The sequence below is a fragment of the Mesorhizobium sp. B1-1-6 genome, from assembly GCF_006443035.1.
In the GTDB taxonomy this organism is placed as follows: Bacteria; Pseudomonadota; Alphaproteobacteria; order Rhizobiales; family Rhizobiaceae; genus Mesorhizobium.
On record NZ_VFWR01000012.1, the window covers coordinates 166,666 to 224,204 of the forward strand.

The window sequence follows — 57,539 nt, forward strand, 5'->3', positions numbered from 1 at the left end:
GACGAACCCCCAGAAGCCGAATATCGGGATCAGCATCAACGGTAATTGATGATAGTCGTCGACCTGATCGATGCCGTGCGTTGCAAGCACGAGCGCGGCCACCATCAAGACGCCGATCGAAATGGTGCCGCCAAAGGCCATGCCCAGTCCGGCGATGGCCCGATTGGTTCCGAGATAGCTTCTGTCCCACTGGTCCTCGATCGCCCCCGAGGAATAGAACATGAACAGGTAAGGCGATATCGAAGCGCCAAGGATGCTGACCGCCATGAACCAGTAACTCGCCGCATCATGGGTCGGCAGTGTAGGCACCGCGCCGGACGCGACAGCTGTCCAATCGGGCTTCAGCATCATCGCTGCGACCACGAAGCACAGCGTCACGAGGCCGAGTATCGACACGCCTTTCTCGATCAGCCCGAACGTGCCTTTCCACAGCAACAGCCATGCCATCAAAGCCACGGGTAAAGCCCACCATTGAAAGCCAATGCCGGTGGCAAGTTCGAGCGCGATGGCAACACCACCGATCTCGGCGGACAGCACCATGAAATTGACCAGCAGGGCGGCAAGCAATGGCCATAGCGAAACGTTGAAGCCAAATCGTTCCCGGATCCCGTCAGAGATCGTGTGATGGCTCACGGCGGCAAACCGGCCGGCCATCTCGACCAGAAAAATGATGCAGATGGTGCCGAGAACCACCGCCCAGATCAGCTGAAACCCGAAGGTCGCACCTGCCTGGGCTGCCGTCGCCATCGATCCGACTTCCAGGAAGCCGCCAACACTGGTGACGATGCCCAGCGATATTTCCAGGAGCTTCTTCATGGCTTCGGCGCGAAATATCTGAAGTAAGCGGCGGCCAGGGAGCGCGTGGCCGTCCGAATATCTTCCTGAGCCTCCTGCACTTGCGGGCGGCGGTCCGCTTGCACTCCCGCCTGGGCGCGGTTCACCGCGATCGACAGGTCCTTGACCGCCTCCGCCAACGCAGCCTGCTCGGCAGGTTCAGCCGTAGTGGCCGATCGGATCTTCGCGTCGATATCGGCCAGTGTCGTGCCGGCCGATTGCAGCGTGCCCGAAGCATATTTGGAAGGGGCAGCTCCCGCCGCCCAGGCATCAAGCGTCATTGATACGGTCTGCGCCGTCGAGGCGGCAGTTCGGGATTGCTGTTCGATCTGGTCCGAGGACGAGCACGCGGTCGACATGGCCATGAGCAACAGCAGGCATGCGCTGTTGCGGCCAAGGCGACGGCCGCTAAGAATTAGATCCGGCGTTGGACCCGCCACACGAATGACCTCCCCCACCAACGAAAACCATGTTCGGCGTAAGTTTTGATCTAGCGCGCCCGCCCTCCCCGTCAACCGAGGCCACGATCGAGCCCAGCACGGAGTGCAAGTCTGTCGGCCGCGGCAGGTGCCAAGCGGCAGCGACGGGGACCAGCTCGAGCGGAACAAAGGATCGGCAATCGGATTAACGAGGAGTCGGGCGGTTCGACTTCCATCCTGATCGCCGCGCCGCCCGAACGATCGACTGGCAGGGAAGGACCCCTCGATGCCCCGTCTCATTGCCTGGATAGCCATCGTGGTGATTGTGCTTGTCGCGGCTTGGATATGGTTCGGGCGCGATACATCGGGCAGCGGGGGCGGCAGCCAGCCGGCGCCTCACGCGATAGACCAGAACGGGTAGTTCAGTCTGGATGATCCTGCTCGGCGGCGCTCCGGGTGCGCTCGGCTTTGTACTCGTGGATCAGGCCCAGAATCTGAGCCTTGACCGTCTCGCGCGCCTCAGGTTGGACGAAAGGCATCAGCCGTTCGACAATTTCGCCGACCGTCTGCGGGAGATCCGCGGCGGAATCGGTGAGCTGGCTGCCATGTTCGTAGACATTGTCCGTCAATTTCTTGTCGAGGTCGGATAGAAATCCCATCGTCGCACTCCCCATCGCTGCCATGCCCGCTCTCTCAATGGCTCGCCCGACAGAAATGTTCCGCACAACGATCCTGGCATTGCAGACCGGCTGGATTCCGATGCCAGTGGCCGGAGGAGTGTCGCTGCGCGATCACGTCAACGCAATGTCGTCTGGCCCGGATCCCCTCGCCTGGCCTTCGACGGGATCAGTTTCCCGGCATTGGCCCGCAATCCCCTGACGAGCTCTTCCAGATAGGGAAGCAGTTCGAAAATCAGGATCACGGCCATCACGCAGGCAATGTAGGTCACCGGCAGCTGCTCCGATTTCCAGACAAGTTCGAAGCGCGCGGTTTCCGTCCCCGCCCCGAACAAGGCGAGGAACTGTCCCCAGTGGAGGGAAATGACGCTGACCAGCCCCATCAGCGGGATCATCTCCAGGAAGCTGTGAACGTGCTGCTCGATCGGCGTGACGGTGCGGGCGGTGGTGGCGTAGCTGACGTCCCACATCGCTGTCGCCTCGTGGACGAAGAAGGTGACGATCATGATGAGAATGATGAGAGCATTCACGTCAAGAAACATGGCGGCCAGCAAAGGTATTCCGACCTCGGCGAACATCAGAAGGTGGATCAACGACTCCTTGGCGCCTGTCGTCGATTCGATGTGAGAGGCGCGATGGCAGATCCAGTCGGCAAATCCGGCGGCCAACCAGACCGGCAGCAGGAAATACATCAAGATCAGCACGGTAGGATCTGACAGCATGACATCCTTTCGCGCGGGATCCCGTTCGAGGTCGCTACTGCTGCCCCGGCATTTCGGTGTTTTCCTGGGGATTTTTCCGGACACCCGCGGCTGGCGAAGTATCCGTCGGCGCGTTACCGCCCCGGTTCTGTTCAGGCGCCCGCTTCAGTGGCGAGGTATGCCAGCCCATGTCGGCATAGAGAAATCCTATGAGGAAGCCGATGATGATGATGGCGGCTATCACGAGCGAAAGCACTGCATTGCGTCGCACCATTGCTAGGCTCCCTTCCCAAGCCGAACAGCCGATCACGAAAATAGTTCCACGACCGGCCGCGATCACTCCTCGGTCGCGTCGGCTTCGACCCGCAAGATTCGACCCCAACTCTGCACGGAGCCGCGGGAACAATCGGTGACGGGCGAGGTTCGGTATCGGTTCTTCAAGGACGATCTCGATGAAACCTGCCGTAACCGACCGTATTGAAACAAAAAAATACAACCATCCCACAGGCGGATGGGGATCCCTGAGGTCATTGGTCCGCAAGGCATACGGCGAAGGCCTGCTGATGTCGGGCATATGGAGCACGCTGCTCAAGCAGAACAAAGCCGATGGCTACATGTGCGTTTCCTGTTCATGGGCCAAGCCGGCCGATCCGCGGCCCTTCGAGTTCTGCGAAAATGGCGCGAAGGCGACCATGTGGGATCAGACGAAGCTGCGTTGCGGCCCCGATTTCTTCGCACGACATACGGTCACCGAACTGCTCGACTGGCCGGATCGTGACCTCGAAAAACAGGGCAGGCTTACGGATCCCCTGCGCTACAATGCCGTAACCGACCGCTATGAACCGGTTTCCTGGGATGACGCGTTCCTCGAGATCGGGATGGAGCTTCGGCGGCTCGATCCGAAATCGGTCGTCTTCTACACATCCGGCCGGGCCTCGTTGGAGGCTTCGTTCATGTATCAGCTCTTTGCGCGTATCTATGGCTCATCGAACCTGCCCGATTCTTCCAACATGTGCCACGAATCGACCTCGGTCGGGCTGCCCGAATCGATCGGCTCGCCGGTTGGAACCGTGCAGCTCGAGGACTTCTCCCAGTGCGACATGATGTTCTTTTTTGGCCACAACACCGGGGTGACGGCGCCGCGGCTGCTGCATCCGCTGCAAGAGGCTCGTCAACGCGGGGTGCCGGTGTTCACCTTCAATCCCTTGCCGGAAAGGGGGCTGAAGCGCTTCAAGAATCCGCAAGATCCCCTTGAGATGCTGTCGCCGGGGCCCGGCACGAAGATGTCCAGCGACTTCTTCCAGGTCCGCAGCGGCGGCGATATCGCCGCCATGACCGGCATCGCCAAGGCGGTGCTGGCGCTCGACGACGCGGCACGGGAACACGGGAATCCGCGCGTCCTCGACGTCGATTTCATTGCCGAGCACACGGATGGTTTTGCCGAATTCGAGGCTTACCTGCGGGCAGCCAGGTGGGACGAAGTCGTCAGGCGCTCGGGAATAGCGCAGGCGGATCTCGAACATGTTGCCGAGGTCTACAGCCGCTCCAATGCGGTGATCGGCAATTACGGCATGGGTTTGACACAGCACCGGCACGGTACCGAGAACGTCCAGATGCTATGCAATCTGCTGCTCATGCGCGGCAACATGGGAAAGCCCGGCGCCGGCATTTCACCGCTGCGCGGCCATTCCAATGTACAGGGCCAGCGCACTGTCGGCATATCCGAAAAACCCGAGCTCGTTCCGCTCGACAAGTTCGCCCGGTTCTATGATTTCGAGCCGCCACGCGAGAAGGGTCTCGACACGGTCGAGGCCTGCGAGGGCGTCATCGCCGGCTCGGTGAAAGGCTTCATCGGACTCGGCGGCAATTTCGTTCGCGCCGTGCCCGAAACCGGCCTGATCGAGAAAGCATGGCGTCGGCTTGGGCTGCATGTCGAAGTCGCCACCAAGCTCAACCGCAGTCATCTCCTGCCGGGGGCGGTGACCTATCTGCTGCCCTGCCTGTCGCGGCTGGAAAGGGACCATCAGGCGAGCGGCGACCAGACCGTTTCGATGGAGGACTCCACCGCCTGTATCCACGGCTCCTTCGGTTCGCGTCCGCCGGCTTCACCGCATCTGCTTTCCGAACCGAAGATCGTGGCGGAACTGGCCAAGGCCACCGTATCGGGGGTGAGTTCGATCCCGTGGGATAAATGGGTCGCCGATTATTCCCTTATCCGCGATGAGATCGAGCGTTGTTACCCGCAGCATTTCGTGAGTTCAACAAGCGGTTCCTGACGCCGGGAGGCTTTCACCGCGATATCAAGGCCTCGAAACGGGTCTGGGAGACGCCGAACAAGAAAGCCAATTTCAAGCTGCCGACGACGCTTGAAACAGACCCGGACATCGATGTTTCGGGTCACAATGTGCTGACGCTCATAACGGTGCGCTCCAATGACCAGTTCAATACCACCGTCTATGGGTACAATGACAGACTGCGCGGCATACACGGCACACGCATGGTCCTGTTGATGAACGAGGCCGACATTCAGCGGTTCGGATTGAGCGCCGGGCAGGAAATCGATCTGGAAACCCATGCCGACGATGGCGTGGAGCGGCGGGTTCGAGGTTTGCGCATCACCCCCTACTCCGTGCCCGAAGGCAACTGCGCCGGTTATTATCCGGAACTCAATCCCCTGGTTCCTCTGTGGCACCGGGCCAAGAAGGCTCACGTCCCCGCCGTAAAGTCGGTTCCCGTCAGAATTGTTGCCAGGGAACCCAAAACGAGAAGCTCGGCGCGCCACTAAAGCAATCCAGGAAAAGTGTGTACGGCTTTCCAGGGAAAAGCGCGGTGCGCTTTCCCATAGGAATTGCGCAAAAACAACAACACAGAGTGGTTAGCCGTTTCCGCAGACGATGAACTGCTCTATGGCGGTCCCAGTCTGGTGGGCCAGGCCGTAGCTAGCCGCCAGCCGGCTTAGGGGATGCCGGCTGGGCCGGTTGGGTGCCTTGCTGATCTCCGCCGGTGGTGGTTTGTGGGGTGGGGTTCGTGTCGGTTGTGGGGTTTTTGTCGACCGGCTGACTGTTCGTATCCGCTTTGGATTTGTCGGGATCGGGATTGTTGCACCCGGCCAGACAAACCAGTGCCAGCATCAGCAACACGGCTCTCATATCGATACTCCTTCGGTGGGAGATGGCGAAGCAGCCTGCCAAGCTTCCATCCGGTCGAATCGCACCGAAAGCCCCTGCCTGGCCGCGCTTCTGGCCAACATGCGATCCAGTTCGGCATCTTCGATGGGGCTGCGCATCACCTCACGAATGGCCCTGCAAGCCAGCTCCGTCGACACGAAATCATATCGCCTGCTCCTGGTCAGCACATATTGCTCGACCAGCATTTTCACACGCCGGAGCGCGATCTTATCAGCATGTTGCATCATGTTCCTCCTGCACGCGCCGAACTGCGGGACCAACCCGTTGTTCCCGCCCGAATTCCGAAAATCCATCGCCCGGCCAAGAGCAGAAGTCAGACTCCCGGCGGGCGCCGACCGGACGATACCGATCCACGGAACAATCATCTCCTCTGCTGGTTCGGCCGGCACGACGGAGGAAATCATGACGGATGCAAAACTCGCAGTGGTCACCGGCGCCTCGAGCGGCATAGGCAAGGAACTTGCGAAACTCTGCGCGAAGGACGGCTACGATCTCGTCGTTGCGGCTGATGAACCGGCAATCCAGCAGGCCGCCGAGGCACTCGGCTCACATAATATCGCAGTCGAAGCCGTCGAGGCCGATCTCGCGACCGTCGAAGGCGTGGATCGGCTGATCTCCCGAATTGGCGAGCGTGACATCGACCTGCTGTTTCTCAACGCTGGACGCGGGCTCGGCAATGGCTTCGTCGACCAGGACTGGGGGAAGATCCGGCGCATCATCGACACCAATATCACCGGAACGGTGTATCTCGCGCATGAACTCGGCGCCAAGATGGCTCGCCGCGGGCGCGGGCGCATTCTTGTCACCGGGTCGATCGCCGGTTTCATGCCCGGGACTTTCCAAGCCGTCTACAACGGCACCAAGGCATTCATCGATTCCTTCGCGATCGCCTTGCGTCACGAATTGCAGGACACCGGCGTCACGGTGACCGTGTTGATGCCCGGCGCCACGCAGACACGCTTCTTCGAACGCGCCGAGATGATGGACACCAAGGTCGGCACCGACGAGAAGGACAATCCGGCCGACGTTGCCAAGGCCGGCTACGAAGCGATGATGACTGGCGAAGAACAGGTGGTCAGCGGCTGGAAGAACAAGCTGCAGGTCGCCGCTGCGCATGTCACGCCAGCGGGTACGCTGGCCGAACAGCACCGCGAGATGGCGGCCCCGGGCTCGGCGTCCCAGGACTGACCGGCGGCATCTCCGGCGCCACGCACGAGAAACGCGCGTTGAAACGCGCCCTCGAAACTCAGGAGCAACATCGTGAAAGCCCTTACATGGCACGGCAAAGGCGACATACGCTGCGACCAAGTGGCCGATCCCGTCATCGAGGATGACCGCGACGTGATCATCAAGGTTACGTGCTGCGCCATATGCGGCTCCGACCTCCACCTGATGAACGGTTACATGCCGACGATGAAATCGGGCGACGTGCTTGGCCACGAGACGATGGGCGAAGTGGTGGAGGTTGGTCAGGGCCATTCGAAGTTCAAGAAGGGTGACCGGGTGGTGGTGCCGTTCAACATTTCCTGCGGCGAGTGCTGGTTTTGCCAGAACGGGCTGTTTTCGCTTTGCGACCGCTCGAATCCCAACGCAAAACAGGCCGCCGAAGCGATGGGGCAATCGCCGGCCGGCCTTTTCGGATATTCGCATCTTGTCGGCGGCTATTGGGGCGGACAAGCGGAATATCTGCGGGTTCCGTTCGCCGATGTCGGTCCGATCAAGGTGCCGGAGGGAATGGAAGATGAACAGGTGCTGTTTCTCTCCGACATCTTCCCGACCGGCTACATGGCGGCAGAGAACGCCGGCATCGAGCCGGGCGATACGGTCGCGATATGGGGTTGCGGCCCGGTTGGCCAATTCGCCATCCAGAGCGCGTGGATGCTCGGCGCCGGCCGCGTCATCGCCATCGACAAGGTGCCGGAGCGGCTGGCCATGGCGCGTGAACACGGCAAAGCCGAGACGCTCGACTTCAGCAATTCCAATATCTACGACGCACTGATGGCGATGACCGACGGCCGCGGCCCGGATCGCTGCATCGACTGCGTCGGCACTGAATCCGACCCCGGCGCCAGCGCCGACGCCATGCTCGACAAGGTGAAGGCCGCCGTCTATCTCGGCACCGATCGGCCGCATGTGCTGCGAGAGGCGATCTATTGCTGCCGCAAGGGCGGCACCATCTCGGTTCCCGGCGTCTATATCGGCCTGGTCGATCACATCCCGTTCGGCGCCGCGATGAACAAGGGGCTGACCTTCCGAATGGGCCAAACCCATACCCAGCGCTATCTCGAACCACTTCTGGCCAAGGTCCAGAATGGCGAGATCGACCCGTCTTTCGTCATCACCCACAGAGCCGAGCTCGAAGCCGGGCCGGACCTCTACAAGACCTTCCGAGACAAGCAGGATGGTTGCATCAAGGTGGTTATGCGGCCGCATGGCTGAGATGTCGCGGTTCCAGAGGCAAGAGCTGTCTCATTCCCGGCATCCGTTGGACGCCCGCCCGATCGGCATTGGCAGTTCGGAACTTTCTGTTGTGTCGGCGATTGACCCGCTGAGTTCGGTTCGGAAGAAGGGTGCCGCCATGGCCAACGAGAATTCTCGCTCGAAACCCGTTATTCGGTCTCCGAACACCGATGGTTTGCCACACCCGAGGCGAGACGCCGGTGCTACGGACGCAGGGGCGAAATCGCCGACGCCGAAGACTGCCGGAGGATCTCACCCTTCAGCCCCTCCCCTGGACAATCCCACAGCCAATCGAAATGCCGGTCGTCCCCGTCAGCCCAGCACGACTCCGCGACCGACGGACAAGCCCTTGGACTGATCCTATGGCGCCCTTCGAGTGCCCGTCAACGCGAAACGTCGCGCAGCGACCCCAGGTCGGCCAACGCAGCCAGGATAGCTGCTTCAGTCGCCGGCTTGGGCACGAATTTGCAGTCGCGAAAGGATGCCGGTAGGTCGCGCGCGCCAAATCCCGTCATGAGGGCGAAGGGAACACCCTGCGCCTGCAATGTCTCCGCGAGGGGCAGGCTCGTTTCACCGTTCAACTGAATGTCCAGCAACGCCATGTCGATCTTGTCCGAGCCGACGAGACGAAGCGCCGCGGCTACCGAAGGCGCGGGACCGACCACCTGGTAACCGGCGCTACGCAGGACCAACGCGGTGTCTTCCGCGATCAGCCATTCATCCTCGACAACCAGGACGCGCGGTCCGTCGTTCACGACCCCTCCTTCCGGTTAACGGGAAATGCGATCTGAACGTTGAGGCCTTCCTTGCGAAAAGCGGTTTCGACATGACCGCCAAGCCTGTAGCCGATCTCTCCCTGCAGCAGCGTGAGGCCGAAGCCGCTGCCGACGGGTTCATTGACAGGGGGACCGTCCTTCTCGCGCCAGGTAAGCGTAAACATGTCGTCAGCGATCGACCACATCACCACCACCTTGCCACGAGGTTTGGAAAGACCGCCATATTTGGCCGCGTTGGTGGCCAGTTCGTGGACGGCCATGCTAAGGGAAAGGCCCTGTTGCGGTCCAAGTTCTATCTCCTGGCCGTTCAGTTCGAACCGTTCAATGCCAAACGGCTCGAGCTCCTGGTGAAGCAGCTCGCTGACCGAAGCTTCCTTCCAGCTTTTCCGGCTCAATAACCCATAGGCCCGCGACATCGCATGCAAGCGCCCGATCAAGGCTTCCGCGAATTCATCCTTCGACACGGATTTCTCCCGCGTGCGGCTCGCAATGCTGACGATCACCGCCAACATGTTCTTGACCCGGTGGTTGAGCTCAGAGATGAGAACCTGCTGATGTTCTTCCGCCTGAGCCAGAGTGGTGACGTCGACCAGTGTCACGACCACACCCTGAACGCGGTTGCTCTTGTCCCGATAGGGATTGATATGGACCATGTGAAACCGCCCGGCGCTGTCGCGCGCAAGGTGGTGGTTCAGGGTCTCGCCTGTCTCGAACACCTCGGCGATATGCTGCTTCAACTCGGGATACTCCAACTGGCTCGACAGGTCCGTCAGCGGCCGGCCGACGTCGGAGGGTCGCAGACTGAAGAACGACGAAGCCGCGGGCGTGAAGGTCCGCACCACCAGATTGCGATCGAGGAAAATGGTCGCGATCTCCGTGCTTTCGAACAGGTTGCGCAGATCGCTGTTGGCGTGATCGAGTTCCTCGATCTTGTTCGTCAACTCGGCATTGATAGTGTTCAGTTCCTCATTGAGCGACTGCATTTCCTCCTTCGAGGCCTCAAGTTCCTCATTGGTCGACTGGGCCTCCTCGTTGACAGAGACGAGTTCCTCGTTGGACGATTTCACCTCTTCCAGTGCGGTCTCATATTCCTCGATCGTCGATTGCAGGCGCTCCCTCGCATCGCGCAGTTCTCGCTCCAGATCGGCGGTGCTGTCGGTGTCATGGCTGCCGCCTTCGTCTGTGCGGATCTGCGTAGGTCCCGACGGTTCGAACAGGACGAGATAGAGCGGCTCGCCATTGTCGCGTTCCGCCAGCGGCTCAATGGTGAGCTTGATCGGCTGGATCCGCTCATCATCCTCCTCGACCGTGAGATTTTCCCGTATGACGGTCCGGCGCGTCGACGTCGCTTCCCGCAGCGCGGCGCGCAGGTCGAGTCGCAGCCCACGGCGCGCCATTGTCAACAGTTGCCGGCTGGGAATGCCTTGCGGCGCTTCGAGATATTTGCCGGTGCGAGCTGAGTAGTAGACGACATCGCCCTCGGCGTTGACCAGCACATGCGGGGGGGCGAAGCGCTCCAGCACCTGCGCCTCGACCGCCTGGCGTAGGGGATAACCGGCGGCTCCCTTCCTCAAGCCAGTGCTCTCGGACGGGAATGCGCCTGAACGGCCATCGCCGATCAGGGCCGGCAGCCTGACATGCGGCGAGGCATGCTCCCGCGCCTGGAAGATGCGATGTTTCTTGTCGACGGTAGCGAACAGATCGTCGTTCTGTCCGACGCTCTCCGAGGTGCCGAGGAAAAGATAACCGCCGGGCTTCAGGGCGTAATGGAAAATAGGAATGACCCGGTTCTGAATGGCGGGGCCGAAATAGATCAGCAGGTTACGGCACGACACCAGGTCCATGCGTGAGAAAGGCGGGTCGCGAACGACGCTGTGCGGCGAAAAGATGCACAGCTCCCGTATCTCGTTGCTGATGACATAGGTGTCCCCGTCGCCATTGAAAAACCGCTGGCGGCGTTCGGGGGAAAGTCCCTGCAGCAGGGCTTCAGGATAGCGCCCTGCCCGCGCCACCGCCAGCGCCGGTTCGTCGATATCGGTCGCGAATATCTGGATTCGCGGAACGACCGGGAGCTTTTCCACATGTTCGCGCAGCAGGATGCCGATGGAGAACACCTCTTCGCCTGTGGCGCAGCCGGGAATCCACACCCTGATGATGTCGTTGGCGGTCTTGCCTTCGAAGAGTTGCGGTACGATCTTTCGCTCGAGCAGTTCGAAGGCCTCGGGATCGCGAAAGAAGTTGGTGACGTTGATCAGCAGGTCGCGAAAAAGGTTCATCACCTCGCGAGGGTCCTTCTGCAGCCATTCCACGTATGCGCCAATGGATTGCATCTGCGCGATCTGCATGCGCCGCTTGATGCGTCGCAGGAACGTCTTGGTCTTGTAGCCCGAGAAATCATGGCCTGAGTGGCTGCGCAGGATGCCGTAGATCTGGGACAGGACCTTTTCCATACCCGCCGTGCGGACGCTATCCTCCTCCGCCAACCCATTCAACGCGTCGAAGCCGCGCGTGAAGGCTTCCAGTTTCGTGCCGATCTCCTCGGCGGGCGCGGCTATATCGATAAGTCCGCTGGTGATGGCGCTCTGCGGCATATCGGGGTTGCGCGGGCCGTAGCCGTCGGAGATCTGCGCGACGGTGAGCCCGCCATGCTCCTTGATCGCCTTGGCGCCCAAAGTTCCATCGGAATCTCCGCCCGACAGGATGACGCCGACGGCATGTTCGCCCTGGTCTTCGGCAAGTGCGCTGAAGAAGATGTCTATGGGTTTGCGCTCCTGGCTGAACCCATTGGGCCGGCGCAGGCGCAGCATTCCCTTGTCGATGGTCATGGTCACGTTCTGCGGCATGACATAGACGTGGTTTGGTTGAACGATCATGCCGTCCGCCGCGATTTCGACCGCCATTTCGGTGTAGCGGCCGACGACCTCGTGCAACAGGCTCTCTCGCTTGGGGCTGAGATGAGTGATGACGACGAACGCCATGCCGGGCTGATCGGCCATACCCTTGAACAGCCCTTCCATCGCCGGAATCCCGCCGGCGGACGCGCCGACGCCAACGATGGGAAATCTTTTCGACTGGGCTGTCACTGGAAGTTCCCCTTTCAGCACCTGTGTGCGAAATCACTTATGAAGCAGGCGGACAGCAGGTAAGCATAGGCGCGGCGGAGATACGGAACAAGTCGCGACGGATGGCGTTGAATTTGGAGTTCACGTGTTCAATGACCAAACGTCCATTCTGAAACAAAGCTCCCGACGCACATGGAGTCAGCGGCGTGGAATTGCTCGACGATTTCGGCCGGGCTCGTGCCGACACGCCAGCAGGCTCGGCCAGGGAGACTGTTTCCACGAGATACTGGTCGAGAAAGGATGACGAGGTGCGCGATCTGCAAGGGGTGCATCTTCTGATCGTCGAAGACGAATGGATGGTAGCCGGAGATCTCGCCCGTTATTTCAGCAATATGGGTGCGATCATCCTGGGACCGGCAGCGACGGTCGAACAAGCATCATTGCACACTGAATCGGCCGAGGCTGCCATCCTCGACGTCAACCTCAACGGGCGACGTGTCTTTCCGATCGCGGACGAACTGATGCGCCGCGGCGTGCCGTTCGTGTTTTTCAGCGGTGACAGCGATATCGCCATTCCCGAACATCTCCGGCATGCCAGCAACCTGCGAAAATCCTCGGGCAGCGGGGCTGTATTCAATGCTCTTTTCCCGCCGCAAAGCCCGGCTGCGGCGAGCGGCTTTGTGCCAAGTTCGCCGGACGACGTGTTTTCGCTCCTGCCCAAACTCAGGCTTGCGGCACGTCTGTTGCTGGGGGATGTGGAAGCCTCCGACCGGCTTGTCGAAAGGACGCTTGAGCGAGCGATCCGTGACATCGACCAAAGGCGGATCGGCCAGTCCACCGAAGACTGGCTTAACGCCATCATGCGCGATTTGGCAAAGTCCAGCGGCGCAAGGCTTCTGAACTGAGCCGAACCAGGTTTCCGATTGATCGCCGGCCGGGCCTCGGTCAGCCCTTTTGGTCACGCTCGACGAACTTGTTGAAACGGCTGGTCTGCCCGCCGCCGGTGTTGGCCTGGTAAAGAAAAGCCAGACGGTTCTCATCGAATATCCGAAAGAACTCATCCCATTCGACTGGTTCGAATGCCTCCTCGGGCTCGCCGAAATCGATCCGCAGGATGCCGCCCTCGCCCTTGGTTCGCACCACTGCCGGCCGGCCGTTCCGCTCCTCGGCCCATTTGCGAATCTCCTCGTGATTGGTGGTCGTCTGCGATTGCGACATCGAAATCTCCTTTGGACCTGCTCTCTCGCCGCGCACGCACCGCGGCAACTGTTGAGCGTCCTAACAGCACACGGCAGGCAATGTTCCAGCACCCGTCGCGCGGTGCGATGCGCCTGCTGTCGAATGAAACCGCCAGGAGAACTTTGTTGATGCCCAGGGAACAAAGCTTTTGCCGAGAAGTTGGGGACGCCGAGGTCACCAGTCCGAGGAGTTGTCGTGAAACGTATACTGGTCACAGGGGGCTGTGGTTTCATTGGTCGCCACGTCGCACAAGAATTCGCCGATCACGGTTATTCGGTTTGCATCCTAGATGCATTGCTGGATCAGGTGCATGCCGGCGAAGCCGTCAACCTTCCCGCTGGAGCCGAACTGATCAAGGGCGACGTGCGCGATCGCGAAGCCGTCACCAAGGCGCTGAAGGGCGTCGACGGGGTGGTTCACCTGGCTGCGGAAGTCGGCGTCGGCCAATCCATGTACGAGATCGCCCGCTATGTCGGCGCCAACGATCTCGGCACTGCAACACTGCTCGAGGTGTTGATCAAGCACCCGGTCGAGCGGATCGTCGTCGCGTCTTCGATGAGCGTCTACGGCGAAGGTCTGTATGCCACGCCCGACGGCCGGCGCGTCGGCAACGCCCGGCGCAAGGCCAACGACCTCAAAGGCGGACAGTGGGATCCCTTGTCGGCGGACGGTGAACCTCTCTCGCCGTTGCCGACAGACGAAGAAAAGCCGATCGATCTCGCCTCCATCTATGCATTGACGAAATATGCCCAGGAACGCGCCGTGCTGATCTTCGGCGAAGCCTATGGCGTCGATGCGGTGGCGCTGCGCCTGTTCAACGTTTTCGGCGCCGGACAGGCGCTTTCAAACCCCTATACCGGCGTGCTGGCCAACTTCGCCTCGCGTCTGGCCAACGGCAAGCGGCCGATGATCTTCGAAGATGGCCAGCAGAAGCGCGATTTCGTTCATGTACGTGACGTCGCCCGCGCCTTTCGCCTGGCACTGGAGCAACGCCAGGCAAAAGGCCACGTCATCAACATCGGAAGCGGCCGGGCTTATGCGATCCGCGATGTCGCGCGCCTGCTGGCCGAGGCCATGGGAACGCCGGACCGCTCACCCGAGCTGCTCGGCAAAGCGCGTTCCGGCGACATTCGCAACTGCTTCGCCGATATTTCCAAGGCGCGTGAATTGCTCGGTTTCGAGCCGGGGCGGCAATTGGAGAATTCGCTCGGCGACTTTGTTTCCTGGGTGCGCAACACGATTGCCATCGATCGGGGCGCCGACATGAAACGCGAGCTCGAAGAACGCGGGCTGGTGTCATGAAGCCGGGTAGACGCAACCGTCGCGAAGCACCTGTCGCCATCGTCGGCGGCAGCGGCTTCATCGGGTCCAATCTCGCCGACAGCCTGTTGTCGGACGGCGAGCCGGTGCTGGTGATCGACAATCTCAGTCGCGCTGGTGTCGAACAGAACCTTGAATGGTTGTCGCACAAGCATGGAAGCCGCCTCACCGTGGAAACCGTCGATGTGCGCGACGCCAACGGCTTGGCTTCGGCCCTCACGGGGTCGAAAGCCATATTCCACCTGGCCGCGCAGACCGCCGTTACCACCAGCCTGGTTCGGCCGGGCGAGGATTTCGACATCAACCTTAGAGGAACGTTCAACGTCCTGGAGGCGGCGCGACAGAGCGGCGAACGGATCCCGGTGATCTTCGCCAGCACCAACAAGGTGTACGGCAGCCTCCCCGACATTGCGGTTCGCCCGGAGGGCGAGCGCTATGTGCCCTGCGACCCTGCGATCCGCACCGAGGGCATCGGCGAGGGCCGCAGCCTGGACTTTTGCACACCCTATGGCTGCTCCAAAGGCGCGGCCGACCAGTACGTGCTCGACTACGCCAAGTCCTATGGCTTGCCGACGGCGGTCGTGCGGATGAGCTGCATCTACGGCCCGCGCCAGTTCGGAACGGAGGACCAGGGCTGGGTTGCGCACTTCCTGCTTTGCGCGCTTTCGGGGCGGCCGATAACCATTTACGGCGACGGCAGGCAGGTGCGCGACATCCTGCACGTCTCCGATGCAGTTGCAGCCTACAGGGCCGTGCTCGACCGGATCGAGACGATCACGGGCCAGGCGTTCAATCTCGGCGGCGGACCGAAAAATGCGCTCAGCCTGCGCATGCTGTTGAGCGAGATCGGCAGCCTGACGGATCGAGCACTGTCGATCCGCTATGAGGCAGAGCGGACGGGCGACCAGCCCTTCTTCGTCGCCGATACGAGAAAGATGCAAACCACGCTTGGCTGGACGGCGCATGTTTCGTGGCGAGAAGGCATCCGCGACCTCGCCGAATGGTTGCAGCGTCACCGGCTCGAACCCCACGCCGAAGCCGAGAGGTACGTCGCATGAAAATCGCGTTGGTCAACCCATTCTGGACCTACGACGACAGCATCTATTTCGGCTGCCGCCAACCGCATCTACCCCTGGAACTCGGCTACTCGAAAGCCTTGCTCGAACGGGCTGGCCATGAGGTGCTGATGCTGGACGGACAGCTTCAGAAGCTTGACAATTCCAGCCTTTCCGAACGGGTGGCCGAGTTCGCGCCGGCAATGACGGTCGTCACCACCGCGCCGACCTATCTGTTCTGGCGCTGCGCGCCGCCGGAATTGCGCGTGCCGGCCGATTTTCTCAACCGCCTTGCCGGGCGGGGCGGGCGCACCGTCGCGGTCGGGCCGCATGGCTCGGCGACACCGGCGCCAACGCTGCGCAAGCTCGGCGTCGACATCATCGTGCGCGGCGAATGCGAGGAGGTCGTGGCCGACCTTGCACGGCGCGATGATTGGAGTGCGGTGTCGTCAACCGCCTACTTTAGCGAAGCAAGGCTGATCTCGAACGGCGGTGTCCACGCCAGTTCGTTCATCGACCATCCGCCGCTCGAATGGCCATCGGACTGGATCGCCGCGCACGCGCACCACCATCACAGGTTCGACGACCACCAGGTGGGGTTCGGCGCGGAAGTCGAGGCGTCGCGCGGCTGCCCTTACAATTGCAGCTTCTGCGCCAAGATGGACTTCCGCGATGCCTATCGCCGCCGAAACCACGAGGCGGTCGTGACGGAAATAGACCGGCTGATCGCCCAAGGTGTTGGCTATATCTACTTCATCGACGAGATTTTCCTGCCGCAGAAAGCCTTGCTGGAGGCACTGGTCGACCGTGATGTGAAATTCGGCGTACAGACCCGCATCGACCTGTGGAAGCCCGAGTTGCTGGAATTGCTTGGCGCGGCCGGTTGCGTGTCCATCGAAGCGGGCCTCGAAAGCCTGACAGTGGAGGGCCGGGCCATGCTGGCCAAGCGCTGCCGCCTGGGCACGGAGGAACTCGCCGCGCTGCTCGTCGATGCAAGACGCCATGTTCCGTTCGTCCAGGCCAATCTGATCGGCGTGGTCGAAGATGACCCTGCCCTGGTCGACTACTGGCGAAACCACCTGATCGACAACGGCGTATGGGCCAATGAGCCGGTACCTCTCTATCCCTACCCGAGTTCGCCCAGCTATCGCGAGCTTTGGGGCGAGCCCGATGACATCGCGTGGGAGCGCGCGCATGAACACTATCTCGCCTCGTTCCAAAAATTCAGCGACATCCAGGAGAAGCGCCCGCGTCCGCTGGCGGAACTGGAGGCGACATGTTGCGGACACTGACCCCGCGTTCGCGGCGCATCCTGATGACGGTCGATGCCGTGGGCGGCGTGTGGCGGTACGCGCTTGATCTGGCGCGGGAATTCGTGGACGGCGGGGACAGCGTTTTGCTCGCCGGTCTCGGTCCGGAACCATCCACGCAACAGGCCGAAGAAGCACAGTCCTTGGCGACACTGAGCTGGCTGAACACGCCGCCGGACTGGATGACCCGCAATGCCAGCGACCTCGATGCGTTGCCGGGGGAGCTGCATGCGCCCATTCGTGACCACGCCATCGACCTTGTTCATCTCAATGCGCCGACGCAGGCAGTGGGGCTCGATGCGCCCTGCCCTGTCGTGGTGGTCTCGCATTCCTGCGTGGTCACATGGTTCCATGCGGTCAAGGGACAGGCGGTGGACAGTGCATGGGACTGGCAGAAGCAGCGCAACAGGCGCGGCTTCGACAGGGCCGACGCCGTCATCGCGCCGAGCCACAGCCACGCCGCAATGCTCGAAACCTGCTATGGACAAATCGCGCGTCTCAATGTCGTCGCCAACGGCGCCCGCCCGGTTGCGAAAGCCGAAAAACGTCAACCGCTCGTCTTCGCCGCCGCCCGCTGGTGGGACGAAGCCAAGAACGCCACGGTGATCGACCAGGCCGCGTCGATAACGCAATGGCCCGTCTTTGCAGCCGGTTCCACGCTAGGTCCGGACGGCCAGCGCGCCGGCTTCAGCCATGCCGTCGCTCTCGGAGCGCTACCGCATGATGAGATGCGCTCCCTGATGGCACGCGCCGGAATCTTCGTGTCGCCATCGCTCTACGAGCCGTTCGGCCTGGCGACGCTGGAAGCGGCCATGTCGGCGACGCCGCTGGTCCTATCCGACATCGCCACCTACCGCGAGTTATGGGACGGGGCCGCGTTATTCTACGACGCGCGCGACCCGCACGACCTCGCCGCCTGCATCAACCGTCTCTCCGCGGATGCGCAGCACAGGCGGGAGCTCGGACGGGCAGCCCTGCGCCGGAGCCGCAGGTTTTCGCTGGCGAGGCAGGCAACGGCCATGCGCTACGTCTACGACAAAGCGGCCCTAGCGATGGCGGAGCGCTGATCATGCGCTTTCTGTTTTATACCCATTCGGTCGTTTCCGACTGGAACCACGGCAACGCACATTTCCTGCGCGGCGTCATGCGGGAGCTGGTCGCGCGCCAGCATCAGGCGATCGCGCTGGAGCCGGCGGACGGCTGGAGCCGCTCGAATCTGCTGGCCGAGAAGGGCTCCTTCGCCATCGAGCGCTTCAGGAACGATTTCCCCGAGCTGATGCCGGTGACCTACGATGCCGGCTTCGACCACGAGGCCTGGATCGCCGATGCGGACGTGGTGGTCGTCCATGAATGGACCGAGCCGGACCTCGTCGCGCGCCTTGGTCGCGCCAGGGCCAACGGCGGCAACTTCATCCTCCTGTTTCACGACACCCACCACCGCGCCGTGTCGGCGACCGAGGCGATCTCGGCGCTCCGGCTGGAGCATTACGACGGCGTCCTCGCCTTTGGCGAAGCCCTGCGCGAGAGCTACCTGCGCGCCGGGTGGGGCAAACGCGTCTTCACCTGGCACGAGGCGGCTGACGACCGCCTGTTCAGACCGCATCCTGAGATCCGCCCGACCTCCGATCTGATCTGGATTGGAAACTGGGGCGACGACGAGCGTACCGCGGAGCTCAAGGAATTTCTGATCGAGCCGGTGCACGAACTCGGCCTCGATGCCACCGTTCATGGCGTGCGCTACCCCAGGCAGGCGCTCGCCGATCTCGCAGCCGCCGGCCTGCGCCATGAAGGCTGGATCGCCAATGCCGACGTGCCGAAGGCGTTCGCAGCGCATCGTGTCACGGTGCATGTTCCGCGCCGCCCCTATCGGGAAGGCCTGCCCGGCATTCCGACCATCCGCGTGTTCGAGGCGCTCGCCTGCGGCATTCCGCTGATTTCGGCCCCATGGTCCGACACCGAGCAACTGTTCAGGCCAGGCGTCGATTTCCTGTTTGCGGACAATGGCTCCCAGATGCGGCGACACCTCCGGGCCGTACTCGGCGACGCGGATTTCGCTGCCTCCCTGGCGGCGTCTGGTCTCGAGACCATCCGCCTGCGGCACACATGCCGGCACCGCGTGGACGAGTTGTTCGGCGTGCTCGCCGAATGCGGACCTCAACACATCACCAATCCGACCGCCGCAAAGGAAGCTGCTGAATGAAGATCGCTTTTTATGGATCGAGCCTGTTGTCGTCCTACTGGAACGGCGCCGCTACCTATTACCGTGGGTTGCTCAAGGCGCTTTCCCAACTCGGCTACGAAATCACCTTCTATGAACCTGACGTCTATGACCGCCGGAACAACCGCGACATCGAGGCGCCGGATTGGTGCGCCGTCGTCGTGTACGAGGCGACCCAGCACGCGCTGATGCAGGTGGCGGCGTGCGCCGCCGAGGCGGATATCGTCGTCAAGGCGAGCGGCGTCGGTTTCGAGGATGAGGCGCTGCTGCGCGCCGTGCTCGATCACGCGCGTCCTGACGCGCTCGTCGTGTTCTGGGACGTGGATGCTCCAGCGACGCTCGGCCAATTGCGCGATGAACCGGACCATCCGCTGCATGCCGCGCTGCGGCAAATCGATCTTGTGTTGACCTATGGCGGCGGCGACCCCGTGGTCTGGGCCTATCGCGCCATGGGAGCGAAGGAATGCGTGCCGATCTACAATGCGCTCGATCCTGAAACGCATTATCCAGTCGCCAGTCAGGCGCGTTTTGCTTGCGACCTCGCTTTCCTCGGAAACCGGCTGCCGGACCGTGAGGCGCGCGTCGAGGCGTTTTTTCTCGATCCGGCCAGCCGTTTGCAGGAGCAGCGTTTCCTGCTTGGCGGATCGGGCTGGGGCGACAAGCCGCTTCCCGCCAATGTCGGTTGGCTCGGCCACGTCGGCACCCGTGACCACAACGCCTTCAACGTCACCCCGAAGGCCGTGTTGAACATCAGCCGCGACAGCATGGCCGCAAACGGCTTTTCGCCCGCCACTCGGGTTTTCGAGGCGGCGGGCGCCGGTGCCTGCCTCATCACGGATGCGTGGCTGGGCGTCGAACTGTTCCTGAAACCCGGCGAGGAGATCCTGGTCGCACGCGACGGCGGCGATGTCGCCGAAATCATGCGCACCTTGACCCCCAATCGGGCAAAGGCGATCGGCGCGTCCGCGCTGCGCCGCGTCCGCGGTGAACATACCTACGCCATGAGAGCGGCCGTGACCGATACGGTCTTGAGGCGGCACTTCGAGCGCGGGACCGTGGAGGCGGCGTGATGACCAAGCGGCTCAACATCGTCTTTCTCGGCCTGTCCCTCTCCTCGTCCTGGGGAAACGGCCACGCCACGACATTTCGAGGCCTGCTGAAGGGCCTGCACGAACTCGGCCATCGTGTGACATTCCTGGAGCGCAACGTGCCGTGGTACGCCCATCATCGCGACTTGCGCGATCCCGATTTCTGCACTCTGCGCTACTACGAAACGACGCAGGAGTTGCAACAGGACTGCGCACGATGCCTGCAACAGGCGGATGTCGTGGTCGTCGGGTCCTTCGTTCCGGAGGGGCGCGCGGTCATCGACATTGCCGCGGCGCTCTGCAAGGGGGCGCTCTGCTTTTATGACATCGACACGCCGGTGACCCTGGCAAAGCTTTCGACGGATGAATGCGACTATCTTTGTAGGCGCCAGATTCCGTATTTCGATGTCTATTTCTCCTTCACCGGCGGGCCGACGCTTGGCCGACTGACGGAGGATTTCGGCGCGCGCCGCGCCGAGCCACTCTACTGTTCGGTCGACCCGCAACGGCATCATCGAACCGCCGACCCGGTCGGCTGGGATCTCGGCTATCTCGGCACTTACAGCACGGACCGGCAGGCAATGCTGAACGCGCTGTTGCTCGAGCCCGCACGGCGCATGCCGGACCGCCGTTTCGTCGTCGCCGGCTCGCAATATCCGCCCGACATCGTCTGGCCCGAAAATGTCGAACGCATCGAACATTTGCCGCCGGCCGATCATGCCGCTTTCTATAGCCGCCAGCGCTACACGCTCAACGTCACGCGCAGATCAATGATCGCCGCCGGATGGTCCCCCAGCGTGCGCCTTTTCGAAGCGGCCGCTTGCGGTACGCCGATTATCAGCGATCGCTGGCCAGGTCTCGACAGCTTCTTTCCTGCTTCGGCGATCCGCACGGCCGACAAGGGGGATGACATCGTCGATATCCTGCTCAGGGAATCCGAGCGCGCCCGGCTCGCCATGGCCGGCCGGGCGCGCGAACTCGTCCTGGCAGCACATACCGGTGCGGCCAGGGCCCGCGAATTCGTGTCGCTGCTGACACGACCGAGAGCGGCGATGATCGATCTCGATATCGGAACCGCAGCATGACTGAGAGACAGGAGAAAACAGCGATGCGGCAAACAAGAAAAGCGCGAAGGGCGAAGACAGTGCTTGTCGCCGGCGGCGCGGGTTTCCTCGGCTCGCATCTTTGCGAAACGTTGTTCCGCAACGGCTGGCGTGTGATCTGCGTCGACAATTTCCTTACCGGCCGCATGGACAACATCGTCTCGATCATGGACCAGCCGCGCTTCCGGCTGATCGAGCAGGATATCTGCCGGCCGCTGAACCTGGGCGAGCCGGTCGATCGCGTTTTCAACCTGGCATGCGCTGCTTCGCCGCCGCGCTACCAGGCCGATCCGATACACACGACACGCACCTGCGTCATCGGAACGCTCAACCTGCTCGAACTCGCCGCCCGCAACAATGCGCGATTCCTGCAGGCGTCGACAAGTGAAGTTTATGGCGACCCGGAACAACATCCGCAACGGGAAGACTATGTTGGCCATGTGAACTTCACCGGCCCGCGCGCCTGCTACGACGAAGGCAAGCGCACCGCCGAAACGCTTTGCTTCGATTATCTGAGAGCGGCAAAAGCCGATATTCGCGTGGCTCGCATCTTCAATACCTACGGTCCCAGGATGGACCCCGCCGACGGCCGCATCGTCTCGAACCTGATCATGCAGGCGCTTGAGAAGCGCTCGATGACGATATTCGGTGATGGGTTGCAGACAAGGTCCTTCTGCTACGTCTCCGATCTGATCGACGGTATGATGCGCCTGATGGATCTCGACCCCAATCCCGGAAAACCCGTCAACCTGGGCAATCCCGGAGAATTCACCATCATGCGACTGGCATCCATGGTGAGAGACATGACCGGAACCAAATCGGATCTGAAATTCCTGCCCTTGCCGCAAGACGATCCCCGCCGGAGGCAGCCCGACATCTCGCGTGCGAAGGCGCTGCTCGGCTGGACGCCGAAAGTGCCGCTCAGGCAAGGGCTGATGCAGACGATCGGATACTTCTCCAATCTCGAAACCAGCGGGATCGACGGCCGGATGACAGCTATTGCGACAAGCGCAAGATCGGGCAGGTTGCAGGACCTTCCGGCCTGAAGCCAGGCCGCCGCAGCCACGTGCTCCGGCATGACCGCTCAAGCACGGTCATGCCTCCTGCCGCACTTTTGCGGATTGCGCGGAACATCCTGGCAAGCTCGGGGTTTGACGATGAGACCCCGCTATGGAGAACGGACCTGTGCAACCCAAACGATCCGCAAAGGATATCGAGCAGATTGCGGAAAGAGAGACGGCTGCCTTTCTGCGACGGGCCTCTATCACCTATCTCGAGTGCTGCGTCAGCCTGATGATGACGCATCTGCAGCGCGAGGAAGTGGCCACCATTCTCGAACGCGAAGCGGACATGCTGCGGAGACTGGACTGATCGTCACGGCCCGGACCTCTCCAGGAACCGTAGCAGCCCTTTCTTGTACCGCGTTGCCGCGGCTACCAGCCTTGGCTTCTCCGGGCCATGCTCGGATCGGGCAGCAACGTTCCAGAGTCCCAGTTGAAACGCCAGGTAGCAAGGTTCGAGATAGTCAATGAGGCCGGTATCGATATTGAGCCGCTCGCCGGCTTCCATGCGGTGGACCAAGGTCGCTAGCTCGCTGTCGGAAAATCTATATTCGACGCGAGCGCCGGCAATGTCCCATTCTATGGGCTGGCAGCCGATCAAATCATGCCCGCGGCAGTGATCGACGGCATCCGTCTTGATCAACATCCCGTCGGCACAAACGAGAAACTCCCACGGGTGAAGCCTTCCGTCGATCTCGACCCGTGGCAGCGCTTGCGCAGGGGCACGCTTCGAGAACCAGTTCCGCAGCTCCGCCGCGCGCCGCTCACCCAGGGCTTCGGCGCCATTGTGGACGGCCATCTCAGCGAGTTCCGGCAATCCAGCACCCGGTTCCGGAGTTCTGAGATTGGCCGCACGCCAAGCGAGATAGTGTGCGAGCTCCGCGACAAGCCTGTCTCTGGACAGGCTTGCCTGATCCATTGTCTTTCCCTCGATCCACCGTTCAACCAGAAAACCGTGACAAAGCCCGACGATCTGCGGTCCGAAGCCGGCTTCGTGCAGCATCTCCGCGGTTTGCATCTTGCGCTGCCCGGTTTGACCGAGGCCGGCAAATTTAACGAGCCACCGATCGCGTCCCGCGGACGCCAGGAATTTTCGCCGCTCGATGCCGCGTTGACTCGGTGGCCAGAGCCTCTCCTCGGCGTAGTGGAGGTTTCGCCACTCTCCAGCGGATATTTCGGTTAGGGCCAAGTGCGGGCTGCCGGCAGCCTCCGCCACCCAATCGCGCAGCGTCGGCATTTGCGCGCCGCCCGGGAAGGTGCGTTCGAAGGCCCGCGCCACATGTTTTCGGCAACCCGACCATGTCTCACGAACCTCCTTAGAGGCTTCGGCACCCGGGCCGCCGGAATGGCTCGGGAACAGGTGAATGCGATCCCTATCGATGCCCAGCCGCCGCAGCCATGCGACGACGGCGTGCATTGAACTGCCCGACAGGCCGGGGCCCTCGTCGACGACAGCGAAGCAAGCCGACGGCTTGCCCCTCCAGGCGCCGATCAATTCCGGATCGGCGTTGACATACCTGCGGAAAGGATGGCCGATCGGGCGCACGCTGATGGGTGCCGGCGCGTCGATCGCCGCGGCGACCAAGGCGGCAAGCCCGAGGCCAATGCTGCGGATGCCGATGACGCATGTATTCGAGTCGAGGCCTGATGCCCGCGCCGCGCCGAGATAGCTTTCAGGATAGAGCGCATAATGCGCGTATCCCTCGGCCGCGCCGGTAAGAACCTCGCCCCGGCAGTCGAGCGCGGCCAGCATATGCCTCAGCATGGGATCGACGGCGCCGGTCACTGTGAAGCCGCTTCGCCAGGACCTCGCCACTTCCGCCGCAAGGCCGACCAGCAGCTTGGCACCTTGCCGCTGCCTCGGCGAAGGGGTGTCCCCGCCGCGGACCTCGAACTCGACATCGGCCAGTGCCTGGACCAGTTCCGAGACCTTGACGAACAACCCTACCAGCGCAGCGTGGCGTTGAATGCCGCAGGGCCTGCAATCGAGGCTTTCAGCCATTTCGCTTGCAGCCTCGCGAAGCTGTCGCGCGTCTTCCGTTCGTTTGTGGTCGCCGTAGACGATCATCCACCGATTCCAAGCTCGCCGTGCGCCAACGCGGCATGCGCGGCTTTGATCCATCCTGCCGCGCGCAATTTTTCCACATGCCAAGGAACATTCCGGCAAGCTGACGGTTCGGGCCCAGGAACTTACCTTGGACAGCACAGGACGGCAGTTTCGTGGGATCGAAGAAAGTTCGTGTCGGTATCGTCGGTGTAGGCAATTGCGCATCCTCCCTGGTGCAAGGCCTTTCCTATTACCGAGACGCAAAAGGCAACGAGCCGATCCCCGGGCTGATGCACGCCGATCTCGGCGGGTACCACGTCGATGACATCGAGGTCGTCTGTGCGTTCGACGTCGCCAAGGGCAAGGTCGGGTGCGACGTGGCCGAAGCGATCTACAGCGCCCCGAACAACACGTTCCGTTTTGCCGATGCGGTTGCAACCGGGGTTCGCGTGGAGCGTGGCCCCACGTTGGACGGCATCGGCAAATATCTGCGCACGGAAATCGAGGAAGCGCCGGAGCCGGTTGCCAATGTCAGCGAAATCCTGCGGAACAGCGGTGCCGATGTGCTCGTCTCGTACCTGCCGGTGGGGTCGGAGGAAGCGACGCGCTTTTATGCCGAATGCGCCCTCGAGGCCGGCTGCGCCTTCGTCAACTGCATACCGGTTTTCATCGCGTCACGGCCCGAATGGCGCCTGCGTTTCGAGGAACGCGGGCTGCCGCTGGTCGGCGACGATATCAAGAGCCAGGTCGGCGCGACAATCGTGCATCGGTTGCTGGCCAATCTCTTCCGCGAGCGCGGCGTCCGCATCGACCGCACTTATCAGTTGAACTTCGGCGGCAACACCGATTTCCTCAACATGCTGGAACGCGAGCGGCTGGAATCGAAGAAGATCTCGAAGACGCAGTCCGTGACCAGCCAGTTCGATGTTCCCCTGGAGCCGGGCAACATTCATGTCGGCCCCAGTGACCATGTGCCATGGCTCACCGATCGCAAATGGGCCTACATCCGGGTTGAAGGCACGACCTTCGGTGGAGTGCCGCTCAATGCCGAACTCAAGCTGGAAGTCTGGGATTCGCCCAATTCGGCCGGCGTGGTCATCGACGCCGTGCGCTGCGCCAAGCTGGCGCTTGACCGCGGCATCGCCGGCGCGCTGACCGGTCCGTGCAGCTATTTCATGAAGTCTCCGCCTGAGCAGTTCACCGATGCCGAAGCTCGGCAGCGCACGCTCGCATTCATCACAGGCAGGGACGAGCCTATGCTCGATGCCGCGGAATGACGACGACCTTCTTCCTGATCCGGCACGCGGCACACGACAATGTCGGCTCCTATCTGGCCGGACGGATGGGCGGAGTTCGCCTTGGCGAATCCGGCAGGGCTCAGGCGGCGCATCTTGGCCGCCGCATGGCCCGCGAGCCGATTGCCGCTATCTGGTGCAGCCCACGCGAGCGCACGCAGGAAACCGCCAAGCCGATCGCGACTGCCTGTAATGTCGGCGAAATCGCGATCTGCGCCGAACTCGACGAGATCGACTTCGGCATCTGGTCGGGAAAGACGTTCGAGGAACTGAACGGCGATGCCGGCTGGCAGGCGTGGAACAGCCGGCGGCAGGAAGCAAGCACCCCAAGCGGCGAAACCATGCTGGATGTCCAACAGCGTATCGTCTCGCTGATGGATCAGGCTCGCGAGCGGCATCAGAATCAATGCGTCGCGCTGATCAGCCATGCCGACGTGATCAAGGCAGCCATCTGCCATGTGCTTGGTCTGCCCGTCGGCGACAGTTTTCGCTTCGATATCGACCCCGCCTCAATCACGACGATCGTGTCCGGAGACTGGGGAGCAAAGCTCATCCGTCTGAACGAACTTGCCTGACGAGGACTTGCCGGATGCAGATGGTCATTTTCGGTCTCACCGTCACGTCCTCATGGGGAAACGGCCACGCCACCCTGTGGCGCGGGCTGATCCGGGCGCTGGCCCGGCACGGCTGGTCCATCACCTTTTTCGAGCGCAACACCCCCTACTATGCAGGTGCGCGGGACCTCGACCAGCTGGACGGCGGCAACATCGTGCTCTACCCGGACTGGGAGGACATCCGGAGGGTCGCGGAGCAGACGATCAAGCAATCGGACGTCGTCATCGTTACCTCCTACTGCCCCGACGCCGTGGACGCTTCACGTCTGGCGCAGCAGGCATGCCGCGGGCTGCGCGTCTTTTACGACTTGGACACTCCGATCACGCTGGCGCGCCTCGATCAAGGTGAACGCCCGCCCTATTTCGGGCCCGAGGGGCTTGCCGATTTCGATCTCGTCCTGAGTTACACGGGCGGCTCGGCAATCGATGCACTCAAGTCGGTTCTCGGTGCACGCTACGTGGTGCCGCTCTATGGCCATGTCGATCCCGACCAACACCGGCCGGCAGTACCTAGGCCGGAATTTGCGGGCGACCTGTCCTATCTCGGAACCTATGCGGCAGATCGCCAGGCCGGGGTCGAAAAACTGCTGGTCCGTCCGGCCGCACTCCTGCCTGACCACCGCTTCATCATCGGCGGTGCACAATATCCACAGGGATTCCCGTGGAGCGACAACATCTTCTTCGTCAGGCATCTTCCGCCGGCAGATCATCCAGCCTTCTTTTCGTCGTCCCGCCTGACGCTGAATGTGACGCGCGAGGCGATGGCGCAAAAGGGGTGGTGCCCTTCGGGCCGGCTGTTCGAAGCAGCGGCGTGCGGAGTGCCGATCGTCACCGACACCTGGCCGGGCCTCAGCAGCTTCTTCGAACCCGGTAGCGAGATCCTGCTGGCGTACGACACAGACGACGTGATCGCGGCGCTCAAACTGCCATCGCACGAGCTCAACGCAATCCGAAGCCGTGCGCGTGAACGGGTTCTGGACGAACACACATCCACGCGGCGCGCGGCGGAACTGGATCGCATCCTGAACGAAGCCCTGCAGAGGTCGGCCGGCGAACCGATGAAGGAAGCAGTCTGATGTTGGGCATCGTGCCCGCTGCCGGACGCGGCAGCCGCATTCAACCGCTCGGCTTCTCGAAAGAGCTGCTGCCGGTCGGGAGCCGGATCGATGGACAGACGGAGCGCCCCTGCGCCGTAAGCGAATACCTGGTGCGGCGGATGGTGCGCGCCGGCGTCGACAAGGTCTGTTTCATCATCGGATCGGGTAAATCCGACATCCTCGAATACTATGCCGCGGGCTACGGAGCGGCGACCGCTCTGTTCGTGGTACAACCCAACCCTGTTGGCCTTTGCGACGCCATCTTCCGCGCAGCACCCCTCGTCGCACCGGACGAGACGGTGTTGATCGGGCTTCCCGATACGATCTGGTTTCCCGAAGACGGCTTCTGCCGTCTGCCGGACGACCGGCTGTCATTCCTGCTCTTCCCGGTGGATCGGCCGGAATTCTTCGATGCTGTGGTTCTCGACGAGGAGGGCCGGGTGCGGGAAATCCAGGTCAAGCGGCAGGACGCGGCGACGAACTGGATATGGGGCGCGTTCAAGATGCCGGGCCATGTCCTGCACCAGCTCGCGGCACTCTGGCGCGAGCGGGATTGCTATGACGAATATATCGGCACGTTGATCAACGCCTACCTGACGGCGGGCGGTCAGGCGTATGGGGTGAAGGCAGGGGCCGCCTACGTCGATGTCGGCACTTTCAACGGTTATCGCGCGGCCCTTCGGCTGCTCGACGACGATGCTGCGTCCAAACAGCACCGGCCCACGATGATCGCGCCTACGGCACATTCGCATGCCGTTCCGGGCGAAGGAGCTTAGCCATGCTGCATTCCCATGCTGAAATCCAACGCCGTATCGATGCCCTCGGCCCATGGTTCCACAACATGGAACTGGCCGGCGTCGAAACTGCTCCGGACCATTTTCTCGGTAACTACCCGCTGGTCAAATGGCGCAAGTTCGCCTATGCCATTCCAGCCGACCTGTCCGGCAAGTCCGTGCTCGATATCGGCTGCAATGCCGGTTTCTATTCCATCGAAATGAAACGGCGCGGCGCCGGTCGCGTCCTCGGCATCGATTTCGACGAGGCCTATCTGGCACAGGCGCGCTTTGCCGCCGAGATCGCGGACTGCGACATCGAGTTCCAGAAGCTTTCGGTTTATGACGTCGGCGCCCTGCGCGAGACATTCGACATCGTGCTGTTCATGGGGGTTCTTTACCACCTGCGCCATCCCCTGCTCGCGCTCGACCTGATCCGCGGGCATGTCGCCGGCGACCTGATGATCTTCCAGTCCATGCAACGCGGCAGCGCCGATCTGCCTGCGCTTGAGCAGAATTATCATTTCTGGACGCACGACCTGTTCGAGCGGCCGGAATTTCCGAAACTGCATTTCATCGAACATCGATATGCCGACGATCCGACCAATTGGTGGATTCCCAACCGCGCCTGCACCGAAGCGATGTTGCGCAGCGCCGGCTTCGAGATTTTTTTGCACCCCGAGCAGGAGGTTTATTTTTGCCGTTCCGCCGGCGATCCGGCCGGCGGCGGCGCCGTCTACCCGTCGAAAGGACAGATCCATGATTGAAGCCGCGATGATCTGGAACGAGCCCAACAACAAATCGCATTGGGATCCCGAGCTCGACCCCGATTGGAGCCGCTTCGCCGCCATGGCAATGTTGTCGGCGGATGCGATAGCGTCCGAGAACCCGGCCCTGACCAAGGTGCTCGGCGGCATCTCTCCGATCGACCCCGGCTTCGTCACGCGCATGAAGGAACTCAGATTGCTGGACCACGTCGATGCCGTCGCGGTGCATGGCTTTCCGCTCGACTGGAACCTGTGGCAGATCCAGGAATGGCCACAGAAGATCGGTGAGATCGCGGCCGTCACCGATCTCCCGATCTGGGTCAGCGAAGTTGGCGTATCGACCTTCGGCGCCGACGAGATCCAGGTCTGGGGCCTCAGGCGCACCGCTGAATTGCTGCTCGGCAACGCTCCGCGCATCCAGTGGTACAGCCTTTATGATCTTCCGCGCGAATGGGAAGCAACAACGCGCCATCGCGAAGCGGAAGGCTCCTCCTACTATCGTCACTTCCATATGGGGCTGCTGCGCCAGGACGGCACGCCAAAACCGGCACTGGAGGAATTCCTGCGCCATACGCCCGAGATGGGGCTGGTGCAGTGGTTTCATTTCGAGGACCCGCGGCTGGACGACGCCGTCGCCTGGATGAAGCGGCTCGGGGTCACCAATATGCGGACCGGACTTTCCTGGGCCGACAGTTTCAGGCCGAATGCATTGAACTGGTTCGACCGACAGATGGAAGCGCTCGCCGATTTCGACGTGACCGTCACCTTCTGCTTCACGCCAGAGCATCGCGGGATGATGCCTCACCACACCAGTCCGCCGCTGGTGCCGGAGGAATTCGCCGAATTCTGTGCAACCATGATCCGCCGCTACGCGCCCGGCGTGGCTTCCACGTCGAAGCGGCGAGCCTCGGCAGCGTGAGGCTCCCATGCATCAACCGTCGGCAACCCTGGGCGAATTCGCGGCGCTGTTGACGGGCAGTGACGCAGCTCATGGCTCCGCCCTCATGGTCGTCGTCGCGCATCCGGACGACGAGACAATCGGCATCGGCGGGCATCTTGCCGGACTGCGGTCATGCCGCATCGTCCATGTCACGGACGGAGCACCACGCGATCTTGCCGACGCGCAAGCGCATGGTTTCGAGACATGGCAGGACTATGCCGATGCCCGCCGTGCGGAACTGACGGAAGCCTTGGCCGCGGCCGGCATATCGCCATCGGGCCTGACCGCTCTTGGCTATCCCGACAAGGAGGCTGCGGCGAATCTCGTGGCGCTCGCGCAGGAACTCGCCTGCCTTGTTTGCGAACCCGACATCCGCTTCGTCTGCACACATCCTTTCGAGGGAGGCCATCCCGACCACGACGCGACCGCTTTCGCCGTTCACGCGGCCTGCCATCTTCTGCGCCGTGACCGCCGGCCCGTGCCCACCATCATCGAAATGGCCTTTTATTCGGCTGGCCCGGACGGCCCGGTATTTCAGGATTTCGCCAGCGGCACCGGCAGTGATTGCATAGAGGTCTGCCTGACCGAAGCGGCCTTTCAGCAAAAGCAGCGCATGCTGGCCAGCCACCTGACGCAGCAGCGGACGCTGGCGCCGTTCTCGACCCGCACCGAGCGTTTCCGGCTGGCGCCGACCTATGATTTCCTGAAGCTGCCCAACGATGGCAGGCTCTACTATGAATCGCTGCCGCTGGGTTTCGAGCCCGGCACCTGGCTGCATGCAAGCGCCCGTGCTCACGAGGCGCTCCGGCTCGACCAGCCATGACGCTCACAGTGCTCAATGTTGCCTATCCTCTCGCGCCGGTGGGACCGAACGCCGTTGGCGGCGCCGAGCAGGTGCTGTCAATGCTCGATCAGGCCCTGACCCGTGCCGGTCACCGATCCATCGTCATCGGCTGCCAGGGTTCCAGTGCAAGCGGCATTCTGGTGGAAACGCCCGCCGAAGCCGGCGTGCTCGACCAGTCAGCAAAAATCCGGGCACAGGAGTCCCATCGCGCCGCGATCGCCGCTGCCCGCGCCCAATGGCCGATCGACGTGGTTCACCTGCATGGCATCGACTTCGACGCCTACCTGCCTGCCGACGGTCCGACCCTGGTGACGCTTCACCTGCCGCTCGACTGGTACCCGGCCGGGGCGCTGCGCCTAGGGCGCGACGATCTCTGGCTTCACGCCGTCTCGTCAGCCCAGCAAAGAACCGCACCGCCGGACGCAAGCTTGGTTGCCCCGATCCCGAATGGTGTCGATATCGACGCGCTGAACCAGCCGCGGCCCAGGGGCGACTTCGCCGTCGTGCTCAGCCGCATCTGCCCGGAAAAGGGCATACACCTGGCATTGGATGCCGCCAGGCAGACTGATGTGCCGCTGGTCATCGGCGGGCGGGTCTATCCTTACGAGACGCATACCCAGTACTTTCGCGATGAGGTCGAACCTCGCCTCGATCGTCGGCGCCGCTTCCTCGGTCCGCTCGGCTTCATCGCCAAGCGGCGCTTGCTCAATGCAGCACGCTGCCTGGTCGTTCCGAGCCTCGCCGCCGAGACCAGTTCGCTGGTCGCGATGGAAGCACTCGCCTGCGGCACACCGGTGATCGCCTTTCCAAATGGTGCGCTTCCCGAAGTGGTCGAGCACGGCAAGACCGGCTTTATCGTCAACAATGTCGACGAGATGGCGCAAGCAATTGTCGCGGCACCCAGCCTTGATGCCGAGACGTGCCGAAGCGAGGCGCGCCGGCGGTTTTCGCTCGAGCGCATGGTCTCGTCCTACATGAGCGCCTATCTGGCGCTGGCCCGGCTCGGCGCCGACCGCAGGCGTCTCGCCGCGGTGCGGTGAAAGAGCAGATGCTGCGCAGCGAGATCATCGGCGATCCAGAGCAATTGCATGCACTGGCGCCGCACTGGTGGAACCTGTGGGAGCAGAGTTCGTCGGCGACGCCCTTTCAATGTCCCGCCTGGCTGCTGCCGTGGTGGCGCACATTCGCTCCGGGGGAGCTGGCGACGGTCGCCATCTGGCGCGGCAACGATCTGGTGGGCCTGGCGCCGCTCTATCTCGAACATGGCACGGAAGGCTCGAAACTGCTTCCGATCGGCATTTCCCTCAGCGACTATCTGGACGTGCTGTGTGTGCCCGGCAGCGAGGCCCAGGTCGCCACTGCCCTTGCAGAGAAGATACTCTCGATCGAGTGGTCGCAGTGGATCCTGCCGGATCTGCCGCAAGGCAGTGCCGGTCTGGCGATCGAACATCCCGAATTGAAAGCCGATGGACTGGTCGGCCACGCCGTTTGTCCCGTGCTTGCCACCGACGGCGATGAAACGCTGGCGGGCTGCGTCCCTGCCCGGCGCAGACGCCAGTTGCGCCGGGCGCGCCGCGCCGCATCCAGACGCGGCCGGGTCGAGTTGTCGCCGGTACGAGGCGATCCTCAACTGTTCCTCGACCACCTGATAGGCCTGCACGGCGCGCGCTGGGCCGGAAACGGAGGCGGCGTGCTGGCCGACCTCGCCGTCGAGCAATTCCACAGGTGCTCGCTTCCCCTGCTCGACGCTCGAGATCTGACCCGACGCTGGGTGCTCGCCATCGACGGCAAGCCAATCGGCGTCTACTACGGATTTCACCATCGCGGCCGTGCCTATGCCTATCTTGGCGGTTTCGATCCTGCCTATGCCGAGGAAAGTCCAGGCGCGATCCTGGTCGGCCACGCAATCGCCGAATCGATCCGCGAAGGTGCGCGCGAGTTCGACTTCCTGCGCGGCCAGGAGCCGTACAAATATGGCTGGGGCGCTGGCGACAGGTGGACGATGCGAAGGACTTGGACGCGGAAATGAGACCATGGTTTCGATGGAACCAACATCCGTGCGCCGCCGGATAGCGGTCAGGCTGGCGGTCGAGGACTGTATGGCGGACGCTGTCAGTGCCGAGGCCGTCATCGCCAGGCTGGCGCTGCATCTCCACCCAGGCATCGGGGCAGTCGAATTGGCGGAGATCGTGGCGGAGATCGATCCGGTCGATACTCGAGACAGGGAAAGGCTCCAGCAGATAGCCGGGCTGCTTCGCCGCGGATCGGAGGTTTTTGCCACGTTGCAGAAAACGGGTTCTGCCGTTCGTCACGAACGCGACGACGACGAGACGGATGCAGATGTCGTGACGCGGCTGGCCTCGGGCTTTGATGCCGCGGCAGCGATTTCCCGGGTGGCGAGTGTCCAGTTGGCTTCCCTTGGCGATGAGGAAAGGCTGGCAGCCACGACCGACGAAATCGTTGCATGGCTGACAGCGCAAGACTTCACCGGCGCTGGACGCAGCATTCTGGACATCGGTTGCGGCATCGGGCGTTTCGAACGCGCGCTGTCGGCGTCCTGTGGGCGGGTCGTCGGTATCGACATATCGTCGAGGATGATATCGATCGCCCGTGAGCAATGCGCAGCGCTTGGCAATGTAGAGTTGCGGCGGACCTCAGGCCTGGATCTGGCGGAGTTCGGCGACGCGAGTTTCGACTGCGTTCTGGCGGTCGACAGTTTCCCCTATCTGGTGCTAGCCGGCGTGGCGGAGCGGCATTTCGGCGAAATTGCGCGCGTCCTCAAAAGGCCGGGCAGGCTGGCCTTGCTGAACTACTCATATCGCGAATCACTGTTTTTGGACCGCTCCGATATATGTCGCCTGGCGCAACGTCACGGATTGCAGGTCGTCATCGATGGCGAAAAGCCGTTTCGGCTGTGGGACGGCGACGCCTTCCTGCTTGCCGGCGTGACGGAACATTACCAGCCAATGCCAGTTCGGGCGTCGAACACAGCGACGCTGAAGAGCGGCGCCAATTCGAAGGAGGACAGCATGGCATCCGGCAGCAAGAAACATATCGGCCGTGGCAGCCACGGCAAAGGGGCCGGCGCCGGAGCAATGACCGAACTGGCCAAGGACAAGATCGAAGAGAATGCCGTTTTATCCAACAGGGACAAGAAGCAGCACAGCGAGGAACGCGGCCTGGACGGCAATCAGATCAAGTCCGATCAATATCAGGATCATGCCGCAAATCGATTGCCGAAGGACTGAAAGCGCCGCAGTGGATCTGTGACCTCGGCAATCGAGAGTGGAAGAAAAACCTGTGCAAGGGCTGCCGGCAACGGTTTCGGCACCGGGCATCTCCTTGTAATGGCGGTTGCTTGTCATCACAATAGGATGACGGACTGCCATCCATCCAGCCAGGGAATACGATGTCTCGTTCGAGCGATGATAGAATGGACCCGCGCGCAGGAATGGCGATGGATCAGGAGATTGCCTCTCTGCTGATCGCGATCGAGCAGGAAAAGGTTCCTGATCGCTTGACCAGACTGGCGATCGAACTGCAAAACGCGCTCCTTGCGAAACGCCGGCGCGACATAAAGAACTGACTATCTTCGGCTGTCGGCATCGATATCGATCTGCCCGTCCGACAGATGATTTCGTCTTTCCATCAGCGTCTGCAGCGAACTCTCCCCCAGGAACTCAAGAACGGCGGCGCGGGCACGGTTGAGCCGGCTTTTGACCGTTCCCACCGCACAGCCACATATCTCGGCCGTCTCCTCATAGCTGACACCTAGGACGCCGATCAGCATCAGCACCTCGCGCTGGTGTTCAGGGAGCCTCTGGATGGCGCCGTGAACTTCCTTGCTCTGAACGGTCCATTCCTGTGTGGCTTCCGAAATCGGCCTCGAGGACGCGCAGTCGAGCAGGCCAGGCGCTTCCCTGGCCGCGACCTTGACCCGGGTGTAGTAGGTGTTGCGCATGATCGTGAAGAGCCACGACTTCATGCGCGTGCCGGGTTCGAACTTGTCGATGTTGGCAAGGCCCTTCGTCAACGTTTCCTGCACCAGATCGTCGGCATCGTCGGGGATACGGCAGAAGGTGCGCGCGAAAGCCCGTAGCGCGGGTATCAGGTCAACGATGGAAACTTCATGGGTTTCCTGGTCGGCCAAAAGATAGCCTTCGCCTGACAATGGTCCAGCTCCCAGAAAGAAGTATGAATGCAGACCCCAGCTAAATGCATGGACGTTTGTATCGTTCCGGGCGTTGAAGACAACTCTCCAGAAAATTCTGATGCGGCCGAACGATCCTGCTGCGGCCGCGCCCCCCTTGCGCGCCGTCCACCAGCGTGTTCGCGCTGGCTTAGGATAGGCGCGACGCGCCGTTGTGCGGGAACAAAGCCATGCACCGGCAGTTCGGCGCCTTGAGCCAAGTCAGCCCACGGGCGTCAATCGAGGAAAAAATCATGGCCAAATCCGCACACCGTTCAGTTCCCAAATCGGCGCCTATGCACGATCAGAATGCCGCGCGCGGAAATGGCGGCGAATTGCACCAGATCGCGGAAGCCGACACGCCTGTTCTCACGACTGCCCTGGGAACGCCTGTCTCCGACGACCAGAACACATTGCGGATTGGCGAGCGCGGACCGTCTCTGATCGAGGACTCCCACTTTCGCGACAAGATCTTCCACTTCGATCACGAACGCATCCCGGAAAGGGTGGTGCATGCCCGTGGTTACGGCGCTCATGGCTATTTCGAGACTTATGAATCGCTGGCCAAATACACGCGTGCCGACATTTTCCAGCGCGCCGGCGAAAAGACGCCTGCCTTCGTGCGGTTCTCGACGGTTGCCGGCAACAAGGGCTCGTTCGACCTCGCCCGAGACGTGCGCGGCTTTGCCGTCAAGCTCTACACCAAAGAAGGCAATTGGGACCTCGTCGGCAACAATATTCCCGTGTTCTTCATCCAGGACGCCATCAAATTTCCGGACCTCATCCATGCTGCCAAGCAGGAGCCAGACCGGGCTTTCCCGCAGGCCCAGACCGCACATGACAATTTCTGGGATTTCATCAGCCTGATGCCGGAATCGATGCACATGGTCATGTGGATCATGTCGGATCGAGCGATACCGCGCTCCTTCCGTTTCATGCAAGGCTTTGGCGTCCATACGTTCCGCCTCGTCAATGCCGACGACGAATCCACATTCGTCAAATTCATCTGGAAGCCGAAACTCGGCATGCAGTCGGTGATCTGGAACGAAGCGGTCAAGATCAATGGCGCCGATCCCGACTTCCACCGCCGCGACCTGTGGGAAGCGATCCAGTCAGGAAACTTCCCGGAATGGGAGCTGACGGTGCAATTGTTCGACCAGGATTTTGCCGACAGCTTCGACTTCGACATCTTGGACGCCACGAAGATCATACCTGAAGAGATCATCGAGCCAATCCCGGTCGGGCGGCTGGTGCTCGACCGCATGCCGGAGAATTTCTTCGCCGAGACCGAGCAGGTTGCATTCATGACCCAGAACGTGCCGCCCGGGATCGACTTCTCCAACGACCCGCTTCTGCAGGGCCGCAACTTCTCCTATCTCGACACCCAGTTGAAGCGGCTGGGCAGCCCGAACTTCACCCATATTCCGATCAACGCTCCGAAATGCCCCTTCGCACATTTTCAGCAGGACGGGCACATGGCCATGCACAACCCGGTCGGCCGCGCCAACTATGAGCCGAATTCGTGGGGCTCGGGTCCCCGCGAGGATCCGCAACGCGGCTTCCGCTCTTTCGCCGACGCCGAAGAGGGGCAGAAGGTGCGTCTGCGGGCGGAGAGCTTCGCCGACCACTACAGCCAGGCGCGGCAATTCTTCAACAGCCAGACAGCGCCGGAGCAACGCCATATCGCCATGGCGCTGACATTCGAATTGAGCAAGGTGCAGGCACCGGCGATCCGCGAACGCATGGTGGCGCATCTGCTGAACATAGACGAAACGCTGGCGACTCAAGTCGCCGACAAGCTTGGCATTCGGAACATGCCCGACCCCGCCGAGACCGCCATCCCGCCGCGCGACGACCTGCCGCCGTCTCCGGCTCTCAGTATCATCGAGAACGGTCCCGATAGTTTCAAAGGCCGCAAGGTCGGCGTGTTGCTGAGCGACGGGGCCGACACGGCCCTTTTCGAACAACTTCGCTCGGCCATCGAAACGGAAGGCGCGGTCATGGAGGTGATCGCGCCCAAGGTGGGCGGCGTCGAGGCCGCAGACGGCACCCACATCGAAGCCAGACACATGATCGACGGCGGCCCGTCGGTCCTGTTCGACGCGGTGGTACTGCTCCTGTCCGAGCCGGGCGCCGAGTTGCTGGTCAAGGAGGCAGCCGCCAGGGACTTCGTGTCGGATGCCTTTGCGCATTGCAAATTCATCGGCTTTACAGAGGGAGCCGCGCCGCTCCTGGCCAAGGCAGGCGTCGCAGCCGATGCCGATGAGGGATTGATGCGGCTGGACTCCGCAGCCTCCGCCAAGGCATTCGTGCAAGCTTGCCGCAAGCTGCGGCTGTGGGCCCGGGAAGCGGCCGTCAAGCTGTGACGCGATCTACCCAGCACGGATTCCCGTCCGTGAGCGGCGGTTCGGCCAGCGGGATTCCAGTCGGTGCGGGCTAGGGGCGGTCTTGCTCCTTGGCCTCCCGCTGTTTTCTCAGCACTTCGTCGGTTCCGACCAGCTTCTTGGCTCCGCCTGGAATGGAGGTGGACACCACCGCTGGCGGGTCGCTTGCGGGAAAGGAATCTTCCAGACCGGCCTGCAGCTGATCCTCCAGCGTTTGCGGCTCTTCCGAGCGGCCGGGGGTTCTGCGGTCCTCTATCTTTTCCAGCGGTTGCTTCTTATCCGGCGATTCGTTCGCGTTCCTGATCCAGGCATAAAGCTGTTCGATCGCGAATTCCTTGATTGCCTCGAAATCGGCTCGATCGTCCTTGGTCGCCTCGATCTGATCGACCATGGCTTTCTCGAACCGGGCAAGGCTATCACCCCCGCAGGCCCGGGAAAGACGCAACAATGCCTCATGCAGCATCATCGGGGCGAAACGAGCCGAAGCCTCGAGTCTCAGTTGCTCTAAATGCTCTTGAGTGGCGGCTTGGAGCTTTGACATGGACAGCCCTTTCTCTCACACGCATTTCAACGAGAGTTGACCGTGGATGTTCCACTGCGCCTGAACGTCCTTTCCGCGCCGGCGAACTACATGAACCAGGTCGCCACCAGTCCCGCGGACGCCGCAAAGACCGCTATGGTCGTCACGCCACCCAGAATGTTGGTGGCCCTGCTGTTGACCTTGTCGCCCATGATCTTGCGATTGTTGGTCATGATGAGCATGAGAAGCAGCAGAGGTGGCGTCGAAAAACCCTGCACGATGCCGGACCAGACCAAGGCTTTCATCGGGTTGAAGCCAAAGAAATTGAGACCCACCGCCACCAGGGTGATCACTCCCGTCGCGATGTAGAATTTGGGCGCATGCCGGGGCTTGGCGTTCAAGCCATTCTTCCACCCCATGGCCTGCGCGAAATCGAAAGCGGCGCCGGCAGTCATGACCGGCACCGCCAGGAAGCCGACGCCGATCACCCCGGCCGCAAAGAGAATTCCGGCCGCGTCGCCCGCAAGCGGCCGCAGCGCTTCGGCCGCCTGCGCTGCCGTTTCGATCTGGGTATGCCCCGCCTCGTACAGCGTCGATCCGGTCGAAAGGATGATGAAATACATGATCAGGTTGGAAAAGATCATGCCGATCAGGATATCGCGCCGGGACCGGCGGAGTTCACCCTCGGTGGCTCCCTTGCGCTCTTCGAGGCTCGTTCTGCCCTTGGCGATCTCCTCCTCCACCTCCTGGTTGGACTGCCAGGTGTAGAGATAGGCGGACAGCGTCGTGCCGATGATGGCGACGATGATGGACAGATATTCGCGGCTGAACTCGATTTTCGGCAGCAGAGTGCCGCGCAGCACCGAGACCACATCCGGCTTGGCGAGCACAGCGGAGACCACATAGGCGAGCAGGGCCAGTGCCAACCACCGGAATATGTTGCGGATTAGCTTGTAGGATCCGAACATCTGCAAGGCAAAAATAATCATCGCGACACCGATGACGACCGAGTTTGAAGGCAGCGGAACGAACAGCACGACAGCCGCCGACATCGCGCCAAGGTCGGCGGCTGCCTCGATCGTGTTGCCGATCAGCACGCCCACCAGCACGGACCACAGCAGCCAACGCGGATAGAAATCGGAAATGACCTTGAAAAGACCACGGCCCGACACCTGGCCAAGTTTGGACGAGAGATAGACGACGATGTACATCATCGGGAGAGTGACAGGAGCCGTCCACAAAAGGCCGGGCCCGAACCGGGCTCCGGCACTCGCATAGGTGCCAATGGCCGAGCAATCGTCGTCAGCCGCCCCAGTGATCAGTCCGAGCCCGAGAGCGCGTGTGATGCCGCCGTCTTTTCGCTCTCCCTCGCTTCGGCCGGCATCGTCAGCTGCTCCACTCATGGGAGATGCGTGTCCAACGAGGCCACACGGGAAAAAATCATGTCGATTGTTCCGACCAAGTGCCGATGCCGAGATTGAGGTTCGAACCTCCGGTCAAGCTTTTTGTTCCTGTGGAAGCCAACCGCCAATGAAACGCAGCGCCCGCCTTGGCCGTTGATGCGGCTGGAGCCGCATCGCCTTGAAGATCGACATGGATATGCCTGGGGCCGACGGTCGAAAAGAGTGCGGTGAGGCTCTTCACCCGCACCTTCCCCTAGCCGGCCTGATCTATGGCGGGGCGGCGCTGCTCATGGCGACCCTCTGGATCCGGGAAAGCGGAAAGCGGCAGGCCCGACACGACCTGCGTGCCGTCTGACACCGAAGAATCGAAACAAAAAGCCAACCGCGGGGCGATCCACAGCCGCTGTCAGGCGGAACCTCGTCCCGGTAATTGCGTCTCTTCGCTGACCTGCTTCCGCAGTTCCTCACGCGCGCGTTCCACCTGGCCCTCGCGCGCGGATTGCGAGGCGCTGCGCCCCGACCGATCCAGCCTGTCCAACTCGTGCTCGACCGTTTGGCGAGAGCCCTCCGCCGGATCCTCTTCCGGATGGCTGTCCGCAGCCTGTTCCTGCCGCGTCTCTTCCCTGCCTCGGCGGTCGTTGCGCGTCGCGTCCTGGCTGCGATCGTCCTTGCCTGCGACGCTTCGATTTCCGCCGGCCGTTTTGTCTGTGTTGCTCATGGCTAGTTCCTTAAGCTTTCGCGGCGTGGAACCGTCCGATGCGCGTCCCGCGCCTTTGCCTGGAGAAACGGACATATCCGCCATTTGGTTGCGCTCCCGGCGCGCAAGCATCGGCCCGGCGCCAATCGCATGGCGGAGAAAAGCCGGCCATCGTTGCCAAGCATCCTTTTACAGCGATTCGCGTTATCGCCTTGGCATCCATGGGGATTTCACATGGCAAGATGCACGGGCCCGTCCATCCGCCTGCGGCAACGGCGGCAATGGCCCATTGCGTCCGCCTTTGCACGTCCAGCTCGAAGCACGTCCGGCAGCCGTCTTCCAGGCGTCCTGAAATGGCTCGGCCTCGCGTCTACAGTGGTCTCGGCACCGGTCCTGAGCGGGTGCAGCGGCTGGCAATCCGCACTCCACGCACATGGTGCGAATGCCCGTGCGATTCTCGATCTCATCTGGTCTTTTGGCGCGGTGGCGACCATCACCTGGCTGCTCGTCATGCTGGCCCTGGCAATGGCGCTCTTCCATCAGCGCCGGGCACAAGCAGGACCCCCGCCGCTGGTCATCGACAGCCATCAGGAGCACAGGTTTAGCCGCGCGGTCGGAAGCGCCGTCGCGGCGACCGTGCTGGTTCTCGCCGCGCTGACGATAACGAGCTTCTTCGCCGGCAAATCCATTGCCTCGCTGGGCGGAAAGGAGACGCTCACCATCCGCATCACAGGGCATCAATGGTGGTGGGAAATACGCTATCCCAACGATGATCGGTCGCGCATGATTGTCACGGCGAACGAGATCCATCTTCCCGTCGGCGAACGGGTAAAGGTGGAACTCGATTCGACCGATGTCATTCACAGCTTATGGGTGCCAAGCCTGGCCGGTAAAAGGGACCTCATTCCGGGCCGGCCGAGCGAGATCACCCTCATTGCCGACAGGCCTGGTATCTATCGCGGCCAGTGCGCCGAGTTCTGCGGCTACCAGCATGCTCACATGGCCGTCACCGTCATCGCGGAAAGCCGCGAAGCGTTCGAGGCATGGCGGTCCAGACAAGACGCCGCCGCCATCGCGCCTGCCAGCGAGGAGGAACGCCGCGGCCAGCGGGCTTTTCTTTCCACCGGTTGCGCGCTCTGCCACACGATAAGGGGGACGCCGGCCAAGGGAGCGGTCGGGCCCGACCTTACCCATCTCGCAAACCGGCGTGCATTGGCCGCCGACACGCTGGCCATGACACCCGGCGCGCTCGCCGCGTGGATCGCCGATCCGCAATCCACAAAACCCGGCGCGAAGATGCCGCGCATTGCTCTCAGCGCCGACGATCTTCGTGCGGTCGTCACCTATCTTGGAAGTCTTGAATGAGTGGCGTTGCCGGGAAGACGGCTAGGCGAAAACAGGAAGCGGCCCTGAAAGGCATCCGCGACACCGGGCTCGACGAGGCAAGACTGCACGACTATCTGGCGCATGCCTGGCGGACGCCGAACGGCCTCTATGGTTGGCTGGTCACGGTCGACCACAAGCTGATCGCCCGGCGCTATATGGTGACGGCCTTCCTGTTCCTCGCCCTTGCAGGCCTGTCGGCACTTGCCATGCGGTTCCAGCTTGCCACGCCGGAGGCACGCCATATCGGCCCCGATCTCTACAACCAGCTCTTCACCATGCATGGCACGACGATGATGTTCCTGTTCGCCGTACCGGTCATGGAAGCGTTCGCCATCTACCTGGTGCCGCTGATGATCGGCACCCGAAACGTCGCCTTCCCGCGGCTCAACGCCTTCAGCTACTGGGTCTATCTCTCCGGTGGGTTGATGATCTGGATCGCCTTCGCTTTCGACACCGGCGCGGATGCCGGCTGGTTTTCCTACGTGCCGCTCGCCGGACCTGAATATGGGATCGGCAAGCGCCCCGATTTCTGGGCGCAGATGGTGACCTACACCGAAGTGTCCGCACTCGCGGTCGCCGTCGAGATCATCGCGACTGTGTTCAAGCAGCGCGCCCCTGGCATGTCGCTCGATCGCATCCCGCTCTATGTCTGGTCAGTCCTCGTCATGGCTTTCATCATATTGTTCGCCATGCCCGCGGTGATGGTGTCGAGCACCATGCTGATCCTCGACCGGCTGGTCGGCACCAGGTTCTTCGACCCGGCGGCGGGGGGCGACGCACTGCTCTGGCAGCACCTGTTCTGGTTCTTCGGCCACCCGGAGGTCTATATCATCTTCATTCCCGCGACCGGCTTCGTCTCGGCTATCCTGCCGAGCTTCGTGCGCCGTCCGGTCTTCGGCTATCTCGGGATCGTGCTGTCGCTGATCGCGATCGGCTTTCTTTCCTTCGGCCTGTGGGTGCACCATATGTTCGCCACGGGCCTGCCGCAGCTCGGCGAAAGCTTCTTCACCGCCTCCTCGATGATGATCGCCATTCCGAGCGGCATCCAGATCTTCTGCTGGATCGCGACGATCTGGGGCGGCCGGCCGATTTTTGCCACGCCGCTGCTTTTCGTGCTCGGCTTCATTTTCACCTTCGTGATTGGCGGGCTGACCGGAGTCATGGTCGCCTCGGTGCCGCTCGACCTGCAGGTGCACGACACCTATTTCGTCGTCGCGCATTTCCACTATGTGCTGGTCGGCGGCGCCGTCTTCCCCCTGCTCGGCGCCGTCTACTACTGGTTTCCCAAGATCACTGGCCGCATGCTGTCCGAAAGGCTCGGCCGCTGGAATTTCTTGCTTGTCTTCATCGGCTTCAATCTCACCTTCTTCCCGATGCACATCCTTGGCTTGCAAGGCATGCCGCGGCGCGTCTACACCTATCCGCCGGCGAGCGGCTGGGGCGGCACGAACCTGTTCATCAGCATCTCGTCGCTGGTGGTGTTCGCCGGCTTCGCGCTTCTCGTCCTGAACATGCTGCTCAGCCTTCGCAACGGTCGCCTCGCGGGAGACAATCCCTGGGGGGCGAGCACACTGGAATGGGCAACGACGTCGCCGCCACCTTCCTACGATTTTTCGCGCCTGCCAGTGGTGACCCATCGCGAGCCGCTCTGGGCCGAACCCGACATACTCCCGGTGGTCGAGGGCCTGCGCGTCGATGCGCGCGAAGTGCTTGCCGGCACGGTCGCCGATGCGGTGCCGCAACTGCGCGTGCCATCGGCCGACAACTCGATCTGGCCGCTGCTCTCGGCCGTCGCCGTGGGTGGCGCGTTTCTGGGCTCGATTTACACGCCATGGGCGGTGGTCTGGGGCGCGATACCGGTCTCGATCGGCTTTATCTGCTGGTTCTGGCCGAAAGGCGAGCCGGAGGACGAAGAATGAGACACCGGCCAACCGTCGACGTCAGCCACCTGCCCACCTATGATTTTGGATCGGCAAGCCCGATCTGGTGGGGAACGGTGGCCTTCATCACCCTTGAAGCAACCGGTTTTGCCCTGGCGATCGGCACCTATTTCTACCTGGCTGTGCAGGCGCGGCATTGGCCGATCGGAGCGCCAGCACCCGACCTCCTGCCGGGCACGGCAATATTGATCATTCTGCTTGCCAGCGCCGTCCCCAACCGTCTGATCGATCTTTGGGCGCGGCGGCAGGACCTTGTGAAGGTGCGCATCGGCATCGTCGTCATGTCGATCGCCGGAATTCTTCCCCTGATCGTGCGCATCTGGGAATTTCCCGCGCTCCGGATCTCCTGGGACCAGAACGCCTACGGGTCGATCGTCTGGTTCCTGCTCGGCCTGCACACGACACACCTCCTCACCGATGTCGGGGACACGATCGTGCTCGCCGTTCTCATGTTCACCAAGAAAGGCAACACCGGACGCCACTTCAGCGACGTGTCGGACAATGCCTTCTACTGGGACTTCGTGGTCGTCTCATGGGTCGTGCTCTATCTCGTAATCTACTGGGTTCCGAGGATGTAACATGCAGGCGATCCGCACGGGCGTTTCCTGGGCAGGCATGGCCACCGGACCAACGGCGTGGGCGATATCGCTGCAGCTCGACTATTCAATCGCATATTGGCAATGCGACGCCGGGTTTCAGCCCACTGTTCTGTTCTCGCTGACAGGCGCCGCCGTCGCGGCGCTGGGCGTCCTGTTGTCATGGCGCGCCGTTCATGATCCAGGGCACGGCACGAGCCCGCCCCTGAAGGCGCGCACGCGCGCGTTTCTGGCCAGGACTTCGGTAGGCATCGGGGCCCTGTTCACGCTCGTCATGCTGGCGCAAATGGCGGCCGGATTGATCTTCAGCGGATGCGAACTGTGACTGTGCAGCGGAGCCGACGAGCGGTCATCCGCCCTGGGCAGCGTTTGCGTTGGCCTGCTGCAAGCGTTCCGTTCCTCGCCGTTCTCCTACGAATCGCGGCCGTCATGGCGTCGCTGGCGCCTGGCACGCCGCTGCGGGCGAACGAGATCCAGAAAGGCGAATATCTTGCCCGAGCCGCCGATTGCGTCGGCTGCCACACGTCCAATCCGAGCCGGCCTTTCGCCGGAGGCTATCGGGTGCCGACGCCGTTCGGCGATGTCTATTCCACCAACATCACACCGGACCCCGACACAGGCATCGGGCGCTATTCCGCCGACGAATTCGTGCGAGCCGTGCAGAAAGGCGTCAGACGCGACGGGGCCGATCTCTATCCCGCCATGCCATATGACAGCTTCGTCGGGATGAACCGCGAGGATGTGCTCGCGATCCGAGCCTACCTGCTCACGACCGCGCCGATTTCTCAGCCGTCGCCGCCAAACACACTGCCCTTTCCATTTAACCAGCGCTGGACGCTCTGGTTGTGGAAACTTGCCAACCTCCACGCCGGCGGCTTCGGACCAGATCCAAGCCGAACCGGCGCATGGAACAGGGGCGCCTACTTGGTGGAGGTGCTTGGCCACTGCGGCGCCTGCCACACTCCAAGGGATACGACGTTCGGCATGGATGAAGATCGCAAGCTTGCCGGCGGCAGCGCCGGTATCTGGCAGGCGTTCAACATCAGCGGCGACAAGATCGCGGGCATAGGCGGCTGGAGCGATGAGGAGCTGTTTCGGTTTCTCAAGACCGGCGCCATGCCTGGAAAGGCATATGCGGGCGGTCCGATGGCGGAAACGGTCATGAACAGCCTGCAATATCTTTCGGACGACGACATTCATGCCATCGTCGCCTATCTCAGGACCGTGCCCGCCCAATCGGGAGACGAGAAGCGGCCGCGCTTCGCGTGGACCAATCCGCCCGCAGCCGCCCGCGATGCCGGGACGAAGACCAGCGTGGAGGGCAGCGGGGTCGCGGTGGGCGACGATCTCTACCGGTCGCTCTGCTCGGGATGTCATGGCCTGAATGGAGGCGGATCGGCGGATGGCACCTATCCATCACTGACCAACAACAGCACTCTCGGCGTAACCTCGCCTGAGAATGTCGTCATGACCATCCTTGAAGGCGTCAAGGCAGGCGGCGTCGCGGGCCGCAAATCGATGGCGGCCTTTGACGGCTGGCTGGACGACGGCCAGGTGGCGGCCCTTGCAAACTATGTGACAGCGCGCTTCGGAAACCCGCAAGTCAGCGTCACGGCAGCCGATGTGCGCCAGATGCGGGCAGGCTCGACGACAGAGCAGACGGTGCTGGTTCTGGCGGCCCAGGCGCTGGTGGCGGGCGGCATCGTATTTGCGCTTGGTCTGGCGCTTCTGCTCGCCAGACGCCTTCGCCTGAGAATGCACCAGAGGCATCTCATATTCGTGTCGAGGGGCAGGCCATGAGACGGTGTGCCGAAGCGTGGCGTACCTGTTCCGCCTTTCCGTGCAACGATGAACTGCCTCAGCTTGATATCTCGACCGAGCCCTTCTGAGAGGAACTCCCGGCAGCGCCGCGAGGGGCGCGAAAGACGTCCGCCAGCCAATCGATGAACACCCTGATCCGCGAAGACAGATGGCGGCTCTGGGGATAGAGCACGGATACGGGTATCGGCGGTGGTGGGAAGGTTTCCAGTATCGGAACCAATTCCCCGGTGGCGATCTGATGCTCTACGCGATAGCGCGGGACCTGTATCAACCCGAGCCCGGCGACGCCGGAGGCCGTGTAGATTTCGGCGCCCCGGACGACGATATCGTAGGGCAGTGGAATTTCCCTTGCCGCGCCGTCCATCTCGAATTCCAGCGGGTACGGCTGCCCTGTCGCGGAGGCGGTATAGGCAACCATGTGATGGCCGCCGAGATCATCCGGTGTCGAAGGGACGCCGTAACGTTCAAGATAGGCTGGGCTCGCCAGGGTGAGTTGCTCGAATGCGGTTATTCGGCGACCGATCAGAGACGAGTCGGACAGCTCGCCGGCTCGCACGACGCAATCGACGCCTTCAGTGATGAGGTCGACCATCCGGTCGCCTTCGCTGAGGCTGAGCGAGATGCCGGGATAGCGCGTGATGAACTCGGGCAAGGCGGGCATGACGAAAAACCGCGCGATGGTCCCCTGCATATCCACACGAAGCGGACCCTTGGGTTCAGCATTCCTGAAGACGCTCTCCACCTCATCCAGGTCCGCAAGGAGCCGGATGCAGCGTTCATGGTAGAGTGCGCCATCGAGCGTCGGCCTCACATTTCGGGTTGTCCGTTCGAGGAGCCGAACGCCGAGATCCGCTTCCAGGCGCTGGATCGCATGGGTGGCAGTGGGCCGCGGAACCTGCAGGTCCCGCGAGGCCTGGGCAAAGCTCCCACGCTCGACGATCCTGACGAAGAGCCGCATGACGTCGATACGATCCATGACCATCTCGTAGTCGATTGTTATGGCTTTTGAAATGGTGATGTTGAAATCGGCTTTCTAGTGCTGGTTTTAAAAACGGCTATCTTCACACCATTCAAGTCCTCAGATCGACAGGAGTGAAGATCATGCCTTTCGTCAATTTCAAGGTCCCCGAGGCGGCGCTGAACCGGGCCCAGAAAGAAGAGATCGTCCATCGGGCCACCGCGATGCTCGTGGAATATTTCTCCGAGGCCGCTCGGCCGCATACCATGGTCCTGATCGAGGAGGTCAAGGACGGCGGTTACGCCCGCGCCGACGAGGTCTTCGTGATCCCGCAGGAATATCGAGCGAAGGATTGATGTCGGCAACAACACGGCAAAGGAACAACGACAATGACCACCTCAACGAACAAAGTTGCGATCATCACGGGAGCGTCTCGTGGCATTGGAGCGGCCATCGCCCGCCGACTGGCGAGCGACGGCCTCACGGTCGTCATCAACTATGCAGGCAGCACCAAAGCGGCCGCCAAGCTGGTGGACGAGATCGAAAAGGCCGGCGGTCGGGCCACCTCCTTCCAGGCCGATGTCAGCGACCCCCAAGCTGTGAGACGGATGTTCGATTCCGCCGAAGCGGCCCATGGCGGCGTCGACGTGCTGGTGAACAATGCCGGCATCATGAAGCTCGCACCGGTCGCTCAATTTGATGATGCGACTTTCGATCAGACCATCGCGATCAATCTCAAGGGCACGTTCAACGGCCTTCGCGAGGCGGCGAGGCGCCTGCGCGACGGCGGCCGCATCGTGAACTTCTCGACCAGCGTCGTCGGACTCTACCAGCCGACCTATGGCGTTTATGCGGCCACCAAGGCCGCGGTCGAAGCGCTCACCCACATTCTGGCGAAGGAGTTGGGATCCCGCGCCATCACGGTCAACGCGGTTGCGCCGGGGCCGGTGGCCACCGAGCTTTTTCTCGAAGGCAAGGATCAGGCTACGCTCGATCGTATCAAACAGATGAACCCGCTCGGCCGTCTGGGCGAGGTCGACGACATCGCGCGCGTCGTCTCCCTGCTGGTTGGACCGGACAGCGGCTGGATCAACGGCCAGATCGTCCGAGCGAATGGCGGGGTCATCTGAGGAACAGGATCATGAAGCAAGTCCGGCTCGGATAGGGGAAGGCTTTCCGTGAACGGGCTGCCTCGGACGGAGGTCGACAAGAGCGGCCTGATGGTCGCATGCCAAGGAACCCGATCGCGCCGTCCTCGTTGGGCAGGGATGCAGACCCACGCGCGCTTCATCATGCCGTCAACCGCGGCCACAAATGCTCGACATCGCCTTTCTGGAGGAAGGCGCGAAGCATGACACAGCGGCTTTGCTGCTGCACGGCTGGCCTGACGACGCTACCACCTGAGTTTCTGTCGCCGAGAGATTGTCCAGGACCGGAATTCGCACCATCGCACCATGGCTGAGAGTTTCGGTCCGACCCGCTTCCTGTCGGATTCCTCGACAAGTCTCTGGATACGGAGGACGAGATGATTGCGAACTGGACTCTGCCTGAACGCTTCATCTACCGCGGTCATGCGATCGCCTGGGGCACGCTCGGCGAGGGACAGGCTGCGATCCTCCTGCACGGCTCGCCATTTTCCTCGCTGGTGTGGCGGCGAATTGCACCGTGGCTCGCGCGGCACCGTCGGGTTTTCTTTTATGATTTGCTGGGTTTCGGGCAGTCCGACAAGCCGGACGCCGACGTCCTGCATGGTCTTCAGAATGGACTTTTCGCGGCGCTGGTAAAGCACTGGGGTATAGAGCGCCCGGACGTCGTCGCGCATGACTTTGGCGGGTCTGCCGCGCTGCGCGCCCATCTCATGGACGGCATCGACTACAGCAGGCTGATGCTGATCGATCCTGTCGCAATCAGCCCGCAGGGATCCGCGCTGGTGCAGGCGGCCAAGGTGCACCAAGACGTTTTTGCCGGTCTACCAGCCTATATCCATGAAGCCGTCCTGCGCGCGTATATCGGTGCCGCAGCGAAGCACAAATTGCGCGAAGAGGAGATGCGGCTTTATCTCCAGCCTTGGCTTAGCGAGGAGGGCAAGAAGGCGTTCTGGCGCCAGGTGGCGCAGATGGACGACAAGTACAGCGAAGAGGTCGAGGACCGCTACGGTGAAATCCGCTGCCCCGTGAGCATTCTTTGGGGCGCCGAGGATGAATTTATCCCGTTGAAGGATGGTGAAGAACTCGCGCGGCGCATCCCAAACGCTCCATTCATTGTCGTACCGGATGCGAAGCATCTTGTTCAGGAGGACGCGCCAGAGGCTATCACCGCAGCCGTTCTCGACTTCTGGCACCGGGACGGCGCGCGTCACGATGCAGCGCGGACGCCGCCGTTTTCCGAGCCTCGAAGAACGGCCCGGGCAGGCCCGCAGGCCGGAGCGAATAGATGAGCTGAAGCGTATCGGCGATGTCTGTGACTTGACGGTCGATGATCGATCGCACCGCCGTCGCCACGCAGGGCCTGCGAAGAGTGCGCTCGCTGTCAGCATTCGCATCCAGGAAGGGGCCGTCTGCACTGGCCCGCTTTGGTAATTTAGAATGTGTCGACCAAGGGACGAACGAAGCGCTCGAAATCCTTGTCGAGCGGCCAGAGCGGGCGCGGCGCGTGGATATAGGGGCGCCGCTCTGCCCGCGGCGTTGCCAGCGCGCCTGCATCGCAGACGATGACCTTGCCCGATATCGGCTCGAATGCCGCCCGGAAATGCTGCATCGATTTCAGGACCAACACGCGGCGAGCCGTCGGTTCTATCCCGAAAGCGCGCAATTGCTGAAGGTCGACCATCTGCTGCGCTTCTGAAACGACCAGGACTTCGATCCCGTCGACGTCGATTACGGCGGTGGGGCCGAAACTATGGGTGAGCCCGCCCTGAATCGGTCCGTCGCCGACATAGGCGCCGTCCGAAAGCCTAGTCAGCACACCCGTCACCGTCAGCGGGCCGCCGCCGAAGTTGGCGTCGCCCTTGCCGCCAATCGTCACCGTCACGGTTTCGCCTTGCCGGTGACGGTGCAATTCATTTGCCGCTTGAGGATCGATCATCGGCGCGAGTACCGCACCCTTTACTCCCGCATCAAGCAGGCCCTTCAACAGCGCGGTCGAGTCGCCGTAGGAACCGGCGCCGGGATTGTCGGCGTAATCGGCGATAACAAGCGGTTTGTCGCCGCGCCAGGCATGCGCCTCGGCAGCAGCCTCGTCGACCTCGATGAAAACATTGCGCTTCTTGGTCCGGCCCTGCCAGATCCTGTCCGCAAGTTCCTCTGTCACACGCATGGCGGCTGGCTTGGCGCCGGGATCACGGCTGTCATAGGTTGCGAGCACGGTGGGACCGACGCAGGACACGTCGGCGCCCGTGAAGGCTGCATTGACGGAAACCGCGAGCAAGCCCTCGGCCTCGGCCTCGCGGGCGCGGTCATAAAGGGCCAGCGTCTCGGGAATGTCGGTGCGGCCGGAATTCGCTTCGTCCAGCATCGGCACATGCGCCCTGACAGTCCGGGGCGCGATTTCACCTTTCATTGCGCGATCCAGGATACGGGCGGCATGCGCGCCGATTTCGCGCATGTCCACATGCGGATAGGTCTTGTAGGAGACAAGGATCTGCGCGTCCCGAACCATGTCTTCGGACACCATCGCATGAAGGTCGAGCGTTACCGCAACAGGAATGTCCGCTCCAAGTTCGGCCCGCAGAAGGCCCAGCAGATACCCTTCACCGTCATGGCAAAACTCCGGCACCATCGAGCCATGAAGTCCAAGAAGCACTCCATCGAGGCGGCCCTTGTTCGAACGCGCTGCCTCCAGGATAATACCGGCGATGTGGTCATAGGCGGCTTTCGTCACCCGCCCCCCGGGCACGGCATGTGCCGAAATCGCGTGGATCACGTTCCAGCCCGCCGGTTCCGCCACATCCATGAACCCAGCAAGTTCGGTGTTGGCGTTGCGGCGGGCGCGGATCGCTTCGTCGCCAAGGAGAAGCGTGTCCACCTGAAACTGCGGCAAGTCGGTGCGGAAGCGCGAGAACGTATTGCTCTCGTGCATGAATTCGCAGGTAAGGACGGTGAAGGTCATCGGCAATTCCTATTGCGCGAGGCGGACGCGATGACCGCGGCCGATCTCGACAAGCTCGCTTGGCTCGTGTTCTTCGTCGGGATCCGGACGGCGCGAAATGTCGGGCGAAAAGCGGGCGGCGTCTGGAACGAAGGCGGCATCCGGCAAGGTGCGTGCCCCGGTCAGGATCGCGTCGGGATCGGGAACCGAACCGATCAGGCGACGCGTGTAGGGATGCGTCGGGCGACTAAAAATCGAATGCCAGTCACCCTCTTCCACCACGCGGCCGAAATACATGACGGCAACCCTGTCGCTGACATGCTCGACCACGCTCAGATCGTGGGAGATCATGATGTAGCTCAAGCCCAGCGTTTCCTGCAGGTCCATCAGCAGGTTGATGATCTGCGCCTGGATGGACACGTCCAATGCCGACACCGGCTCGTCCAGCACCAGGATCTTCGGATCAAGCATCAACGCCCGCGCGATGCCGATCCGCTGGCGCTGCCCACCGGAGAATTCATGCGGATAACGGTCGGCGTGATCGGGCGTCAGGCCGACGCGGGTCAGCATCTCGGCGACGCGGTGGCTGGCCTCGCTTCCCTTGACAATTCCATGCAGGGAAAGCTGCGAGGACAGCATGCGGCCGATGGTCTGGCGCGGATTCAGCGACGCATACGGGTCCTGAAACACCATCTGAGCGATGCGCGCGCGCTCCTTGCGGGCGGGAGCGCCAGGGCCTGTCAACGGCTTGCCCTGGAACAGGATTCTTCCCGAAGTCGGCTCCTGCAGACCCATCACGGTCAGCGCGGTGGTGGATTTTCCGCAGCCGGATTCACCGACGATGGACAGGCACTCTCCGTCGTTCAGGGTCAGATTCACGCCCTGAACGGCACGAAGCGTCCGCTTTGGCCCCAACAGCGAGCGACGCGGCAGCGGGAAATGGACGTTGAGGTCGCGGATTTCCAGAAGAGGCTGGTTCATGCGGTCGCCTCCAGACCAAGGCCGCGCGGCGTGGTCAGCGTCGGTGCGTCGCGTCCACGCTCCTCGCTGCCCACGACCTGGTCCAGTTCGGTCAGGCGGGCGCGTCCAACCAGCGTTCGCGACCCCAGGCGAGGGCGTGCCGCGAGCAGGCCTCGGGTATAGGGATGCAGCGGATTTTCGAACAGAGCCTTGGTGTCCTGCTCCTCGACGAGCCGCCCCCGGTCCATGACCCCGACGCGCCGGCACATATTGGCGATCACGCCCAAATCGTGACTGACCAGCAGCACGGCCGTTCCTTCAGCCGTGCAAAGCTCGGCAAGCAATTCCAGGACGCCTGCCTGGACCGTCACATCAAGTGCGGTGGTCGGCTCGTCCGCAATCAGCAGGTCGGGACGGCAGGCCAGTGCAATGGCGACCATGACGCGCTGGCGCATCCCTCCCGACAGTTGATGGGGGTAGGACAGGGCGCGTTCCTCGGGCGCCGGCACACGAACACTTTCCAGTGCCTCGACGGCTTTCCTGCGCGCATCCGACCACCCGAAGCCCCTGTGAACGACGAACATTTCCGCGATCTGACGGCCAATCGCCATCAGCGGATTGAGCGCCGTCATGGGCTCTTGAAACACCATCGCCATACGGTCGCCGCGCAGACGGCGCCTGGCGCGGCTGCCAAGCTTCAACACGTCCTGGCTCCGGAAGAAGATCGAGCCGCCGGTCACCTCCAGCGGGCGTTTAAGCAACCCCATCACCGAAAGGCCGGTGATGCTTTTGCCCGAACCGGATTCGCCGACAAGTCCGTAAGTTTCCCCAGGCAGGATATCGAAAGACACGCCGTGAAGGATTTCGTTCCGCTTGCCGACGCCGATGCGCAAGTCGCGGATGGACAGAACAGGGTCGGGAAGAATGCCGCTCATGCCTGCCTTATCCTCATATGCGGATCCAGCATGTCGCGCAGCCCGTCACCGAGCAGATTGAAGCCAAGGACCGTGGCGAAGATTGCGAGGCCGGGGAACAGCGAGGCCCAGGGGGCGGTGCGGATCAGTTCGCGCGCGTCGGTCAGCATGTTCCCCCAGCTCGGCTGTGGTGGCCGGATGCCGACGCCGAGGAAAGACAGTGCAGCTTCCGCCAGAACCGCGCCGCCGATGCCAAGTGTCGCGATGACCAGCACCGGACCGACGATATTCGGCAGTATCTGCGTGCGCATGATGTTGGCGTCGCTGAAGCCGGCCGCCCTGGCGGCCTGCACGAAGCCCTGATTCTTGAGCGACAAGGTGGAGCTGCGGGCGATGCGGCAGGTCCAGGACCAGTTGGTCAGGCCCAATGCGATCAGGAGACTTGGCAAGCCGGGTCCCAACACCGCCATGATGGCGAGCGCGAAGACCAGGGATGGGATCGCCAGCATGACGTTGGTCAGCCCGTTCACCAGGTCGTCCCACCAGCCTCCGAAATAACCGGCCGAAACCCCAAGCGCCATACCGATGCACGAGTTGATCAACTGCGAAACGAGGCCGACGGTCAGCGACACCCTGGCGCCGTAGAGGATACGGGAAAAGACGTCGCGACCCTGCCCGTCCGTGCCCAAAAGATGGTCCCAGCTCGGCGGCATTTCAGAATTCATCAGGTCGGCGTCGAATATCGGGTTGTACGGGGCAATCCAGCCGGCGCTGACGGCTGCGGCGACCACGAGCAACGCCAGCGCCAGGCCAAGGGCGAAATTGAAACGCAACCGCATGGATCAGGCCACCTTGATGCGCGGGTCGATCATGGCATAGGCGATATCGACCAGCATGTTGATGACAAGGAACCACAACACGATCACGATGACCGTACCCTGAACCACGGGAATGTCGCGTGCCGACACGCTGTCGACCAGAAGCGACCCGATCCCTGGCCAGGAAAACAGTTTCTCGATCACGATCGCCTGCCCCATGAGCGAACCGATCTGAAGGCCAAGCGTGGTCAGGATCAACACCAGCACGTTGCGGGTGACGTGACTGCGCACCAGACGCGGTTCGGTCAACCCTTTGGCTCGCGCCGTTCGCACGAAATCCGCGTTCATCACGTCCAGAACGCCAGCGCGGGTGGTTCGCGCCAGGAGCGCCATCGGCGATACGCCGAGCGCGATGGCAGGCAATATGATGTAGCGGATGCCGCCGGGCTGGTAGCCGAAGCTCGGCAGCAGACCGAGCTGCAGCGCAAAGACGTACATTAGCAGCAAACCTAGCCAGAATTCGGGAACCGACAGGCCGGAAACCGCCAGCATCATCGTGCCGGTGTCCAACACGCTGCCGGGCTTCAGCGCGGCCAGAAATCCCAGAGGAATACCGACTGCCGCGGCAAAGCCCATCGCCGCCAGCGCCAGTTTGATCGAAGGCCAGAGCCGCGGCTCGATCACGTTCCACACCGGTTCGCGGGTGCGGTAGGAAATTCCAAGGTCGAAATGCGCCAGCCCCCACAGATAGTCCCACAGGCGGACCGGCAGAGGCTTGTCCAGCCCGAACTGCTCGTTCAGATGCGCCATCACATCGGCATTCGTGGCGTTGCGCCCCTCCGACATCAGGCTCGATATGAAGCTGCCGGGGACGACGCTGAATATCACGAAAATGATCAGCACGACCGCCAGCAGGGTCGGGATCATCTGCAGCGTGCGACGAAAGATGAAGCGCGACATCCGCGAATCCTGCCTTTCAACAACTGGGCGCCATGCGGCGGGCGAGGAGTGGGCGCCATGCGGTGGGCGGGGCCGTACAAACCGGTCCCGCCCGCCAGCCATGCCATCGCGCTACTTGCGTGATGAGGGTGCGCTGTCGTCGATCCAGATGTCCTCGTAATCCTGGATAGCCAGTTCCGCGCCGTTCGGCTTCAGCCCGTGGACCCATGGCTGGTAGGCCATGACGGCCTTGTTGTAATTGAAGAACCAGACCGGAGCCTCGTCCTGCAGCAGGTTGTTGGCTTGCCTCAGAAGATCGTTCTGTTTGGCCGGATCGGTTTCGTTGCCTGCCTGCTCGATCAGCTTGTCGAAGTCGGCATTGTTGAACTTGACGTAGTTGCAGGCGGTTTGCGATGTCTTCGAATAGAAGCAGTTCAGATATTTCAGCGGATCCGGGCCCGACGAGTTCGACCAGATAAAGGCATCAAAATTGTCGGACAGGATCTTGTCGGACAGGACCGAGCTTTCCACCGGGTCGGTCGTCACGGTGACGCCCACCTTGGCCAGCATCGGGATGATCGCCTCGACGATCGGCAGGCCCCAGCTTTCGTTCGAGGTCGCGGTGACCGAGAACTTCAGACCGGTCTCGAACCCTGCCTCCTTCAGCAGTTCCTTGGCCTTTTCCGGATCATAGGCATAGGGCTTGGCGTCCTTGTCGAAGGCCGGCGATGAAATCGGCAGCCAGGAGACCGCGGGATAAGCCTTGTTCTTCAAGAGCTTCTCGACAATCAGGTCCTTGTTGATCGCATAATTGATCGCCTGCCGGACGCGCTTGTCCTTGAATGCCTCGACCTTCGGATTGAAGCCGATATTGCGGGTGTAGACTTCGGCCACCTCAAGGATGTGATCCTTCAGCGCCGGATCCTGGCTGTAGGCCTCATACTGCACAGGGCCGAGAACGTTGGTATCGATCTCCGCGTTGCGGAAGGCGACGTCGCGAGCCGAAGCTTCGCCCATCAGCATGATGTCGAGCTTGTCGAGATGCGGCTTGCCCTTCTCATAATAGCCGTCGAACTTCTCCAGTTCGACCTTCGAGCCCGCAACGTAATTGGCGAGCTTGAACGGGCCAAGGCCGTTCGGCTTGGAGGCCAGCTGATCCTCCGGATAGTCCTTGGAGTAGATCGGCGCATAGTTGGACATCAGGTTCCAGCCCGGATCGGCCAGGTTGATGAAGGTGATTTCGATGGTCCTGTCGTCGATCTTCCTCAACCCGGAAATATGATCGGCCTTGCCTGCCTGAAATTCGGCGACGCCGGCGATCTGCAACATCTGCTCGGCGCCCGGCAGGGCCTTCTTGGGATCGGCAAGACGGTTGTAGGACCAGATCACGTCATCGGCGTCGAGCTTGTCGCCATTGTGAAAGGTCGCTTCCCGGAGCTTGTAGGTATAGGTCTTGCCATCCGCCGACTTCTCTACCGTTTCGGCGAGGTCGAGCTCAGGCTTGCCGCTTTCCGGGTTCCATTTGTAGAGGGAGCGGTTGATCGCTTTGGCCACGATCTCGTCTTGCGTATGCGGTGTCGCCGTGATGTCCAGCGATGTGATGGAGTTGCCATAGGGCGCGGTGAACACCAATTTCCCCCCATCCTTCGGTGTGGCGTCCTGCGCCAGCGCGGCGGTCGCCGTTCCAAGCGCAAGCGCCGCGATCAAGCCAAGTCTGTTCAACATCCCTCAATTCCTCCCTGTGGTTCGTTGTTGATTTCCTGTCAGAGACGGGCCCAACCGGCATCCCGCCTCAACTTCCTTCATAGACGATGCGCCCATCCAGAATTGTCATCTCACAGCGCGTTTCACGCAGGATTGTCTCCGGTGTGGCCGTCAGGAGGTCGTTGGAGAACACGGCGATGTCCGCGAGCATTCCAGGCTCCAACCGGCCCTTCACCATTTCCGCGCCCTGGGAGTAGGCACCGTGTTCGGTATAGGCGCGCAACGCCTGTTCGGACGTCAGTTTTTCGGAAGCGTCCATTACCGTGCCCTTGTGCGTCTTGCGCGTCAGCATGGCGTAGAGGTCCGGGAAGGGATTGGGCGAACAGACCGGCGAGTCGCTGCCGGTGGACGGCTTCATGCCGAGGCGATCCCAGGTTCCGATCGGATAGGAGCGCAACCCGCGCTCCGGCCCGAGAACAGAGACGTAGGCGTCGCCGAAATCATAGATGAAGGCCTGCTGCGGCGCAGGCAGGATGCCTGCCTTCAACATCCGCTGATTGATGGCATCATCGGCATAGCCGCAATGCTCGATCCGGTGCCGGTGCTTGTGATCCGGCCTGGCGGCGCGCACACGTTCATAAGCGCGCACGAGCTGGTCGATGGCGGCATCGCCAATGCCATGGCAGACCATGGTGTAGCCCATTGCGGTGTAGCGGTCGACCAGTTCGAACAATTGAGCGTCTGGCAGCATCCGGACACCGAAATTGTCAGGCTGGTCAATATATGGCTGGCGCATCCAGGCCGTGCGTCCGCCGGCCGAGCCGTCCGTGAATATCTTCACGCCGCCTATGCGGAACATGTCGCTGCCGACCCCGGTAACGAGACCCGCGGCATGGCAAGGCTCGACGATGGACGAACCGGGGTCGCCCAGAAGTGTTGCCCAGACCCGTACCGGGAGCCGGCCGCTGCGCTCGGCCTCATGATAAGCCTCGATCTCGGTCATACCGTCGATCTGGCCAGTGGCCGCGTCCATGCAGGACGTCATGCCGAACCGCAGGAGGTCACGGCCCCCCGCTTCGATAGCATCGAGTATCTCGGCGAAAGAGGGTGTCGGCTGGACGTCGTAGACGAAGTTCTGGGCGTTCTCAGCCAGCATTCCGGTCAGTTGCCCGGCCTCGCGCCCAATGACGCCACCATCCGGATCGGGCGTGTCGATATCGATTCCCGCCAGCGCCAGCGCCAGCGAATTCACGACAGTGACATGGCCGCAGGCGCGCGTGACCGAAACGGGATGATCGGGCAGGGCGGCGTCCAGTTCCTTCACGGTCGGCATCAG

The 57,539-nt window shown here is 62.2% G+C and carries 54 protein-coding genes and 2 pseudogenes (2 of these 56 only partly in view); 34 read left to right on the forward strand and 22 right to left on the reverse strand.

From position 1 onward, the window contains the following. The 5 genes from FJ979_RS23560 to FJ979_RS23580 all read right to left on the reverse strand — a co-directional run. Positions 1-816: the 5' portion of an Nramp family divalent metal transporter gene (locus tag FJ979_RS23560; RefSeq protein WP_140525122.1), read on the reverse strand. Its footprint begins 405 nt before the window's first position; the window shows 816 of its 1,221 coding nt (coding positions 1-816); its start codon is at positions 814-816; the stop codon falls past the left edge of the window. After that, positions 813-1,199 (reverse strand): hypothetical protein, encoded by a 387-nt coding sequence (locus FJ979_RS23565; RefSeq protein WP_224647132.1) that lies wholly within the window; start codon positions 1,197-1,199, stop codon positions 813-815. Before FJ979_RS23565 ends, FJ979_RS23560 begins: the two co-directional genes overlap by 4 nt. A 476-nt stretch (positions 1,200-1,675) precedes the next feature. Then, complete coding sequence (locus FJ979_RS23570; protein WP_140497440.1) at positions 1,676-1,912, reverse strand: hypothetical protein; 237 nt, start codon at positions 1,910-1,912, stop codon at positions 1,676-1,678. Positions 1,913-2,049: 137 nt separating this feature from the next. Beyond that, a complete protein-coding gene (locus tag FJ979_RS23575) occupies positions 2,050-2,652 on the reverse strand; it encodes a diguanylate cyclase (protein ID WP_140525123.1) in 603 nt (200 codons plus the stop codon). 34 nt (positions 2,653-2,686) lie between these two features. Continuing rightward, entirely contained in the window at positions 2,687-2,905 is a 219-nt protein-coding gene (locus tag FJ979_RS23580) for a hypothetical protein (RefSeq protein WP_140497436.1), read from the reverse strand. A 178-nt stretch (positions 2,906-3,083) separates the two neighbouring features. On the opposite strand from FJ979_RS23580, the pseudogene FJ979_RS23585 reads away from it, so the two are divergent. The 3 genes and pseudogenes from FJ979_RS23585 to FJ979_RS23605 all read left to right on the forward strand — a co-directional run bounded on the left by FJ979_RS23585 (position 3,084) and on the right by FJ979_RS23605 (position 8,258). Continuing rightward, positions 3,084-5,416: pseudogene (locus tag FJ979_RS23585) on the forward strand (FdhF/YdeP family oxidoreductase). Between the two features lie 805 nt (positions 5,417-6,221). Then, positions 6,222-7,007 (forward strand): SDR family NAD(P)-dependent oxidoreductase, encoded by a 786-nt coding sequence (locus FJ979_RS23600; RefSeq protein WP_140583960.1) that lies wholly within the window; start codon positions 6,222-6,224, stop codon positions 7,005-7,007. Between the two features lie 72 nt (positions 7,008-7,079). Further along, a complete protein-coding gene (locus FJ979_RS23605; RefSeq protein WP_140497428.1) occupies positions 7,080-8,258 on the forward strand; it encodes a zinc-dependent alcohol dehydrogenase in 1,179 nt (392 codons plus the stop codon). 404 nt (positions 8,259-8,662) lie between these two features. Here the strand turns inward: FJ979_RS23605 and FJ979_RS23610 are convergent, their stop codons facing one another. After that, positions 8,663-9,034, reverse strand: a complete 372-nt coding sequence (locus FJ979_RS23610) for a response regulator (RefSeq protein ID WP_140515210.1) — start codon at positions 9,032-9,034, stop codon at positions 8,663-8,665. After that, entirely contained in the window at positions 9,031-12,138 is a 3,108-nt protein-coding gene (locus FJ979_RS23615; protein WP_140583962.1) for a CheR family methyltransferase, read from the reverse strand. Before FJ979_RS23615 ends, FJ979_RS23610 begins: the two co-directional genes overlap by 4 nt. 185 nt (positions 12,139-12,323) lie before the next feature. Here FJ979_RS23615 and FJ979_RS23620 point away from each other — a divergent pair, with 185 nt between their 5' ends. After that, positions 12,324-13,022: a response regulator gene (locus FJ979_RS23620; RefSeq protein ID WP_224617831.1), complete on the forward strand. Its 699-nt coding sequence runs from the start codon at positions 12,324-12,326 to the stop codon at positions 13,020-13,022. Positions 13,023-13,062: 40 nt separating this feature from the next. Here the strand turns inward: FJ979_RS23620 and FJ979_RS23625 are convergent, their stop codons facing one another. Then, on the reverse strand, positions 13,063-13,335 hold the full coding sequence (locus FJ979_RS23625; RefSeq protein ID WP_140497420.1) for a hypothetical protein: 273 nt from the start codon (positions 13,333-13,335) through the stop codon (positions 13,063-13,065). A gap of 216 nt (positions 13,336-13,551) precedes the next feature. Between FJ979_RS23625 and FJ979_RS23630 the strand changes: the two genes are divergently transcribed. The 9 genes from FJ979_RS23630 (at position 13,552) to FJ979_RS23670 (ending at position 22,821) form a co-directional block, all read left to right on the forward strand. Beyond that, positions 13,552-14,658 (forward strand): SDR family NAD(P)-dependent oxidoreductase, encoded by a 1,107-nt coding sequence (locus FJ979_RS23630; protein ID WP_140497418.1) that lies wholly within the window; start codon positions 13,552-13,554, stop codon positions 14,656-14,658. Beyond that, on the forward strand, positions 14,655-15,734 hold the full coding sequence (locus tag FJ979_RS23635) for an NAD-dependent epimerase/dehydratase family protein (RefSeq protein WP_140583963.1): 1,080 nt from the start codon (positions 14,655-14,657) through the stop codon (positions 15,732-15,734). The genes FJ979_RS23630 and FJ979_RS23635 overlap by 4 nt, the downstream gene beginning before the upstream one ends. Then, the gene (locus tag FJ979_RS23640) at positions 15,731-17,023 is read left to right on the forward strand and encodes a TIGR04295 family B12-binding domain-containing radical SAM protein (RefSeq protein ID WP_140497414.1); all 1,293 of its coding nucleotides are present in this window, start codon (positions 15,731-15,733) and stop codon (positions 17,021-17,023) included. Before FJ979_RS23635 ends, FJ979_RS23640 begins: the two co-directional genes overlap by 4 nt. Then, complete coding sequence (locus FJ979_RS23645; RefSeq protein ID WP_140583965.1) at positions 17,008-18,108, forward strand: glycosyltransferase family 4 protein; 1,101 nt, start codon at positions 17,008-17,010, stop codon at positions 18,106-18,108. Before FJ979_RS23640 ends, FJ979_RS23645 begins: the two co-directional genes overlap by 16 nt. Positions 18,109-18,110: 2 nt before the next feature. Beyond that, entirely contained in the window at positions 18,111-19,241 is a 1,131-nt protein-coding gene (locus FJ979_RS23650) for a glycosyltransferase (RefSeq protein ID WP_140555677.1), read from the forward strand. Continuing rightward, on the forward strand, positions 19,238-20,329 hold the full coding sequence (locus tag FJ979_RS23655) for a glycosyltransferase (RefSeq protein WP_140497408.1): 1,092 nt from the start codon (positions 19,238-19,240) through the stop codon (positions 20,327-20,329). The genes FJ979_RS23650 and FJ979_RS23655 overlap by 4 nt, the downstream gene beginning before the upstream one ends. Further along, entirely contained in the window at positions 20,329-21,432 is a 1,104-nt protein-coding gene (locus FJ979_RS23660) for a glycosyltransferase (RefSeq protein ID WP_140583966.1), read from the forward strand. The genes FJ979_RS23655 and FJ979_RS23660 overlap by 1 nt, the downstream gene beginning before the upstream one ends. Positions 21,433-21,455: 23 nt before the next feature. Continuing rightward, positions 21,456-22,496 carry a UDP-glucuronic acid decarboxylase family protein gene (locus FJ979_RS23665; protein ID WP_140583968.1) on the forward strand — a complete coding sequence of 347 codons (1,041 nt, stop codon included), beginning with the start codon at positions 21,456-21,458 and terminating at the stop codon, positions 22,494-22,496. A gap of 139 nt (positions 22,497-22,635) precedes the next feature. Beyond that, complete coding sequence (locus FJ979_RS23670; RefSeq protein ID WP_140497402.1) at positions 22,636-22,821, forward strand: hypothetical protein; 186 nt, start codon at positions 22,636-22,638, stop codon at positions 22,819-22,821. Between the two features lie 3 nt (positions 22,822-22,824). Here FJ979_RS23670 and FJ979_RS23675 read toward each other — a convergent pair whose 3' ends face one another. Further along, positions 22,825-24,579: a hypothetical protein gene (locus tag FJ979_RS23675; RefSeq protein WP_140583969.1), complete on the reverse strand. Its 1,755-nt coding sequence runs from the start codon at positions 24,577-24,579 to the stop codon at positions 22,825-22,827. 152 nt (positions 24,580-24,731) lie between these two features. On the opposite strand from FJ979_RS23675, the gene FJ979_RS23680 reads away from it, so the two are divergent. From FJ979_RS23680 to FJ979_RS23730, 12 genes and pseudogenes are all read left to right on the forward strand, one after another. Further along, positions 24,732-25,835, forward strand: coding sequence for an inositol-3-phosphate synthase (locus FJ979_RS23680; RefSeq protein WP_140515202.1), 1,104 nt, complete (start codon positions 24,732-24,734; stop codon positions 25,833-25,835). Beyond that, entirely contained in the window at positions 25,832-26,428 is a 597-nt protein-coding gene (locus tag FJ979_RS23685; RefSeq protein ID WP_140515201.1) for a histidine phosphatase family protein, read from the forward strand. Before FJ979_RS23680 ends, FJ979_RS23685 begins: the two co-directional genes overlap by 4 nt. A gap of 14 nt (positions 26,429-26,442) precedes the next feature. Further along, complete coding sequence (locus tag FJ979_RS23690) at positions 26,443-27,543, forward strand: glycosyltransferase (RefSeq protein WP_140583971.1); 1,101 nt, start codon at positions 26,443-26,445, stop codon at positions 27,541-27,543. Next, positions 27,543-28,340 (forward strand): sugar phosphate nucleotidyltransferase, encoded by a 798-nt coding sequence (locus tag FJ979_RS23695; protein ID WP_140497394.1) that lies wholly within the window; start codon positions 27,543-27,545, stop codon positions 28,338-28,340. Before FJ979_RS23690 ends, FJ979_RS23695 begins: the two co-directional genes overlap by 1 nt. Positions 28,341-28,342: 2 nt before the next feature. Continuing rightward, the gene (locus FJ979_RS23700) at positions 28,343-29,104 is read left to right on the forward strand and encodes a TIGR04290 family methyltransferase (protein ID WP_140497392.1); all 762 of its coding nucleotides are present in this window, start codon (positions 28,343-28,345) and stop codon (positions 29,102-29,104) included. Continuing rightward, positions 29,097-30,023, forward strand: coding sequence for a beta-xylosidase (locus FJ979_RS23705; protein WP_140497390.1), 927 nt, complete (start codon positions 29,097-29,099; stop codon positions 30,021-30,023). Before FJ979_RS23700 ends, FJ979_RS23705 begins: the two co-directional genes overlap by 8 nt. Before the next feature lie 7 nt (positions 30,024-30,030). Beyond that, positions 30,031-30,867, forward strand: coding sequence for a PIG-L family deacetylase (locus FJ979_RS23710; protein WP_140515199.1), 837 nt, complete (start codon positions 30,031-30,033; stop codon positions 30,865-30,867). Further along, a complete protein-coding gene (locus FJ979_RS23715; RefSeq protein WP_140583973.1) occupies positions 30,864-31,928 on the forward strand; it encodes a glycosyltransferase family 4 protein in 1,065 nt (354 codons plus the stop codon). The genes FJ979_RS23710 and FJ979_RS23715 overlap by 4 nt, the downstream gene beginning before the upstream one ends. 8 nt (positions 31,929-31,936) lie before the next feature. Then, the gene (locus FJ979_RS23720; protein WP_140564426.1) at positions 31,937-32,917 is read left to right on the forward strand and encodes a GNAT family N-acetyltransferase; all 981 of its coding nucleotides are present in this window, start codon (positions 31,937-31,939) and stop codon (positions 32,915-32,917) included. Positions 32,918-32,987: 70 nt separating this feature from the next. Next, positions 32,988-33,704 (forward strand): annotated as a pseudogene (locus FJ979_RS33150) (class I SAM-dependent methyltransferase); the annotation flags it as partial. Positions 33,705-33,917: 213 nt separating this feature from the next. Then, entirely contained in the window at positions 33,918-34,136 is a 219-nt protein-coding gene (locus FJ979_RS33155) for a hypothetical protein (protein ID WP_224519089.1), read from the forward strand. Between the two features lie 185 nt (positions 34,137-34,321). After that, a complete protein-coding gene (locus FJ979_RS23730) occupies positions 34,322-34,474 on the forward strand; it encodes a hypothetical protein (RefSeq protein WP_181165412.1) in 153 nt (50 codons plus the stop codon). On the opposite strand, the gene FJ979_RS23735 is transcribed toward FJ979_RS23730, so the two are convergent. Further along, a complete protein-coding gene (locus tag FJ979_RS23735; protein WP_140498076.1) occupies positions 34,475-35,038 on the reverse strand; it encodes a sigma-70 family RNA polymerase sigma factor in 564 nt (187 codons plus the stop codon). It lies immediately after the preceding gene. A 293-nt stretch (positions 35,039-35,331) separates the two neighbouring features. Between FJ979_RS23735 and FJ979_RS23740 the strand changes: the two genes are divergently transcribed. Further along, the gene (locus FJ979_RS23740) at positions 35,332-37,443 is read left to right on the forward strand and encodes a catalase (RefSeq protein ID WP_140583974.1); all 2,112 of its coding nucleotides are present in this window, start codon (positions 35,332-35,334) and stop codon (positions 37,441-37,443) included. Between the two features lie 70 nt (positions 37,444-37,513). On the opposite strand, the gene FJ979_RS23745 is transcribed toward FJ979_RS23740, so the two are convergent. The 4 genes from FJ979_RS23745 to FJ979_RS23760 form a co-directional block, all read right to left on the reverse strand. After that, positions 37,514-38,002, reverse strand: coding sequence for a hypothetical protein (locus FJ979_RS23745; protein WP_140497376.1), 489 nt, complete (start codon positions 38,000-38,002; stop codon positions 37,514-37,516). 86 nt (positions 38,003-38,088) lie between these two features. Next, on the reverse strand, positions 38,089-39,384 hold the full coding sequence (locus FJ979_RS23750; RefSeq protein WP_140583976.1) for an Nramp family divalent metal transporter: 1,296 nt from the start codon (positions 39,382-39,384) through the stop codon (positions 38,089-38,091). Between the two features lie 37 nt (positions 39,385-39,421). Beyond that, positions 39,422-39,625, reverse strand: coding sequence for a hypothetical protein (locus FJ979_RS32685; RefSeq protein ID WP_181167659.1), 204 nt, complete (start codon positions 39,623-39,625; stop codon positions 39,422-39,424). Positions 39,626-39,790: 165 nt separating this feature from the next. Beyond that, positions 39,791-40,186: a hypothetical protein gene (locus FJ979_RS23760; protein ID WP_140564429.1), complete on the reverse strand. Its 396-nt coding sequence runs from the start codon at positions 40,184-40,186 to the stop codon at positions 39,791-39,793. 45 nt (positions 40,187-40,231) lie between these two features. On the opposite strand from FJ979_RS23760, the gene coxB reads away from it, so the two are divergent. From coxB to FJ979_RS23785, 5 genes are all read left to right on the forward strand, one after another. After that, positions 40,232-41,446, forward strand: a complete 1,215-nt coding sequence (coxB, locus tag FJ979_RS23765; RefSeq protein WP_246679369.1) for a cytochrome c oxidase subunit II — start codon at positions 40,232-40,234, stop codon at positions 41,444-41,446. Next, positions 41,443-43,386: a cytochrome c oxidase subunit I gene (gene ctaD, locus FJ979_RS23770; RefSeq protein ID WP_140583978.1), complete on the forward strand. Its 1,944-nt coding sequence runs from the start codon at positions 41,443-41,445 to the stop codon at positions 43,384-43,386. The genes coxB and ctaD overlap by 4 nt, the downstream gene beginning before the upstream one ends. Next, positions 43,383-43,985 carry a cytochrome c oxidase subunit 3 gene (locus FJ979_RS23775; RefSeq protein WP_140525143.1) on the forward strand — a complete coding sequence of 201 codons (603 nt, stop codon included), beginning with the start codon at positions 43,383-43,385 and terminating at the stop codon, positions 43,983-43,985. The genes ctaD and FJ979_RS23775 overlap by 4 nt, the downstream gene beginning before the upstream one ends. A 1-nt stretch (position 43,986) precedes the next feature. Continuing rightward, on the forward strand, positions 43,987-44,328 hold the full coding sequence (locus FJ979_RS23780) for a hypothetical protein (RefSeq protein ID WP_140525144.1): 342 nt from the start codon (positions 43,987-43,989) through the stop codon (positions 44,326-44,328). 104 nt (positions 44,329-44,432) lie between these two features. Continuing rightward, positions 44,433-45,803 carry a cytochrome c gene (locus FJ979_RS23785; protein WP_140583979.1) on the forward strand — a complete coding sequence of 457 codons (1,371 nt, stop codon included), beginning with the start codon at positions 44,433-44,435 and terminating at the stop codon, positions 45,801-45,803. Positions 45,804-45,861: 58 nt separating this feature from the next. Here the strand turns inward: FJ979_RS23785 and FJ979_RS23790 are convergent, their stop codons facing one another. Next, positions 45,862-46,800: a LysR family transcriptional regulator gene (locus FJ979_RS23790; protein ID WP_140583981.1), complete on the reverse strand. Its 939-nt coding sequence runs from the start codon at positions 46,798-46,800 to the stop codon at positions 45,862-45,864. A 125-nt stretch (positions 46,801-46,925) separates the two neighbouring features. On the opposite strand from FJ979_RS23790, the gene FJ979_RS23795 reads away from it, so the two are divergent. The 3 genes from FJ979_RS23795 (at position 46,926) to FJ979_RS23805 (ending at position 49,219) form a co-directional block, all read left to right on the forward strand. Continuing rightward, positions 46,926-47,138, forward strand: coding sequence for a 4-oxalocrotonate tautomerase family protein (locus FJ979_RS23795; RefSeq protein ID WP_140497359.1), 213 nt, complete (start codon positions 46,926-46,928; stop codon positions 47,136-47,138). Between the two features lie 33 nt (positions 47,139-47,171). Continuing rightward, positions 47,172-47,912: an SDR family oxidoreductase gene (locus FJ979_RS23800; protein ID WP_140583982.1), complete on the forward strand. Its 741-nt coding sequence runs from the start codon at positions 47,172-47,174 to the stop codon at positions 47,910-47,912. A 395-nt stretch (positions 47,913-48,307) separates the two neighbouring features. After that, positions 48,308-49,219 (forward strand): alpha/beta hydrolase, encoded by a 912-nt coding sequence (locus tag FJ979_RS23805; protein ID WP_140583984.1) that lies wholly within the window; start codon positions 48,308-48,310, stop codon positions 49,217-49,219. 143 nt (positions 49,220-49,362) lie between these two features. Here FJ979_RS23805 and FJ979_RS23810 read toward each other — a convergent pair whose 3' ends face one another. The 7 genes from FJ979_RS23810 to FJ979_RS23840 all read right to left on the reverse strand — a co-directional run. Then, a complete protein-coding gene (locus FJ979_RS23810; protein WP_140583986.1) occupies positions 49,363-50,889 on the reverse strand; it encodes a M81 family metallopeptidase in 1,527 nt (508 codons plus the stop codon). Between the two features lie 9 nt (positions 50,890-50,898). Further along, on the reverse strand, positions 50,899-51,849 hold the full coding sequence (locus FJ979_RS23815; RefSeq protein ID WP_140583987.1) for an ATP-binding cassette domain-containing protein: 951 nt from the start codon (positions 51,847-51,849) through the stop codon (positions 50,899-50,901). Further along, positions 51,846-52,763 (reverse strand): ABC transporter ATP-binding protein, encoded by a 918-nt coding sequence (locus FJ979_RS23820; RefSeq protein ID WP_140497349.1) that lies wholly within the window; start codon positions 52,761-52,763, stop codon positions 51,846-51,848. Before FJ979_RS23820 ends, FJ979_RS23815 begins: the two co-directional genes overlap by 4 nt. After that, positions 52,760-53,581: an ABC transporter permease gene (locus FJ979_RS23825; RefSeq protein WP_140497347.1), complete on the reverse strand. Its 822-nt coding sequence runs from the start codon at positions 53,579-53,581 to the stop codon at positions 52,760-52,762. The genes FJ979_RS23820 and FJ979_RS23825 overlap by 4 nt, the downstream gene beginning before the upstream one ends. A gap of 3 nt (positions 53,582-53,584) precedes the next feature. Then, the gene (locus FJ979_RS23830; protein ID WP_140497345.1) at positions 53,585-54,520 is read right to left on the reverse strand and encodes an ABC transporter permease; all 936 of its coding nucleotides are present in this window, start codon (positions 54,518-54,520) and stop codon (positions 53,585-53,587) included. A gap of 111 nt (positions 54,521-54,631) precedes the next feature. Next, complete coding sequence (locus FJ979_RS23835) at positions 54,632-56,224, reverse strand: ABC transporter substrate-binding protein (RefSeq protein ID WP_140583989.1); 1,593 nt, start codon at positions 56,222-56,224, stop codon at positions 54,632-54,634. Positions 56,225-56,291: 67 nt separating this feature from the next. Further along, a protein-coding gene (locus FJ979_RS23840) for an amidohydrolase (RefSeq protein WP_140583990.1) crosses the window boundary here: on the reverse strand, positions 56,292-57,539 show its 3' portion. 378 nt of this gene lie beyond the right edge of the window; only the last 1,248 of its 1,626 coding nucleotides appear in the window; its start codon lies beyond the right edge, outside the window — the gene reads right to left on this strand; the stop codon is at positions 56,292-56,294.

Bases quoted from the DNA above. Each gene is read 5' to 3' on its own strand.
- FJ979_RS23815 (WP_140583987.1), bottom strand. From the start codon at position 51,849: ATGAACCAGCCTCTTCTGGAAATCCGCGACCTCAACGTCCATTTCCCG.
- FJ979_RS23820 (WP_140497349.1), bottom strand. From the start codon at position 52,763: ATGAGCGGCATTCTTCCCGACCCTGTTCTGTCCATCCGCGACTTGCGC.
- FJ979_RS23685 (WP_140515201.1), top strand. From the start codon at position 25,832: ATGACGACGACCTTCTTCCTGATCCGGCACGCGGCACACGACAATGTC.
- FJ979_RS23790 (WP_140583981.1), bottom strand. From the start codon at position 46,800: ATGGATCGTATCGACGTCATGCGGCTCTTCGTCAGGATCGTCGAGCGT.
- FJ979_RS23795 (WP_140497359.1), top strand. From the start codon at position 46,926: ATGCCTTTCGTCAATTTCAAGGTCCCCGAGGCGGCGCTGAACCGGGCC.
- FJ979_RS23715 (WP_140583973.1), top strand. From the start codon at position 30,864: ATGACGCTCACAGTGCTCAATGTTGCCTATCCTCTCGCGCCGGTGGGA.
- FJ979_RS23675 (WP_140583969.1), bottom strand. From the start codon at position 24,579: ATGATCGTCTACGGCGACCACAAACGAACGGAAGACGCGCGACAGCTT.
- FJ979_RS23750 (WP_140583976.1), bottom strand. From the start codon at position 39,384: ATGAGTGGAGCAGCTGACGATGCCGGCCGAAGCGAGGGAGAGCGAAAA.
- FJ979_RS23830 (WP_140497345.1), bottom strand. From the start codon at position 54,520: ATGTCGCGCTTCATCTTTCGTCGCACGCTGCAGATGATCCCGACCCTG.
- FJ979_RS23580 (WP_140497436.1), bottom strand. From the start codon at position 2,905: ATGGTGCGACGCAATGCAGTGCTTTCGCTCGTGATAGCCGCCATCATC.
- FJ979_RS23705 (WP_140497390.1), top strand. From the start codon at position 29,097: ATGATTGAAGCCGCGATGATCTGGAACGAGCCCAACAACAAATCGCAT.
- FJ979_RS23600 (WP_140583960.1), top strand. From the start codon at position 6,222: ATGACGGATGCAAAACTCGCAGTGGTCACCGGCGCCTCGAGCGGCATA.
- FJ979_RS23745 (WP_140497376.1), bottom strand. From the start codon at position 38,002: ATGTCAAAGCTCCAAGCCGCCACTCAAGAGCATTTAGAGCAACTGAGA.
- FJ979_RS23825 (WP_140497347.1), bottom strand. From the start codon at position 53,581: ATGCGGTTGCGTTTCAATTTCGCCCTTGGCCTGGCGCTGGCGTTGCTC.
- FJ979_RS23695 (WP_140497394.1), top strand. From the start codon at position 27,543: ATGTTGGGCATCGTGCCCGCTGCCGGACGCGGCAGCCGCATTCAACCG.
- FJ979_RS23810 (WP_140583986.1), bottom strand. From the start codon at position 50,889: ATGACCTTCACCGTCCTTACCTGCGAATTCATGCACGAGAGCAATACG.
- FJ979_RS23835 (WP_140583989.1), bottom strand. From the start codon at position 56,224: ATGTTGAACAGACTTGGCTTGATCGCGGCGCTTGCGCTTGGAACGGCG.
- FJ979_RS23665 (WP_140583968.1), top strand. From the start codon at position 21,456: ATGCGGCAAACAAGAAAAGCGCGAAGGGCGAAGACAGTGCTTGTCGCC.
- FJ979_RS23710 (WP_140515199.1), top strand. From the start codon at position 30,031: ATGCATCAACCGTCGGCAACCCTGGGCGAATTCGCGGCGCTGTTGACG.
- FJ979_RS23635 (WP_140583963.1), top strand. From the start codon at position 14,655: ATGAAGCCGGGTAGACGCAACCGTCGCGAAGCACCTGTCGCCATCGTC.
- FJ979_RS23655 (WP_140497408.1), top strand. From the start codon at position 19,238: ATGAAGATCGCTTTTTATGGATCGAGCCTGTTGTCGTCCTACTGGAAC.
- FJ979_RS23650 (WP_140555677.1), top strand. From the start codon at position 18,111: ATGCGCTTTCTGTTTTATACCCATTCGGTCGTTTCCGACTGGAACCAC.
- ctaD (WP_140583978.1), top strand. From the start codon at position 41,443: ATGAGTGGCGTTGCCGGGAAGACGGCTAGGCGAAAACAGGAAGCGGCC.
- FJ979_RS23805 (WP_140583984.1), top strand. From the start codon at position 48,308: ATGATTGCGAACTGGACTCTGCCTGAACGCTTCATCTACCGCGGTCAT.
- FJ979_RS23570 (WP_140497440.1), bottom strand. From the start codon at position 1,912: ATGGGATTTCTATCCGACCTCGACAAGAAATTGACGGACAATGTCTAC.
- FJ979_RS23690 (WP_140583971.1), top strand. From the start codon at position 26,443: ATGCAGATGGTCATTTTCGGTCTCACCGTCACGTCCTCATGGGGAAAC.
- FJ979_RS23740 (WP_140583974.1), top strand. From the start codon at position 35,332: ATGGCCAAATCCGCACACCGTTCAGTTCCCAAATCGGCGCCTATGCAC.
- FJ979_RS23625 (WP_140497420.1), bottom strand. From the start codon at position 13,335: ATGTCGCAATCGCAGACGACCACCAATCACGAGGAGATTCGCAAATGG.
- FJ979_RS23730 (WP_181165412.1), top strand. From the start codon at position 34,322: ATGGACCCGCGCGCAGGAATGGCGATGGATCAGGAGATTGCCTCTCTG.
- FJ979_RS23780 (WP_140525144.1), top strand. From the start codon at position 43,987: ATGCAGGCGATCCGCACGGGCGTTTCCTGGGCAGGCATGGCCACCGGA.
- coxB (WP_246679369.1), top strand. From the start codon at position 40,232: ATGGCGGAGAAAAGCCGGCCATCGTTGCCAAGCATCCTTTTACAGCGA.
- FJ979_RS23785 (WP_140583979.1), top strand. From the start codon at position 44,433: ATGGCGTCGCTGGCGCCTGGCACGCCGCTGCGGGCGAACGAGATCCAG.
- FJ979_RS23720 (WP_140564426.1), top strand. From the start codon at position 31,937: ATGCTGCGCAGCGAGATCATCGGCGATCCAGAGCAATTGCATGCACTG.
- FJ979_RS33155 (WP_224519089.1), top strand. From the start codon at position 33,918: ATGGCATCCGGCAGCAAGAAACATATCGGCCGTGGCAGCCACGGCAAA.
- FJ979_RS23575 (WP_140525123.1), bottom strand. From the start codon at position 2,652: ATGCTGTCAGATCCTACCGTGCTGATCTTGATGTATTTCCTGCTGCCG.
- FJ979_RS23800 (WP_140583982.1), top strand. From the start codon at position 47,172: ATGACCACCTCAACGAACAAAGTTGCGATCATCACGGGAGCGTCTCGT.
- FJ979_RS23660 (WP_140583966.1), top strand. From the start codon at position 20,329: ATGACCAAGCGGCTCAACATCGTCTTTCTCGGCCTGTCCCTCTCCTCG.
- FJ979_RS23700 (WP_140497392.1), top strand. From the start codon at position 28,343: ATGCTGCATTCCCATGCTGAAATCCAACGCCGTATCGATGCCCTCGGC.
- FJ979_RS23760 (WP_140564429.1), bottom strand. From the start codon at position 40,186: ATGGCGGATATGTCCGTTTCTCCAGGCAAAGGCGCGGGACGCGCATCG.
- FJ979_RS23565 (WP_224647132.1), bottom strand. From the start codon at position 1,199: ATGGCCATGTCGACCGCGTGCTCGTCCTCGGACCAGATCGAACAGCAA.
- FJ979_RS23640 (WP_140497414.1), top strand. From the start codon at position 15,731: ATGAAAATCGCGTTGGTCAACCCATTCTGGACCTACGACGACAGCATC.
- FJ979_RS23775 (WP_140525143.1), top strand. From the start codon at position 43,383: ATGAGACACCGGCCAACCGTCGACGTCAGCCACCTGCCCACCTATGAT.
- FJ979_RS23645 (WP_140583965.1), top strand. From the start codon at position 17,008: ATGTTGCGGACACTGACCCCGCGTTCGCGGCGCATCCTGATGACGGTC.